This window comes from Actinoplanes sp. KI2 (assembly GCF_025630775.1).
Classification (GTDB): Bacteria; Actinomycetota; Actinomycetes; order Mycobacteriales; family Micromonosporaceae; genus Actinoplanes.
In genome coordinates this window covers 1-56050 of the sequence record NZ_JAOSZE010000024.1, presented here as the reverse complement: position 1 = coordinate 56050, position 56050 = coordinate 1, and the positions used below count along the sequence as shown (strand labels likewise).

Sequence of the window (56050 nt, the reverse complement as noted above, 5' to 3'; positions counted from 1 at the left end):
ACCCCCGACGAGATCGCCGCCCTGGACGACGTGAGCGGGGAGCCGTTGCGCTACCCGTTCTGGCACCAGGCCAAGACCTCGTCAGATCGACTGAGCCCCGCGGATCTGTCGCAAATTTCCCGACACCTGTAGCAAAAGACCGCCGCCCCGGGGTCTGGGTCCCGGGGCGGCGGCCTTCGTTGCTGGGTCAGGCGAGGACTGACGAGACCTCGACCGAAGGGAGGCCCAGCGCTTCGCCGACCGACGCGTTCGTCAGCCGGCCGGCGTGGATGTTGAGACCCGGGGCAAGAGCCGGGTCACGCTTGAGCGCTTCCCGCCAGCCGAGGTCGGCCAGCTTCAGCGCGTACGGGAGGGTGGCGTTGGTCAGCGCGTACGTGGAGGTGTTCGGCACCGCGCCGGGCATGTTCGCGACGCAGTAGAACACCGAGTCGTGCACCCGGTAGATCGGGTCCTGGTGGGTGGTCGCGTGCGAGTCCTCGAAGCAGCCGCCCTGGTCGATGGCGATGTCGACCAGCACCGAGCCGGCCTTCATCCGCTTGACCAGGTCGTTGGAGACCAGGGTCGGCGCCTTCGCGCCCGGCACCAGCACCGCGCCGATCACCATGTCGGCCTCCAGCGCCGACTGCTCGATCGCGTACGCGCTGGACACCAGCGTCTTGACCCGGCCGCCGAACTGGGCGTCGATCTGCCGCAGCCGGTTGATGTTCAGGTCGAGCACGGTCACGTCGGCGCCCATGCCGAGCGCGATCGTCGCCGCGTTCACGCCGGAGACGCCGCCGCCGATGACGGTCACCTTCGCCGGGCTGACGCCCGGAACCCCGCCGGGGAGCACGCCGCGACCGCCGGAGTTGCGCATCAGCGAGTACGCGCCGACCTGCGGGGCGAGGCGGCCCGCGACCTCGCTCATCGGGGCCAGCAGCGGGAGGGAGCCGTCGGCGAGCTGGACCGTCTCGTACGCGATCGCGGTGGTCCCGCTCTTGAGCAGCGCGTCGGTGCCGGCGGCGTCGGCGGCGAGGTGGAGGTAGGTGAACAGGACCTGGCCCTCGCGCAGCCGGTGGTACTCGACCGCGATCGGCTCCTTGACCTTGAGCAGCAGGTCGGCCTGCGCCCACACGCTGTCGGCGTCCGGGACGATCCGGGCGCCCGCGGTGGCGTAGTCGTCGTCGGTGATCGCCGAGCCGGCGCCGGCGCCGGCCTGGACGAGCACCTGGTGCCCCCGGCGGACGAACTCGGCCACGCCGGCCGGGGTGATGGCCACCCGGTACTCGTGGTTCTTGACCTCGGTAGGCACCCCGACGATCATTCTTGGCTCCCCTTCAGGACATCGTTGTCGTTCCGCTAGAGTGAAACGATGTGCAGGATGAGCGCAATGGGGCCGCAGGAGATTCTACGCAGCCTCTTTGAGCCGAAGATGATGCGGATCTGCTCCCGATGATGCCGGACTCGCCGAAGGATCTTCGAGGCCTTGATCACATCGACCTGGAGCTGCTGGCGCTGCTCGAGGTCGACGGCCGCATGCCGAACAATGCGCTCGCCGAGCGGGTCGGCGTCGCCCCCTCGACCTGTCTCACCCGCATCCGCCGGCTGCGCGAGCTCGGCGCGATCCGGGGCTTCCACGCCGACGTCGACCCGGCCTGGATCGGCCGCCCGATCCAGGCCATGATCGCGGTGCGGATCCGCTCGGACGCCCGCGACGCGATCGGCAAGTTCGCCGAGTCGCTGGCCGGCATCCCGGCCGTGCGCGACGTCTACTTCGTCTCCGGCTCGTACGACTTCCTGCTGCACGTGGCCACCGCGGACGTCGCGGACCTGCGCTCGATCATCACCGAGCGGCTCAGCGGCACGCACCTGGTCGCCGGGACCGAGACCCATCTGATCTTCGAGCACCGGCGCGGCAGCTGACCGCGCGGCCGCGCAGGCCGGCGACCGGCAGCTCGTCGGTGACCGCGCCGATCCCGATCGCCGGCGTGCCCCGGCCGCACGGTCAATGCGGCGAGCCGAAACCGAGCCGGCCGTCGGCCAGGACGGATCCGGTCTGGTGGTCCTCCACCCGGATGTGCAGGATGCCGTCCAGGTCGTAGGTGTAGGTGATGTCCAGCCGGGCATCGGCCTTGGGCCGGCGGCCGGGCAGCGGGATCGTCCAGGTAGCGAGGACCACGTTGTCCTCGTGGTCGAGCGGCCGGGCCGGGTCGCCCTCGATCACCTGGAGGATCACCTCCTCCTGGAAGTCGGTGGTCGGCCAGGCCGGCTCGGTGTTGCTGGCCGGATACTTGGTGTTCCGGCCGATGATCTCGCCGAAGATCATGTTTCCGGCAGTCGGATCCCGGCCGACCAGGCCCAGTGCGTGCTCGGTGCCGACGAAGAAGCTGAGATCGCTGATCTCGCCGCGCAGGATGCCGGCCGCGACGGCCGCCCCCTCGGCGACCGCGGTCATCGGGTCCACCGTGTCGTCCGGCTCGATGCCGACCACGCCGGCCACGAACCGCCGCACCGCCGGGATCCGCGAGCTGCCGCCGACCATCACCAGGTGGTCGATCGGGCCGGGGCTCTCCCGCAGGCAGGTCTCCAGGGGGCCGCGGGTGCGTTCGATCAGGGGCCGGATCGCCGCCTCGAGCTGGCCGCGCGGGATCGCGGCGTACTGGCCGTTCGGCAACGCCACCTCGGCCTCGGCCGACTCCGACAGCTGGATCTTGGCGAGCTCGAGCCGGGTGCGGAACTGGTCCCGCTCGGCGGCCGTCCAGTCGGCGGCACCGGGCAGCACGCGCCGGAGCCGGGCCAGGAAGGCCGCGTCCAGGTCGAGACCGCCGAGTCGCTGCACGCCCTTCGACGACTGCTCGATGAACGTGCCCTCGACCGCCTGCAGGACCGTGACGTCGAGCGTGCCGCCGCCCCAGTCGAACACCAGGATCCGCTGGTCCGAGCCGATCCGGCGGGCGTGTGCCATGGCCGCCGCGGTCGGCTCGTTGACCAGCGCGAGCACGTCGATGCCGGCCTGCGCGGCGGCCTGCCTCGTGCGGAGCCGGGCACGGCCACGGCTGTTCGACGGGATCGTCACCACCGCCTGGTCGAGCGGCGCCCCGGCTCGCTCCCGCATCTGGCCGAAGAAGAGCGCGGCCACCTCCACGACGGGCATCCGCCGTCCGTCCACCTCGACCACGTCCTCGGTGGCGAACAGCCGCTTGACCGCCTCGACCCGGCCCTCGGCGCGCAGCTTCATCGGCCACCCGAAGGAGGGCACGCCGTCCGGAAAGCCGACCACCGAGGGCAGCACGCGGTTGAAGCCGTGGTGTGCCCATGCGGCGGGCAGCCGCTTCTCCAAGGCGACGGTCTCCACGCCGCCGTCCGTGGTGCGGGCGAGAACGCAGTTGGTGGTGCCGAAGTCGATGCCGTACGAGCCGGGCAAGGCAGGCCTCCGTCAGGGTGCGGGCGGTGAGATGCCGGCGGAACGCTCGGCGAGCCTGCGGCGCAGGGCTTCGCGGGCCGCATCGACGCGCAGCCGGGCCAGGGCGGCGGCGACCGCGGCCTCGTCGTACGGTCCGGGCTCGGGTGGCGGGGCGAAGACGCCGGGCTCGTCGGTGCCGGGGCCGGCCGGCAGGCGGTAGCAGCCCAGCTCGGCGGCGGGCTGCGGCGGGCCGCTGTCGATGCGTTGCAGGGCCCAGGTCAGATCGGTCTGGTAGGCCCGGGCCTCGACCGGATCGGCGGGCAGCGACCTGACCCGGCGGGCGAACGCGGCGTTGGCCTCGGCGCGCCCGGCGCCGAACGGGATTCCCAGGATCAGGTACGGGTTCCGGTCTTCCATGTCAGAACGCCTTCCGGGCGAAGTAGGACAGCGCCGACCGGGCCTGGTCCTGGAACTCCCGCACCTGCCGGAGGAGGCCGGGATCGACCGAGAGCCCGTCGGCCAGCCGCAAGATCCGCTCGGACCGTTGCACGTGCGCCCGCGTGTCCTTGACCAGGCGTTGCCGGGCGGCCATGTTCGGCCTGTTCTCCTCCCACGTCGGTGCGGCGTTGCGTTCCAGCGCCTGCCACTGGTCGATCATCTTGTTGAAGGTGTCGATGGACGACGTGGTCACCTCGACGATCGCGATGCGGACCTGGGTGGTGAGCAGGGCCGTGAGTGACGCGTCCAGCTCGCCGATCCGCCGCCAGTACTCCTCGACCGCCCGGGTGAGCGCGACGTCGCCCGGCAGGGGTTTCTGCATGCGGGGCGACCAGCTCACGGCCAGGATCTGCCGCACCCCGGTGAGCAGCCGGAGGCGGATGCGATCGGCGACGCCGAGCACGCCGGCCCGGCTCAGCTCCTCGACCGCGAACAGCGGGTCGACCCCGGCGGGCGGTCCCAGCAGGACAGTCGTCAGCCACCGGAGTTCCGCCTGCGCCCAGGCCGGCCGGTTCGGCCGCGGCCAGATCATGCCCAGCGCCGCCGCGACCTCGGTGAGCGCGGCGGTGGACGGCTTCTCCTCGTAGCCGGCGCGGCCCTGCAGGTAGCGGTCGTCGAGTCGTCGCCCGCGCAGCCGGGCGCCCGCCAGCCATTCCCGGTCGTGGCGGATGGCCAGCGCGAGCAACCGGTGGTGCAGCTCGTCGTCGAGCTGGAGATCCAGCGCCGCTCGGATCATCGCCGTCAGCGTCGCCGGCGCCTGCCCGCTCCGCTCGCCGAAGGTGACCGCCTCCCGCACGGCCGCCCGGCGCAACCCGTCGTCGTCGGCCACCTGCATGACCTGCGCCAGATGCGGCAGGGCCGCCGCCGCGTCCCGCGACGACGCGATGAGCGCCGCGTTGACCGCGAGGCCGGCCGCCGGCCGGGCACTCGCCAGCGCGCGCAGCGCGTCGTCGATCCGGCCGAGGTGCCAGAACGCGTACGCGGCGACGTTGCACGCCTCGGCCCGCAGGCGCGGGTCGTCGGCCTCGGCCGTCACCCGATCGGCGATCGTCAGGGCCTGCTGCCAGTCGCCGGCGCGCAGCGCCGGGTAGGCCTCGCACAGGTCCAGCCACCGCGCGAACCGTGGGTGCCGCCCGGCCACCCCCTCGGCCGGGTAGAGCTTGCCGAGCACCGCGTTGCGCCACAGCCGCGGCCAGGTCGTCGGGTCGGCGGCGACCTCGTCCGGCACCGACCGCCGCCCGGCGAACCCGATCGTCAGCGCGTCGGACAGCCGTACCACGGCCCGCGCCGCCGGCCGCAGGTCCTCCTCCCGCAGCCGTCCGGCAGTCACGTAGTCGTGCAGCGCACGGTAATGCCGCACGTCCGGCCCGTCGCCCAGCCGGTCCAGGACCGCCCGGTCCCCGGCGAGGTAGGCGCGGCGGGCCGCCTCGGCGGTGAAACCCGCCGCCGCCATCTCGTCCGGCCCGGCGAGGCCGAGGCGGCAGCGCAGCCGGGCGGCCGCCGGCTCGGGGAGCGTGTCCGGCACCCTCGTCAGGAGACCGGCCACGGCCAGCCGGTCCAGCAACGCGGCCGGAAGCAGCCGCAGCAGCTCGTCCGGTACGCCCTCCGCCTCCCCGGTGATCGCCTGCTGATAGGCGGCGAGCGCCCGGGCCCGTGGGCCGTCCCCCAGACCCGGGCCCACGTATCGCCGGGCCACGCCGACGCAGTCCGGTGCCGCGCCGTCGAGGACGGCCAGCATCGCGGCCGCGTCGGCCGACCCGGTTCGGAACGGCGTCAGCACGGCCACCGCGGCCGGCCGGCACTCCCGGGCCGCGAGCAAGTCGGCGAACCGGCTCAGCAGCAGAGTGACCCGGGCCGCGTACCCGGTCTCCGGGAGCTTCGCCAATTGTTCGAGCGCCGCCGGCAGGTCACCCGCGGTCATCGCCGCGTGTGCCCGGTACCAGGCGATCTCGTGCTCGGACAGGTCGAGTTCCGCGGGCAGCGGCTGGCCCTGCGCAATCAGCTCGATCGCCGCGGCCCGCCGGACCCCCAGCGGCGCGCCGGTCAGCCGGTGGGCCGACCGGCGGCGTAGCAGGCCGACCCGGCCGGTGGGCACCGGGTCCGAGGCCGGCGGGTCGAGGGGCGTGCCGCAGGCGGTGCAGGCGCCGTCCGTGCTGGAGGCGTCGCCGCAGGCCCGGCACCAGATGTCAGTCATGGGCGCCCAGCCGATGCCAGCCGTCCGGGCGGAACACCCAGTCGCCGATGACCATCCCGTCGACCAGGCGGTCGCCGTCGCCCGGCGGGGCGGGTACGGGCCGGGGCGCGCGGCGTGCCGGGGCCGGCCCGTCGTCGCGGCCGGGGCCGCGGCGCAGCGCCTCGTGCCACTCGCGCATGGTGGGCCGTTCGGCGGGATCCTCGGAGAGCGACGCGAGCAGCAGGTCGGCCGCCCGGCCGCCGCGCATCCGGCGCAGCACCGGTGCCGCCCTCGCCGGGTCCCGGTTCACCGCCCGCCCGATGCCGTAGTCGAGGATGCGCACGCAGAGCAGGGCAAACTTGTAGACGTCGGTGGCCTTGCTCTGTGCCGTCAGCACGGCCGCGCCGCCCGGAGCCCGGGTCCGGCGGGCGGCCAGCACCTCCGGCGGCTCCCAGCGGGGCGTGTGCGGCTGGCTGCCGAACGGGGAGGTGCTGCCGATCAGCCGGGAGCTGTCCACGTCGTACACCATCACGCCGGGACGGTCGGGGTTCGGGTCGTAGACCAGGTTGCGGCCCGAGATGTCGCCGACCGCCACGTCCGCGAAGTGCATCAGGGCGAACGCGTACGCGATGCGGGCGACCAGCTCCACCCGGACCTCCTGCGGCACCGGCGCGATCCCGATCCGCCGCATCGTCTCGACGTCGCCGAACAGCATCTGTGCCTCGCGGGGCTCGGAGGTCACCTCGCCGGAGCGTCGCGTGATCCGCTGGAAGAACCGTTCGGGGATCAGCGGCATGACGATGCCGGTCGCGGCGCCGGACTGGTCCACGACCAGCCGTACCGGCCAGGCCACTCGCTGGTCCCACCGGGACCGCTGCTGGGGGTCCAGCCGGTCGCGGACCGCGACCATCGCCCGAAGACCCGGTGACAGGCCCGGCCCGGCCAGTTCGCGGATCTTGGGCGTGTACTCCTTGTAGGCCAGGCCCTGCGGCGAGTCCACGCCGAGGGTGTCGGCCCGCAGGCGCGGCAGACCGTAGACGACGGCCGTACCGCCCCGGCCGATGAACTCGAGGTCGCCGAGGGTGCGGCGGAGGAGGACCAGCCCGTCCGTCACGGCTCGGCCACCCAGATCGTCACGGCGGTCCGGTCGTCGTTGAACGACCTGCGGTAGAACCCCACGTGCCCGGCGTAGGCGAGCAGGTCCGGCGGCCGCCGCCACATCGTCGCGAGGAAGCGGCCGACCACCCCACCGCCCGAGCCCAGCGGGTCGCCCAGGCCGTCGGTGATCACGACCAGTGCCTGGCCGGGCCGCAGCATGCGGGCCTGCGGCTGCACCCGCACCGGGCCGGGCAGCGACCTGACCGCGGTCGAGGCGATCTCGGCGCCGTCGTTCTTCACCGCGGCCAGCGGTGTCCAGTCGTCACCGTCGAGCAGCAGGGCGGTCGAGTCGCCGGCCACCACCGCCACCACGGCCGGGTGCCCGCCGTCCGCGACCGGCTGCGCCGCCACCGCGAACAGCACCGCGGTGGACGACATGACCGTGCGGGCGCTCGCGTCGTCCCAGCTGTTCTCGAGCTCGACCAGCCCGGCCTGGTCGCCCGAGCGACCCAGCCCGTCGCGCACCGCCGCCATGGCGGCGTCCCGGATCGACGCGTTGGCCGCCCGCACGATGTCCTGCCAGGGAAGGGCCTCGGCCGCTGCCGCCCAGGCCGCCCCTGACTCCGCCGCCCGTGCCGCGCCTGGCCCCGCCGCCTCCGGCTCCGCCGCCAGGTCGATGAGGCCGCGCGCCAGCCGTACGGTCGTCTCCTGACACACCAGGTCGGCGGCCTCGTGCGACAGCTTGCCCGCGGAGACGCCGTCCGCCACGCAGCCGACCAGCCACCGCCGATCCGGCGTGGGCCGCACCAGGTAGGCGTCCTGGCGGGGCACACCGACCTCCTGGTGGGCCAGTCCGCGCTGGCTGGTCGCGCGGTAGGCCAGACCGCCCAGCCGGCCACCGTCCACGATCGTGTCGGGGCGGGTGCCGGCCCGGCCCGCGGCGGGCACCGGGGTGACCTCGGGCTGCCGGCCCGCGTCCTCGACCACCCACCGCCCGTTGGCGTGCTGGAACCAGCCCGGCGCCGCCAGCTCCGGGGCGGTGGTCGAGGTAGCCTCAGATCCAGTCATCGAGGTCCTCGTCGTCCGGCGGGACGAACCCGCCGCTCTCGCCGGCCTCGCTCACCGACGAGGCGGACGCCACGATGCTGCCCAGCAGCGCCTCGGCCGCCTTCGCGATCGCGGTCTTCGGGTCGGCGCCCGCCCCGGCCACGTAGCTGCGCATCGCCCTCTTGCCGGCCTTCGGGAACACCCAGGGGTCCAGCGCCTCCTTGGTGGCGGCGCCGACGCCGAACATCAGGATGTTCGGCCGCGCCTTGAACTCCGGGTCGGTCAGCTCCTCGTACGCCGCCTTGAGCTCGTTGTCGTCGTCGGTCGGCTCACCATCGGTGATCATGAAGACGGCCGGCCGGTAGACCCGGAAGCCGTCGATGCGCAGCTGCGCCAGGTCGCGTTCGATCTCCTTGCGCAGCAGCCGGAACGCCGCGGCGTACGAGGTGCGCCCGCGGACGGTGAACTTCGGCAGCATCGGCACGTTCCGCAGGTCGCCGAGGCGGAGCACTACCTGGGCGTCGTCGGAGAAGTCCATGGCGCCGAACCGGACGATGTCGGCAAGCATCGGACTGCCGTCGATCGCGTCGGCGACCTTCGGCAGGATCTCGTTGGCACTGTGGATCGCGCCGCTGTACTCCATGGACTGCGAGACGTCGACTACGACGTAGAACGCGAGCACCAGCGTGCGGTTGTCCTCGGTGGCGCGGCTGTCGTCGGCCATCGTGCTCCCTCCTCGATCACGGACCTGGACCCGGCTGAGACGAGGCACCAGGATGGGGACGTGCCGAGCGCCGACGAGCCGATCCGGGCCCTGCGACGGCTGCTGCGCCTCGACCCGGCCGTCGCCGGCGAACCGCGGCGTCTCGGCCGCGGCCTGCTCGACCTGCTGCCCCACGACGACCGGGCGGTGCGCCTGCTGACCGTGGCGGCCGAGCTCGGCGTGCCCGCGATGGTCGGCGACGGGCAGCTCGCGGACGCCCGGCGGGTGCTGGCCGACCGCGCCGGCCTGCACCCGGAAGCCGCCGCCTGGGTGGTCGACGTCTGGCACGCGGCGGTCGCCCACGACCCGGTCGACGTCGGGCGCGCGGCGGTCGCCGACGACCCGGTCGACGCCGGGCGGGCGGCGGTCGCCGACGAGCCGGTCGGCGGCTTCGGCCCGGTCCGGCTCGCCGCCTGGCCGGACGGCACCCTGCTGGTGGTCACCCGGGACGCGCGCGGCGTCTTCGCCGCCGCGGTCGGCCGGTCCGGCCCGTCGCCGTGGCGCCTGCTCGCCTCCGCGAGCGGCGCCGGCGGCCTCGCCGTCTCCGCCGAGGGCGACCGCATCGTGGTGGCCTGGGCCCAGCCCGAGGCCCTGTACGCCGTCGAGGTCCGCCACCGCGGCGGCGTGCTCGCCGCGGACCCGCCCGAGCCGGTCACCGGGGCTCGCGCCGGGCTCACCCCGGACAAGCCACTCGCGATCCTCGCGGTCGACGAGACGCTCCACCACATGATGTGGCCGGTGGGCGACGGCCGGCTGTGCCTCGGCACCTGGCGCGCCTGGCCGTCCGACGATCCCGACGCGGAGCTGCCGCCGGCCGGGGCGGCGGTGACGGCGCTGGACACCGGCCGCCTGTCGCCCGACGCGGTGCTGCTGGTGGCGGCCACCGAGCGCGGCCGTGTGCTGACCGCCCGCTGGGACGTGCCGGCCGAGCACGTCGCACCCTGGCGGGTGGTCACGATGCCGGAGGCGGCAGCCGTCGCCGCCGCGGGTTCCCGGGTGTTCGCCGCGACCGTGCACGGCGAGATCGTCGACGACGCCGGCGAGGTTCTCGCGACGGTGAGCGGGGAGCGGCTGGTCGCGGCGACGGCCGCCGGCGACACGGCCTGGCTGGCGACGGTGGTGGCGGACACGATGACCCTCAGCAGACCGGGGTCCGGTGCGGACTGGTCACTGCGGGCCCCCTGACGACAGCCATGGACTGGTCACTGCGGGCCCCCTGACGACAGCCACGCATCCCTCGTGGCCGCGACGATCGAGCCGGCCACCGTCCCGGCGCTGCCGAGGCGCATCGGGTGCAGGGTCGCGCCCAGCCCGGCGAACGCCAGCCGGTCCTCCGCCGCCGGGGCGCTCACGTGCAGGTCACCGGCGAGCGGGAGGCGCGCCTCGAGGACCTGCTCGTCGCGGTCGGTGCCGAGCCCGTGGGCCAGCACCATGGTGACCGGCCGTCCCGGCTCGATCCCGTCGGAGCGCAGCTGGCGCAGGTCGTGTTCGACGGCGGCGGCCACCGCGCGCAGCCCGGCGGCGAGCGAGCTGAGCCCGCCGGGCGGCATCCGCGGGATCATCGTGAGGTCGCCCGCGCCGATCAGCGTCACCTGAATGCGGGCGTCGTCGCCGTAGCCGGCCAGGCAGAACCGGGCGCCCCGGTCCTCCGCGAGATGGACGAGGTGCGGCAGCGCGAGGTGCACGCCCTCGTGGAAGTCGTCGCGGACGGTGGACCCCGAGGTGTCGGCCAGCACGTACATCAATCCGCCCATCAACCGGCGACCTGCCGGAGGCTCTCGATGCCCTCCACCACGGCGGTGAGCGCGCCGGCACCCGTGCCGAGCGTGGTCAGCAGCTCCCGGATCCGCCCCGGCCGCGGCTGACGGCTCGCCAGCTCGGCCCGCAACTCGGCGAGCGCCGCCTCGATCTGCCGGATGGCGTCCGCATTGGCCTGCACGGTCCGGGACAGGTCGGCGACCGCGGCGTTGTTGACGATCATCTGCCCGCCATCGCCCTGGATCAGGTTTGCCGCCTCGACCTTTCTGATCTTGAACTCGCTCACGGCGTCTCCTCGTCGTCCGGTTCGGCGTCCCTGCCGGCGTCGTCCCCGTCCTCGCCGCCCATCGCGAGACCGTCGAAGAACTTGTTGTGGTCGCCCAGCATGATGTTGCGACCCTTGATGTCCCGGATGTTGATCGTCTGCCGGAAGATCTGGGTCTGCTGCCGCTCCAGCTCGGACGTGTCGATCCCGTGATCGCCGACGTACTGGACGACGACCTTGAGGACCTGCTTCCGGATCGACTTGACCGCCCTCTCCTCGTCCTCATAGGCGAACAGCCGGTCGCGGTGCCGCGCCGCCACCGCGGCCCGGATGCCACCCGAGGCGCCGTAGTTGAAGACGGCCGACTTGCGGATGTCGCGGCGCTGCAACGCCGGGCGCCGGGCCAGGTACCAGCGCCAGCGGGCCGACATGAGCAACGTTTGCGGCGCGTTCCGCAGCGACTGCCAGGCGATCGGCCCGGTCCACCGGGCCACGTGCAGGACCCGCCCGGCCGGCGACACCGGCAGCTTTTCCGCCGCGGCGACGACCGGGTGCAAGGGCAGCAAGACGTACGCGTAGAACTCCACGTAGAGGTCGGTGCCGTACTCGACCGCGCGGACGAAGACGGTCACCACGAGCTCGCCGGCCCAGGCGGGTTTCTCGATGCAGAGGTACGTGCGGGCGGTCTCGGTCGCGTGCTGGATCGCCCGGCGGATCTCGCTGCGGGCGACGGCCGGGGACGGCGGCTTCTCCCGGTCGGGAAGCAGGCCGTCCACCGCATCGGTGCGCACACCGTCCACGAACAGCCGGTTGTTCACCCGGATACCGTCGATCCCGGCCTTGCGGACGGTCACCGACAGCGTCTTCTGCAGCTCCTCGGCGCTCACCGGAAGCAGCGGACGCGGCCGTCCCTTGTCGTCCTTCGCGGCCCTCGTGGTGTCGATCTGGACGTTCCACCGGGTGAGGAGCTCGCCCGCACCGACGAACGGGATGCCGCCGCCGAAGACCACGACGTTCGCCTTCGCGTACGCGTCGAGCCTCTGCTCGGCCGCGTCGGCCAGCCGGGGAACCCCGTCGCGCGGTTCGGCTCCGCCGGTGGCACCGGCGAAGACCAGCCGGCTCGCCCGGGTCCGGGTGGCGTAGACGTGCCAGCCGATCAGCGCGAGGTAGACCAGCGTGCCACCGGCGAGTATCGCCAGGCACTCCAGGAGATGGCCGGCGGAGAACCCGCCGAGGCCGAGGATCAGCGCCGCGCCGACGACCGCCGGCAGCACGTCGAGCAACGCCAGCAGGATCACCAGCCGGCGGTGCCGGCGGGCGGCCACCGTGTGGCGGGCCAGCGCGACCACGTCGACGCCGTGGGTCGGTGGGACCGCGCGCAGGCCGGGCCGGATCAACCTGGAGTAGACGTAGCGGCCGAACGCGGGCGAGAGCCAGGTGTACGAGCACAGCAGACGGTCGACCTGGGACACCTGCGGCACAGCCGCGGTGGCCGGTGTCGGTGGCGCGGTGCTCACTCCCATGGCGGATCCCCGATCTCCGTACGGGCGGGCGAGGCCGATGGCTGATTCAATCGCCAGGCATCCAGCCTTGTAAAGACTTGACCGTACGAACGGTGATCACTCGGTGACGGACCGCAGGTCGATCTCGTCGCGCGCCGCCGATGCACGTATTTCCATCGCTCGTCGTCTTTGGCTAGGCTCGCCACCCTCTGAGGAACTTATGTGGGGGGTGTCCTTGAAGAGAACAGTTCGCGTGTTCGCGCCGCTGGTCACGATCGCTCTGGTGCTGTGGGGCGGGGCGGAGGCGCAGGCCGCGCCGGCGTCCGTGCCCGCCGATCTGAAGCTGGTCCAGTCGCGACAGTCGCTGCTCGGCACGCACACCTGGTATCAACAGACCTATCAAGGAATCCCGGTCGTCGGCGGCTACTACGCCACGCACCGGGTCGGCGGGAAACTGACCGTCGACGACGGCCGGAAGGCGGTCACCGGGCTGAGCGGCACGTCCGCCGGGCTGACCGCGCAGCGGGCCCGGTCGGCGGTGGCCGGCCGGCTCGGCAAGCAGCCGGCCAGCGCTCAGCTGGTGATCGTGCCCGGGTCGCCGGCCCGGCTCGCCTGGAAGACCCTGACCACCACCGGGCGCGGCACCTACCAGACGCTGGTCGACGCCGGCAGCGGCACGGTGCTGCAGGAGAAGAACACCGTACGGGAGGCCGACGTCGGGGTGGGCCGCGTCTTCGACCCGAACCCGGTCGTGGCGCTGCAGAACGAGTCGCTGACCGACAACGACAACGCGGACGGGCCGCAGTTCGCCCGCGCCTACCGGACCGTCCTGCTGACCCAGCTCAACCGGGGCACGTCCACGCTGCAGGGCGCGTACGCGAACAACATCAGCGAGAACCCGGTGACCTCGAAGCACCGGGTGTTCCTGTTCAACCGGTCGCAGGACGGGTTCGAGCAGGTGATGGCGTACTACAGCATCACCGACGCACAGCAGTACCTCCACCGGCTCGGGTTCCGGCACGTCAACAGCGAGCCGCAGGACTACAGCACCACCGGGCTCACCGACGACAACTCGTTCTACGACCCGAGCGTGGACGCGATCACGTTCGGCACCGGCGGCGTCGACGACGCCGAGGACAACGAGGTGATCTGGCACGAGTACGGGCACGCCATCCAGGACGACCAGGTGCCCGGCTTCGGCGAGTCGGAGGAGGCCGGGGCGATCGGCGAGGGCTTCGGCGACTACTGGGCGGTCACCATGTCCCAGGCGACCAGCCGGGACACCAAGGTCACCCCGTGGGCGTGCGTGATGGACTGGGACTCCACCTCGTACACCGACGACACGCCGCACTGCCTGCGGCGCACCGACGGGCCCAAGGTCTACCCGGGCGACCTGGACGGCGAGGTGCACGACGACGGCGAGATCTGGTCGCACGCGCTGTGGGACATCAACCGGTCCCTCGGCCGGACGACCGCGAACCGGATCGTCCTCGAGTCGCAGTTCTTCTTCAACCCGTTGATCACCATGCCGGCGGCGGCGGAGAAGACCGTGGCCACCGCGCAGGCGCTGTACGGCCCGCACGCGGCCGCGAAGGTTCGTAAGGCCTTCCGCGACCGCGGCATTCTGTCCTAGGAATCACCCGGTGGCGGCCCGGACTTCCGGTTCGGGCCGCCCAGGTTCCGCGGGTACCTTTGCTGGTCTATGGTGACCGCGCGCACCGTCGTCACTGCGCAGGGCCTGCGCAGGTGGTCGGTCGTGCTCGGCCTGGCCCTGCTGCTCGCGGCGATCCCGGTGGCGATCAACGTCTGGCCGGTGCACGCGAGCGCGGTCGACCCCGCGATTCTCCGGACCAGGATCGCCGCCTCCACCGCTCAACCATTCTCCGGGTACGCGCAGAGCACCGGCCTGCTCGGCCTGCCCGCCCTGCGCAACCTGACCCAGGTGACCGCGCCGCTGACCGGGACGACCGAGATGCGCACCTGGTACGCGTCCCCGCAGCGCTGGCGGGTCGACGTGCTCGGCGAGGGCACCGAGCGCGACCTCTACCAGACCCCGCAGGCCCAGTTCAGCTGGGACTTCGGCGACAACCAGCTGATCCGGATCGAGGGCGACCAGCCGGTGCGCCTGCCCCGCCCGGCCGACCTCACCCCGCCCGAGCTGGCCCGGCGCCTGCTGTCCGCGGCCGGCGGCGACCGGGTGACCGCGCTGGCCGCCAAACGGGTCGCCGGTATCGACGCGCCCGGCCTGCGGCTGACCCCGGCCGGGCCGGACACCACCGTGGCGCACGTGGACATCTGGGCCGACCCGCGGCACGGGCTGCCGCTGCAAGCCGAGATCACCGCGAAGGGCGCGAGCAGGCCGGTCTTCACCACCCGCTTCCTGGAGATCCACTTTGCCGACCCGGGCGCGGCCGTGCTGACTCCGCCGGCGCCGCGGGCCGGCATCGGCTACACCGTCACCGAGGCGCCCGACATCCTCGGCGCGATCAACCGGCGGCGTCCGGTGCCGCTGCCGCCGGCCCTCGCCGGATACCCGCGCCGGGACGCCGTCCGTGGCGTGTCGGCGGCCGGCGTGTACGGCGCCGGGCTCAGCTCCTTCGTCGTGGTCGCCCTCCCGGGCCGGTTCGGGGCCGGTGCGTTCGAGCAGATCAGCACGTACGGGCAGGAGGTCGCGGTGCCGGCCGGGAGCCAGGCCGCGCTGATCGCCACCGGACTGCTCAACCTGCTGGTGGTCCGCGACCCCTTCCGCACGTACCTGGTGGCCGGTCCGGTCACCCCGGCGCTGCTGAAACGGGTCGGGACCGCCCTCGCGGAGGCGCCTGCATGATCAAAACCAAGGACCTGACCAAGCGGTACGGGCGGATCACGGCCGTCGACGGGGTCGCCCTGGACGTGCGCGAGGGCGACCGCTACGGGCTGCTCGGCCCCAACGGCTCGGGCAAGACCACGCTGGTGCGGATGCTGCTCGGCCTGGTCTTCGCCACCCGCGGCGAGATCGAGGTGCTCGGGCTGCCGGTGCCGCGCCGCGTCCGGGAGGTTCTCCCGTCGATCGGCGCGCTGGTCGAGGGGCCCGGGGCGTACCCGAACCTGTCCGGCCGCACCAACCTGGCGCTGTTCGACGCGGCCGGGCCGGGCGGCCGCCGCCGGGACCGGCGCGCCCGGATCGGCCAGGCGCTGGAGCGGGTCGGCCTCGCGGGCATCGACCGGCGGCCGGTCCGTGCGTACTCGCTCGGCATGCGGCAGCGGCTCGGCCTGGCCGCAGCGCTGCTGCGCCCGCCGCGGCTGCTGATCCTGGACGAACCGACCAACGGGCTCGACCCGCGCGGCATCCGCGAGATCCGCGAGCTGCTCGGCGAGCTCAACGACGACGGCGTCACCGTCTTCCTCTCCAGCCACCTGCTCAGCGAGATCGACGCCTTCTGCGGCCGGGTCGGGGTGATGGACCGGGGCCGCCTGGTGGTGCAGGACGATCTGGACCGGCTGCGCACCCCCACCGGCCGGGTCACGCTCGGCACGCCGACGCCGGACCGGGTGGTGGCGCTGCTCGACGGGCGGGTCGAGCGGCGGGCGGGGGAGACGCTGACCGTACGGCACGACGACCCCGGCGCGCTCAACGCCGAACTGGTCGCCGCCGGGGTGACGGTCACCGCGATCGCCGCCGAGCGGCGCACCCTGGAAGAGGTGGTGCTGGCCGCGACCACCGGCAGCGCCGATCGGGTCGACGCGGCCAACGGCCCGGCCGGCGACCCCGCCTACGACCTGGCCGGCGACCCCGCCTACGACGCGGCCGTCGACCGCCCGGCCGGCGACCCCGCCTACGACGCGGCCGTCGACCGCCCGGCCGGCGACGCGGCCGACGACCCGGCCATCGAGGCCGCCGGATGATCCGGGTCGAGCTGGCGAAGCTGTTCCGGCGCCCGCGGACGTACGTGATCGCGGGCCTGCTCTGCGCGCTGCCGCTGACCGTGGCGATCTTCCTGGCCACCACCCGTATTCCGCCGCCGCCCGGGCAGGGCGGCGCGTTCCTGTCCGCGGTGCTGAGCAACGGCGCGCTCTACCCGGCCGCCGCGATGGCCCTGGTCCTGCCGGTCTTCCTGCCGGTGTCGGTGGCGGTGCTGGCCGGCGACGCGGTGGCCGGCGAGGCGTCCGCGGGCACGCTGCGCTACCTGCTGGTCCGCCCGGTCGGCCGTAGCCGGCTGCTGGTCGCCAAGCTGATCTCGCTGGTCGTCTTCGTGCTCTTCGCGATCTCGGCGGTGCTGGTCTCCTCGTACCTGACCGGCATCACGCTGTTCGGCGCGTCGACCAGCTCGGCCGGCGTCGCGTTGCCGCCCGACGTGACCTCGCTGTCCGGGGTGACGATCAGCCCGGCCGGGCTCGCGCTGCGGTTGCTGGGCACGGTGGCGTACATCGTGATCTCGATGGTGGGGGTCGCGGCGATCGCGCTGTTCCTCTCCACCGTGACCGACTCGGCACTCGGCGCCGCGATGGGCGCGCTCGCCGTGCTGGTCACCAGCCAGGTGCTGGTGACGCTGGACGCGGCGGCGGCGATCCGGCCCTACCTGCCGACCCGATACTGGCTGGCCTGGATCGACTTCTTCCGCGAGCCGGTGCTGTGGCGGGACATCGAGCGCGGCGCCGGCATCCAGCTCGTCTACCTGCTGGTGCTGCTCGGCGCGGCGTGGGCGAACTTCCTCACCAAGGACGTCGCCACCTAAACCTCCGGCGGTGGCGGTGCGATCGGCTCGGGCTCGACCGGGAATCTGTTGCGGCGAGCGCGCCACTGGCTCGGACTGTCGCCGAACCGGGCGCGGAACCATCGGGTGAACGCGCTCGGCGCCGCGAAGCCGAGCAGCGCGGAGATCTCGGTCATCCGGTAGCGGTCGTTGGCCAGGTACCGCTCGGCGAGCGCGGCGCGGCTCACGTCCACGATGGAGCTCAGCGTGTCGCCGCTGCGGGCGAGGTGGCGATGCAGCGTACGCCGGTCGACCCCCATGGCCCGGGCGACCTCGTCGGCGGAGCAGCGCCCGTTGGGCAGCAGCACCTCGACCAGGTCCCGGGCCCGGTCGGCGGCGGTCAGGCTGCGCGGCGCCCCCAGCGCCCACTGTGCTTCGTCCTTGCCGAGGCGTCCGCCGGGATCCGCGGCGGAGTTCGGTGCGTCCAGATCGCGGGCGTACAGCATCAGCCCGGTGAAGTCGTGGCCGAACCGCAGCCGGTCGCCGAGCACCCGGATGTGGGTGTCGAGCTTCGCCGGGCTGTCGTGGGAGAAGCACACCGACAGCGGGCGCCAGGTCGGGCCGAGGAAGTCGCTGATGATCTTGTGGAGGGCCGCGACGGCGAGCTCCTCGCCCTGCCGGGCGGCGACCGGCTCGCCCATCTCGAACCACAGGCGGATGACGGCCAGCCCGTTGCCCTCGGACAGCCGGATCCGGATCGCCTCGTTGTAGCTGTGCTCGTAGCGGATCAACAGGTCGAGGGCGCTGCGCAGGACCGGCTCGGACCGCAGCACCAGGCTGAGCGGGCCGAGCGTGGAGGGCTGCCGGTATTCGGCGAGCAGGATCCCGAAGTCCTCGCGCCCGCCGGCCCGCGCGGAGAGCTCGAGCAGCCGGGCGATGCGCGCGGTGGGAACCCATTTGTCCGGCACCGCGAGGTCCGCCGGGTCGAGGCCGACCGAGCGCATCAGCGCATCCGGATCCAGTCCGAGGGAGGTGGCCAGCTCGAGGTAGCCGCTCAGCGTTCCGTACCGGCTCGACGGCTTCGATGTGACCACAAATGTCCCCACGAGGTAAGAAACCTGACCCGCAGAGTAAAGCATGTGGCAGGGGTCGTTCCTACTGTTGCAGGGGTCACATCACCAAGCGTCCGCAACCGATGACTGGCGATGACCGGGGGGATCGACGGTGGCCAAGGCAGTTCGCTTCTACCGGACCGGGGGCCCGGAGGTGCTCTGCTGGGAGCGGCTCGACACCGGCACGCCCCGATGGGGTGAGGTCCGCGTCCGGCACCTCGCCGTCGGCCTCAACTTCGCCGACATCTACTTCCGCACCGGCCTCTACCCGGCGCAGCTGCCGGCCGGCCTGGGCGTCGAGGCGGCCGGCGTGGTCGAGGCGGTCGGGCCCGGGGTCGACGGGTTCTCCGCCGGCGACCGGGTCACCTACACCGGCAGCCCGCTGGGCGCCTACAGCACCGAGCGGGTCATGCCCGCCGACTCCCTGATCAAGCTGCCGGCGGCGATCGGGTTCGAGACCGCCGCCGCGATGACCATGCGCGGGCTGACCTCGGCGTACCTCCTGCGCCGCATCGCCACCCTCGCGCCGGGCGACACGGTGCTGCTGCACGCCGCCGCGGGCGGGGTCGGCCTGATCCTCAGCCAGTGGGCCCGCCTGCTGGGCATCACCGTGATCGGCACCGTCTCCACCGAGGAGAAGGCCGAGGTCGCCCGGCAGAACGGCTGCGCACACACGATCGTGTACCCGCGGGAGGACGTGGTCACCCGGGTGCGCGAGCTCACCGGCGGCGCGGGCGTCCCGGTGGTCTACGACAGCGTCGGCCGGACGATGTTCGAGACGTCGCTCGCCTCGCTGCGGCGGCGCGGGCTGCTGGTCTGCTTCGGCACCTCGTCCGGCCCGGTGCCGCCGATCGACGCCATGCGGCTGGCGATCCACGGCTCGCTGTTCGTGACCCGTCCGGCGCTCGCCGACTACATCGCCGAGCCCGAGGAACGGGCGGCCCTCGCGGACGAGCTCTTCGGCCACGTCGCCGCCGGGCGTATCAAGATCCAAATCAACCAGCGGTACGACTTGGAGGACGCCGCGCAGGCGCACCGGGACCTCGAATCCGGCCGCAGCATCGGCTCCTCGGTCTTCTGCCTGGAGCGCACCGGTCACGCCTGACGTCGCCATCCCGCCCGGTCCGCCCGCCCGTTCGCGCGACCATATGGCTGTGCAGGTCAGTGAGCGGCCGGCGGTCGGCCGGGCCTTCCCGTGGGTCGTCTTCGCGGTCACGTTCGGGCTGCTGCTCTCCGACTACATGTCCCGGCAGGTGCTGTCGGCGGTGTTCCCGCTCCTGAAACGGGACTGGGGCCTCAGCGACACCCAGCTCGGCAGCCTCACCAGCATCGTCGCCCTCACCGTCGGCGTCCTCGCGGTCCCGCTGTCGCTCGTCGGCGACCGCTGGGGCCGGGTGCGGTCGGTCATCGCGATGGCGGTGGTGTGGAGCCTCGCGACCATCGGGTGCGCGCTGGCCGCCGGTTACGGGCAACTGCTCGCCGCCCGCTTCCTGATCGGCGCCGGCGAGGCCGCGTACGGCAGCGTCGGCCTCGCGGTGGTGTTCGCCCTCTTCGCCGTGGACCGCCGGGCGTCGCTGAGCGGGGCGTTCATGGCCGGCGGCTCGTTCGGCTCGGTCCTCGGCGTGGCCCTCGGCGGTGTCCTCGCGGCGCGGTTCGGCTGGCGGTGGGCGTTCGCCGTGATGGGCATCGTCGGCCTGGCGCTCGCCGGCCTCTACGGCGCGGTCGTCACCGAGCGCCGGCTGGCCCGCCACCGGGTCGGCAAGGCGCCCGGCGGCGAACCGGCGCCGGCCGCCGGGCGGGAGCGGGCCGCCGGGCGGGAGCGGGCCGCCGGGCGGGAGCGGGCCGCCGGATGGGTGCGGGCTGGGCGGGAGCGGGCCGCCGGACGGGAGCGGGTGGGGCGGGAGTGGGCTGGGCGAGAGCGGGCCGGACGCGAGCGGGCCGCCGGATGGGTGCGGGCTGGGCGGGAGCGGGCCGCCGGGCGGGAGCGGGCCGCCGGGCGGGAGCGGGCGAGGCTGTCCGCGCTCTTCTCGACGCCCGCGGTCGTCCTCGCGTACCTGGGTGGCGGCCTCCAGCTGTTCATCGCGGGCTCGCTCTTCGCCTGGCTGCCCAGCTACTTTCAACGCGTCCACGGGTTGGATCCGAAGCCGGCCGCCAGTCTCGCCGCGCTCCTCATCCTCGTCATGGGCGTCGGGATGCTCGTGTGCGGCGTGGTCACCGACCGGGCCGGACGCGGCCGGCCGGTTCGCAAGTGGACGGTCGCCATCGTGTTCTCGGCGGTGTCGGTCGTCTGCCTGGCCGCCGGCTTCGCGCGGGAACCGGGCGGAGCGCAGCTGCTGCTGCTCGCGGTCGGCTGCTTCTTCTGCGCCGGTACGACCGGGCCGACCGGGGCGATGGTCGCCCGGCTGACCCCCGAGTCCCTCCGGGCCACCGCCTTCGGCACGTACACGTTCTTCAACAACCTGCTCGGCCTCGCGGCCGGCCCGCTCGTGACGGGCATGCTGGCCGACCGGTTCGGCCTGGCGACCGCGATGCGGTACGTCCCGCTGGTGGCCGTGGCCGCGATCGTGCTGCTGGTCCTCGGGCGGCGGGCCTACCCGGCCGCCATCGCGCGGCCCGCGGACGCCACGTAGCCGGTCATGGCGCGGCCCGGCGGACGCCGCGGGCGGTGGCCGGTCATCGCGCTGCCGCTGCGCGCGGTGGCCGGTCATCGCGCGGACGCTGCGGGCGGTGGCCGGTCATCGCGCGGACGCCGCGGGCGGTAGTCGGTCATCGCGCGGACGCTGCGGGCGGTAGCCGGTCATCGCCCGGCCGGCGGCCGCTGCGGGCCGGAGGCTACGGGCAGGTGGTCGGGGCGGTCAGCGGCGCCGTGCCGAGCGCGGTCAGGACCAGCGCGGTGACCTTCGGATCGGTGGGCAGGTCGCCGTGGCCGACGCGGGCCGACGGGCAGATGCTCTGCAGCGGCACGTTGACCGCGCCGGCCAGGCGTGCCGAGTCGGGCGGCTGCACGGTCTCGTCGTCCTGGGTCCAGATGGACAGCCAGGGCAGGCCGGCCGGCAGCGGGCCGTCGAGGCGGCGCAGCAGGTCGCTGCCGGGGGCGAGTTCGCGGCAGGCCTGCGGGCAGGCGTCCGGGGCCAGGGCGGCACCGGCGCCGGCGATCCTCGCGCCGTGCAGCGGCGAGCCGAGCGTGACGATCCGGCGGGCGACCTGGGCGCCGTGATGCCGGTCCACCCACAGCCGGGCCACCACCCCGCCGGCCGAGTAGCCGATCACGTCGACCGAGGGCGCGCCGTGGCGCAGCGCGTCGCGTACCGCGGAGTCCAGGGTGTCGGCCTGCGTCAGCAGGTCGCCGGTGCCGTCGCCGGGCAGCGTCAGCACGACGGTGGTGCGGCCCGCGGCCTCGAGGCGGTCGGCGAGCCGGCTCAGCGCGGCGCGTCCGCCGCCGTAACCGGGCACCAGCACCACGGTGCCCGGCCGCGCCTGGTCGGGGCGGGCGCCGGTGGCATCGGACCGGCCGAGCAGGCGGGCCCCCAGCACGATCAGCAGCGCCGTCACGGCGAGGCCGGCCACGCCGAGCAGCAGGAGCCGTCGTCGGGGGGACACCGCTCCATGATGCGCTCGCCCGGCCGTGCCGAGCGATCCGCAACCGGGCCGCTAGGCGGGCGGCAACCGGTTCGCACCCGGGCGACGTGACGATCGACTTTCCCTCGGAACAAGGAGTTTGTTCGTGCGAATTCGCCGGATCGCTGTGTCTGCTCTGCTGGTCGCCGCCGTAGTCGTCCCCCTGGGGTCGGGCGCGGCGATGGCCGAGTCCAAGTCCCACGCCGCGCCGTCCCAGGGCCACCATTCCGAACACAAGCCGAAGAAGACGAAGAAGCCCCCCAAGGCGGTCAAGTTCATCGCTGCCGGCACGGTCACCGCGGTCGACGCCACGGCCGGCACCGTGACGGTCAAGGTCAAGGGCGGGACCAAGAATGTCCGCCGCAGCACGGTGACGATCACCGTGCCCTCGACCGCCCGGATCGTGGTCAACGGCGCCGGCAAGACCCTCGCCGACATCGGCGTGGGTTACGGCATCACGGTGACCGGCACCGCCAGCGACGAGGGTTTCACGGCCGCCCGGATCGAGGCCCGGGGCAAGAAGTCCGGGGTCAAGCCGACCCCGACGCCGACCGCCTCGCCGACCCCGACGGACGAGCCCACCGACGAGCCCACCGACGACCCGACGGACGGTCCCACGGACGACCCGACGGACGGCCCGACGGACGACCCCACCGCGACGCCGACGCTGACGCCGACGGCCTGACAAAGACCCTGGGAAGGGGTGAGCGGTGCGGGCCGCCCGGAGGCCCGCACCGCTCGGTCCATGCCTCCGGCTCCTAGGAGCAGGTGGCGCCGTTCAGCTTCGCCGAGGCCGGCGCGCTCGCCGTCCCGTTGGCCGTGAAGCCGATGGTCACCGACGCGCCCGCCGCCAGCGACGCGGCATAGGACGGCGCGGCCGCGGTCACCGTGGTCCCGCTCTGGGTGACCGTCGCGTTCCAGCCGTTCACCAGCGTCACGCCGGACGGCCAGGTCCAGGTCGCCGTCCACGGGTTGAGCGTCCCGGTGCCGGTGTTCTTCACCGTGAGCGAGCCCTGGAAGCCGCCCTGCCAGGCGTTGTCCTGCTTGTACGTCGCCGTGCAGGCCCCGGTCGCGGGCGGTGTGGACGGCGAGGTCGACCCGGACGTCGACGGCGTCGGCGAGGTGGTGCTCGTCGAGCCGACCGGCGGGATCAGGTACGGGCTGATGATCGCCTGCTTGGCCTGGTTGATCGTGGTCCAGTCGTCGTTCGCGATGCCGCCGGTGTCACCCGAGTTCGGGTTCCACGCCCAGTACGTGAACGACATCCCGGTCACACCCGTCCCGGTGTAGGCGAGCAGGTTCTGCAGCCACACCTTGTCGATGTTGCTGGCCAGGGTGGTGCCGAACTCGCCCATCATGATCGGCGCGATGTTCTGCTTGTACAGGTAGCCCCAGTAGTGGTCCCAGATCGCCGGCATGTTCGCCGGGTAGGTCGGGTCGTCGAACCAGGTCTGGTGGTAGACCGACGTCGCGTACTCGTGCGGCGAGTACACCAGCCGGTTGGCCACGTTCAGGCGTACCGGATAGGTGCCCGCCTGCGAGAGGTTGCCACCCCACCAGCCGCAGTCCTCGTCGTTGCTGGTGTCGTTGTCGTAGGTGTTGTTGAGGCCGCCGCTCGGGCAGGACACGCCCTCCACGAAGATCAGCCAGTTGGGCTGGACGCCGAGGATCGCGTTGCCGGCCCGCTCGGCCGCCAGCCGCCAGTCGCGGGCCTGGTCGCCGCAGCCCCAGCAGGCGCCGGTCGAGTTCGGCTTGGTGCCCTCGGCGTGCGGCTCGTTGTGCAGGTCCGCGCCGATCACCGTGGTGTTTCCGGCGTACCGCTGGGCGAGCGCCTTCCAGTCGTTGATCCAGGTGGTCTCGGAGACGGCCGAGGTGTACCAGAGCGCGGTCTGCCCGGCGGCCGTCGGACGGTGCCGGTCGAGGATGACCCGCATGCCCTTGGTCCCGGCGTACCCGATGACCTTGTCCAGGATCTGCAGCGGGGACAGGCCGACCAGGTCCGGGTTGGTGTAGGTGTTGATGCTGGTGGCGACCGCGTCGGACTTGAGCGCGTCGTCGGAGAACGGGATCCGCAGCGTGTTGTAGCCGAGCGAGGCCATCGTGTCGAGTTGGCTGCGCCACGGGTTGCTGGCCCACAGCCCGTGGAAGGTCTTGTTGTCGGTCTCCATGCCGAACCAGTTGAGGCCGGTCAGCCGCACCGTCGCTCCGGTGCTGTCGAGGATCTTGTTACCGCTGGTGTGCAGGTAGCCGGTGCCGGTTCCGCCGGTGGCGGCGGAGGCGGCGGGCAGCGCCGCCAGGAGGCCGGCGACCAGGGCGCCGGCTGCGGCGGTCGCTAGCGCGACTCGTCGGAACATGGGGTGCTCCTACGCTGGGGGGAGAGGGGAGTGGTCACGTCGCGACGCAGGGGCCGGGACGCGTCTTGCAACCGCCGGGAATCGGGACGGTGATCTCCAGCGGGGTCGAGGGGGCCGACCGGTTGCCGGCCTTGTCGCGGGCCACGACCGTGAAGTCGTGCACGCCCGGGGTGAGCGTCCCGAGCGGGTAGTCGGTCGCGGTCGTGGTGCCGATCAGGGCGCCGTCGCGCAGCACGTCGTAGCCGTCGACGCCGCTACCGGCCGCGTCGTCGGTCGCCGCCATCCAGCGGAGCTTCCCGGCGGTCGCGACCGGGGTGCCGGGCCGGCTGGGTGCCGCGCTGTCGGCCGGGCGGTCCGGATAGCTCAGCCCATAGCCGTACGCGTAAAGCCCGGTCTTTCCGTCGCCCTGGTTGATCGGCTCCTGGGCGGACGAGCGCGGCCAGGTCATCGGCAGCCGGCCGGTCGGTGCGTAGTCGCCGAACAGCACGTCCGCCACGCCGCCGCCCTCGCTGCCCGGCAGCCACGCCTCGACCAGCGCCGACCAGCCGCTCACCTGGCCGGCGATGTCGAGCGGGCGGCCGGAGACGAGCACCACCACGATCGGGACGCCGGCCGCCGTCAGCCGGGCGAGGACCCGCCGGTCGTCGGCGTCGAGCGGGAGGCCGCCGGGGCGGTCACCCTGGCCCTCCGCGTACGGGGTCTCGCCCAGCACCGCGATCGCCGCCCGGTACGTCCCGTCCACGCCGGCGCCGTCCCGGTCGTACGTGATGGTCGTGCCCGGCCCGGCGACGTCCCGGATGCCCTGCAGGATGGTGGTGCCCGGCACGGTGTCGCCGGACGCGCCCTGCCAGGTCAGCGTCCAGCCGCCGGACTGGTTGCCGATGTCGTCCGCGTTCTTGCCGGCCACGAAGATCTTCCCGCCGGACTTGGCCAGCGGCAGCACGTCGTCGTCGTTCCTGAGCAGCACCTGCGACTCGCGGACCGCCTGCCGGGCCAGGTCGCGGTGCGCGGCGCTGCCGATCGTGCCGGCGTACGCCCGGTTGGCGAACGGGTGCTCGAAGAGGCCGAGCTCGATCTTCTTGGTCAGGATGCGGCGCACCGCGTCGTCGATCCGGGACATCGGGATCCGGCCGGTCTCCGCCGCGTCGCGCAGGTAGCCCAGGAACGTCCGCCAGTTCTCCGGGACCATCAGCATGTCGAGCCCGGCATTGACCGCGGTGACCACCTCGTCCTCGGTGAAGCCGGGATGCCCGTCCAGCTGGTCGATCGCCGCCCAGTCGGAGACGACGATCCCGGTGAATGCCAGCTCGCCCTTGAGCACGTCGGTGATCAGGTATCTGTTCCCGGTCATCTTGACGCCGTTCCAGCTGCTGAACGAGATCATCACGGCGCCCACGCCCCGGTCGACGGCGGCCTTGAACGGCGGCAGGTGGATCGCCCGCAGGTCGGCCTCGGTCAGCGCGGTGTCGCCCTGGTCCTCGCCGCCGGTGGTGCCGCCGTCGCCGAGGTAGTGCTTGGCGGTGGCCAGGATCTTCGCGGGGCCGGTCTGCAGGCCGTCGACGATCGTGGTCATCTGCGCGGCGATCTCCGGGTTCTCGCCGAACGACTCGTACGTGCGGCCCCAGCGGCCGTCCCGGGCCACGCACAGGCACGGCGCGAAGGTCCAGTTCGGCCCGGCGCCGGTGACCTCCTCGGCGGTGGCCGTGCCGATCCGCTCGACCAGGCCCGGGTCGCGGGTGGCGCCCAGGCCGACGTTGTGCGGGAAGATCGTCGAGCCGTAGACGTTGTTGTCGCCGTGGACCGCGTCGATCCCGTACAGGATCGGGATTTTCAGCGATGTCTGTAGTGCGCCCCGCTGGTAGGCGTCGATCATGTCGGCCCAGCCGGTGGGGGAGTTGTCCGGCGGGGCCGAGCCACCGCCGGAGAGCACCGAGCCCAGCCGGTACTCGCGGACCTCGTCGGGGGTGACGGCGGCCCGCTCGGCCTGGATCATCTGCCCGACCTTGTCGTCGAGCGACATGCGGCTCAGCAGATCGTCGACCGTGGTCCGTGGCGGCTCGGCGCTGGTGTCGCAGGCCCCGGTGAGCATGACGAGGCCCAGAACCGCGATCGCGGTGGCGAACCGCCGGTGGACTCGCATGCTGGTCTCCACAAGTGTGTCGATCGAATGACATCATCGTGTCATGGGAGCGCTCCCATCTCAATGCTTGCTACGGTGCCCGCGTGGATCAGCGCGCCGGCGGCCCGAAGACTTACCGTGTCGGGCAGGGCGAAGGAGACAGCCTGATCATGTTGTGCGCTGCGCGAGGCAGGTACTTTGTGTCGGGCGCGACTCCAGTCGGAGTCGCGTGGAGGAGGTGCCAAGGATGACGGCGGAGCGGAGCCGGGCCAGCGGCCGGCCGACCCTGGAAGAGGTCGCGCTGCGAGCCGGCGTCGGTCGTGGCACGGTGTCCCGGGTGGTGAACGGATCGCAGCAGGTCAGCGCCCGCGCCAAGCAGGCGGTCGAGGACGCCATCGCCGAGCTCGGGTACGTCCCGAACCGCGCGGCCCGCACCCTGGTCACCCAGCGCACCGACTCGGTGGCCCTGGTGGTCTTCGAGTCCGGCGAGCGGTTCTTCGCCGAGCCGTTCTTCGGCCGCATCGTCCAGGCGGTCTCGTCGGTCCTGGTCGCGCGCAACCTGCAGATGGTCCTGATGATCGCCCAGGCCCCCGAGGAGCGCCGCCGGCTCGAGGGCTACCTGACCCGTCAGCACGTCGACGGCGCCCTGCTGCTGTCGCTGCACGGCGACGACCCGCTGCCGCACCTGCTCGAGGAGCGAGGGGTGGCGACGGTCCGGGTGGGCCGCCCGATGTACGCCGAGAGAGGGACCTTCGTCGACGCCGACAACCGGGCCGGCGCCCGGGACGCGGTCGCGTACCTGCGGGCCCAGGGCCGCCGCTGCATCGCGGCCATCACCGGCCCGCTGGACATGGCCGCCGGTATCGCCCGCCTCGACGGCTACCGCGACGTCGTCGGCGACGGACCGGTGGCGTTCGGCGACTTCAGCCAGGAGAGCGGCGCCGCGGCGATGTACCGGCTGCTGGAGCAGTACCCCGAGGTCGACGGCGTGTTCGCGGCCTCCGACACGATGGCCGCGGGCGCCCTGCGCGTGCTGCGCCAGTACGGCCGCCGGGTCCCCGAGGACGTGGCCCTGATCGGCTTCGACGACTCGGTCATCGCCCACCACACCGAGCCCCCGCTGACCAGCGTCGACCAGCCGATCGCCGAGATGGGCCGGGAGATGGTCCGCCTCCTGCTGGCCAAGCTGGACGGCGACGACGAGGGTGACGCCGAGGTGGTGCTCCCGACCCGCCTGGTGATCCGCGCGTCAACCTAGGGTCTGCCCCGAGCGTGCGCTTGTTACCGTGCCGGCGATGAGGACCGGTCGCGCCGTGCTTGCCCTTGTCGTCGCGGTGGTGGGGCTCTCCGCCGCCTTCGTGATCGCGCCCGGGTGGCTCGCGTCGGACGGTTCCACCGGCCGCTTCGCCGGCGAACCGCAACTCGCCGCGGCGCTCCGCCGGTCGTTCGCCGACTACTGGGGGTCCGGCGACCGGACGTTGTCGCCGGACCTGCAGCGGCTCGCCGACTACTGGTCCCGCTACCACGTCGCGAAGGGCGTGATCGCGTCGCTTCTGCTGATCGCGTTCGTGCTGCTCGGCGTCCTGCTCTGGCGGGCGTTCCGGCAGTCCGGCGGCCGGGGACGGGCGCGCCGGGCCGGGCTCGCGGCGGCGAGCGGTCTGGCGGCCGTGCTCGCGCTGTTCTCCTCGGCCGTGGTGATGGCCAACGCGCAGGGAGCCGTGGCGCCGTTCGCCTCGCTCATGCCGCTGCTGGTGGACCACGCGGCCGGCACCGAGTTCGCCGGCACCCTCGATCAGGTCCGGGCGGCCGACGCGTCGGGCGTGGCGGGTTCGATGCCTCCGGCCCTCCAGACGATGACCGACGACTTCGCGCGTTACCACGTCGCGATGGTGGTGATCGCCGGGGTCGCGGCGGTCGTCCTCGCCGCCCTGGCGGTGACGTGCTGGCGCAGGTTCGCGCACGCGCGGTCGGCCGAGCGGGGCGTCTGGGCCGGGTTCGGCGTCGTCGCGGCGCTGTCCTTGTTTGCCGTGCTGGCGGTGGCGGCGGCGAACGCGACCACCGCGGCGGACCCGGCTCCGGCGTTCGCCGCGTTCCTCAACGGCGGATGGTGATCCGCAAACTGGCGTCGCCGACGACCCGCACCGGGGTGACCGTGCCGCCGCTCACATCTGGGCGGCGCGATCCAGATCGGTCAGCCGGGCCCGGAGGATCGCGGCGCCGGCGGCGCTCAGGCTGCCCTCCCCGGCGCGGTCGGCGATCTTCCGGCGCAGGGCGGCGAGCTGTGCGTCGACGTCCTTGCCGTCGGCGTTCTGCAGCGGGCGGATCAGGTTGAGCAGGTCGGTGGCCACGTCGCGGCGGATCTGGCCGCCGCTGGCGCCGTCCTCGACCGCGGTGCGCAGCCGGCTCAGCGCGTCGTCGAAGCTCAGCTTCGGGGAGGGTGGCGGCTTCGGGGACGTCGGCAGCGGGCTCGGCGTCGTCGTGGTGGCGGCGGTGGTCGGTGCGACCGAGGAGAACAGCGTCGCCTGGTTGGTCGGCGCCGGCGGGGTGGCGCCGGCCTGCTCCTTCGGCCGGTTGATCACCACGTAGATGCCGCCCGCGGTGACCAGCAGGGCCAGCAGCGCCAGGGCCAGGGCCAGCCGGCGCCTGGGTGGCTGCTCCGGGGCTCTTGGCAGGGTGGCGACCGGCACCCGGCCGGCGGCGTAACCGTCCGGTGGGGACGGCCAGACCACCTCGGCCACCCGGGGCCGCTCGATCGTCGGGGCGATCGGCGGGTCCGCAACCATCCCGTACGCGAGCGGCTCCTCGATGACCGGCTGGTCGGTGTCGGCGGAGGGCTCGTCGACCGGCGGCTGATCGGCCAGCCACAGCGCGGTCAGGTCGAAGCGGATCGTGTCGGCCTGCGGGCGGTCGAGCGGATCCTCGGCCAGGCAGCGGTCGACCACCGCGCGGAAGTCGGCGGGCAGCGTCTCGGGCAGCGTGTCCGGGCCCTTCTCCCGCGCCTCGTCGAGCTCCTCCCACGTCTCGACCGGGTACGGCGGCTGACCGGTGACCATCTCGAACAGCAGCACGCCCAGCCCGTACACGTCGGTGGCCGGCTCCGCGGGCAGCCCGTCCAGTCGTTCCGGGGCCACGTAGGCCGGCGTGCCGAAGGTGGCCCCGCTGTCGTCGTCGTCCGGCTCGCCGGCCGTCGCGCTGATCCCGAAGTCCAGGATCTTCACGCCGGTCGGGGTGAGCATGACGTTGCCCGGCTTGATGTCCCGGTGCACCACGCCGCCCTTGTGCGCCGAGGCCAGCGCGTCGGCGACCGCGGCGCCCACCCGGGCCGCCTCCTGCCAGCTGAACGTCTCGCGGACCAGCCGGGCGGCGACCGTCTCGCCGGCCAGCAGCTCCATCACGACGAACGGCGCCACGGTGCCGTCGGCCCGGACGGCCTCGCGGTAGTCGTGCACGGCCGCGATGCCGGGGTGGGACAGCTTCGCGGCCATCCGCGCCTCGCGCCAGGCGACCTGCGGCCCGGTCGGCAGCTTGATCGCGACCGGGCGGCCCAGCAGCTCGTCGGCGGCCTGCCAGATCTGTGCCATGCCGCCGGTCTCGAGCAGGCAGACGAGCCGGTAGCGGGTTGCCAGCAGGGATCCCGCGCTCGGCCACTCATCGGTCATTGACGAACATTCGCCCGGCTCGGGCCCGAGTGTCAACCTCGCGGCGATTGCGACGCGGAGCGTGGCCTGCCGGTTACCAATTGTCGGACGCGTCGATGCGTACCGAGCCGAGGTCGCCGGCGTAGTAGTCGCAGCCGACCGTCCGCTGGTCGCACTCGGTCTTGCCGCCGATCGACAGCGGCCAGGAGTTCGCGATGTTCCCGGTCGGGCCCCACTTGGCGGCCACCGTGCTGCCGTCTATCACCAGGTCCACGCCGTCGGGGTAACGGGTGCAGGTGATGGTGTGCCAGAGCCCGTCGTTGATCGCCCGCGGTGCGGTGACCAGCACCTGGCCGGCCGAGCCGCGGAACCAGCACTGGACGCGGCCGTTCGGGATCTGCAGTTTGTAGCTGCCGCCGGACACGGTCGCCTGTCCCTTCTGGATGACGTTCCCGAAGTGGAAGCGGGTGCGCAGCCGCAGGGTGATCGCGAAGGTCCGGGTGCCCGGGTCGAGCGCGGCGTTGGCCCGGACGGTCACCAGGTGGCCCGGGTGGGCGGGCGGGGTGTCCGGCTCGAGCCGGCCGAAGTCGTACCCGTTGCCGGTGCGCACCTCGCTTCCGATGACGCCGTCGAGCCCGTGCCCGCTGGTGTCGCGCATGACCCTCGCGCCGGCCGGCTCGTTCATCGGCCAGTAGGCCACCTGGTAGGTCGAGGCCGCCGGCGCCACCTGGTGGGTCGAGGAGGCCCGCGCCGGTGCCGAGCCGGCGGCCCCGGCGGCCATGGCGGTCGACGCGGCCAGCGCGGCGATCCAAAAACGTCGGAATCCCATGGCACGCCCCCGTCTGGCTGTCGTCGTGGAAATCAGAGATACTGATACTAAGCACGAAAAATGCCGCGTAATGGTCGAAGTCATCACAGAGTAGCTCGTGGGGTGGCAACGCGTTGGAACCGGGCGCGGCGGATGACATGATGGCTGCGACCGAACCGGGTGAGGAGGGACCGATGGCGCGCTTCGCGGCCACCACCTCGGACGACGTGGGCGGGCTGCGAGTGTTCCTGAAGGGCGACTGCGATCTGGCGGTACGCGAGGAACTGGTCGCCACCCTCCTCGCGGCCGTGGGCCGATCCGCGGAGGTCACGGTCGACCTCGCCGAGGTCGACTTCCTCGACTCCAGCGGCGTGCACGGGCTGGTCGCCGCGCACCGCGCCGCCCTCGAGCGCGGCGGCCACCTCTACCTGGAGAACCCGACCGGCTCGGTGGCCACGGTCCTCGACCTCACCGGCGTCCGCGCCCTGCTCCGCCGAGAGGGCCGGGAGTGACCGTGCCGACCTCCGCCACCAGCCCCGCCGAGACGGTCTACCGCGTCCCCGGTGACCTTGCCGTCGTTCGCGAGTTCGTCCGGGCCGAGTCGGAAGGGCTGGGCCTGTCCTCGGGCCGCGCCGACCTGCTAGCGGTCGCGGTCAGCGAACTGGCCACCAACACGTTGCAGCACACCGACGGCGGCGGGGTGGTGCGGATCTGGGCCGAGCCGGGCCTGGTGCGCTGCGAGGTGGTCGACGGTGGCGAGCCGCCGGGCTTCGGGCGGGCCATGCCGGCGGCCGACCAGCCGCGGGGCCGTGGCCTGGCGATCGTCGAGCGGATCTGCGACGAGGTGGGCATCCGGCCGGCCGGCGACGGCACCGCCGTACGGCTGGGAATGGTGCTCTGACGCCAGGTTGCCCTACCGGACGCGGACCATGACCGTGCAGGTGTCGTCGTCGGGGCTCGGCCGGTTGAGGCCGGCGGCCAGGCCGGGCAGGACGCGCTCGCCCGGCTCGGTGGACGCCGCGGCCAAGCTCTGCAGGACGCCGGAGAGCAGGCTCGGCACGACCGGCACGCGGCGCTCGACCAGGCCGTCGGTGTAGAGCAGCAGCAGGTCGCCGGCCGTCAGGCAGGGCGTCAGCACCTGATAGGTCGACTCGTCGTCGCCCCCCAGCAGCAGCCCGGCCGGCAGCTCCAGCGGCATCGCGGTGCCGTCGCGGGCCAGCAGCGGCGCCGCGTGCCCGGCGCGGGCCCAGGTCAGCGCCCGTGACCTCGGGTCGTAGACGGCGATCACCGCGGTGCCGGTGACCCGCAGCCGGCCGGACAGCCGGTTGAGGTGCCCGAGCAGGACGGCCGGGTCGTCGATGCCGATCGCCAGCCACGCGATCAGCGCGAACCGCAGGTGCGCCATGCTGCTGGCCGCGGCCAGTCCGTGCCCGGCGACGTCGCCCACCGCCAGCACCGCCCGGCCGTCGGCCAGTTCCTGCGCGTGGTACCAGTCGCCGCCGACCCGCACCGCGCTCTCGGCCGGCAGGTAGCCGACCATCACCTCGAGCCCGGGCAGATCCAGCGGCGCGGCCGGCACCGGCAGGATCATCTGCTGCAGCTGGACGGCGAGGCGGTGCTCGGCGAGGGCGGTCAGCTCCCGGGTACGCAACTGGTCGCTGAGCCGCTCGATGGCGTCGCGCGTCTGCTCCCGGGCGGTCACGTCCTGGACCACGGCGTGCACCTTCAGCGGCGCGCCCTCGGCGTCGCTGACCACGTCGGAGAGGATCCGGGTGTACTTGACCCGGGACCCGGCCCGGAAGCGGACGGTCACGTCCGAGACGCCGCCGGTCTCCATGGTCAGCCAGGCCGCCTCGGCCAGCCCCCGGTCGTCCGGGTCGAGCGCCGCGGTCTGCTCGGCCCGGGTCATCGGGCCCAGCTCCGGGTCCCGCTCGAACAGCCGGTACATCCCGGGCGACCAGGTGCTCTCGCCGGTGAGCACGTCGAATTCGGCCCAGCCCAGGTTGCCCAGCTGCTCGACCCGATCCATCCGGCGGCGGTCCTCGTCGAGCCGCTGCCACCAGACCAGCAGGCCGCCGAGCACCGGGTGGACGGTCACGTCGAACAGGGAGCTGGCGACGACGCCGGAGCGTTTCTCGTCGTACCGGAACTCGCGCAGCTCGGCCGGCTCGCCGGTGCGCAAGACCTGGAGGTAGAGCTGCCAGAGGCGGCCGCCCACGATGCTCGGGTAGATCTCGCCCAGCCGGGAGTCGATCCGCTCGGTGCCGCGCCGGTAGATGTCGTGGCCGCCGCCGCTGGCCGCGGCGATCTGGAAGTCGGTCGTCTCCCCGGCCGCGTCCCGGATCGGCAGCAGCCAGGAGCAGCCCGCCGGGATGACGGACAGCACCTCGCGCACGGCGGAGGTCACGGCGTCGTCTGCCACCGCTTCAGGGTAGTGGCGCGGCGGTCCGTCCGGTCGCGGCGGACGGACGACATCGCCGAACCGTACGTCCGGGCGGGTAACGGGCCGTATCGGGGTGCCCGGCGCTGATCAGGTCATGGACATATCCCGCACATTCAGCCCTCGCGAAATGCCTGCTCAAGTTGGTAGAGTCCCGCCGGATCACGCCAGCGCCCGTATCAATGGGCTCACGGAGGTCATCTCTTGTCCGACAAAGGCATGAAGGATCGAGTCAAAGTGCTTCTCAACGGGACGTCCGCGGACAGCCAGACCTCCGAGCAGGCGGTTGTTCCGCCGCCGCAGGCCCACCCCAACCAGGCCCTCCAGGTGCTGACCCTCGCGCAGCGCACCGCCGAGGAGCACGTCGCCCGGGCCCACCACCAGGCCGACAAGATCCGCACGGACGCGCTGGCCGCGGCCGAGCAGATCGCCCGCGACGCCCAGGTGCACGCGCACAACGTGCGCCGTGAGGCCGAGAAGATCCTCACCGATGCCCGGGCCGCGGCCGAGCAGATCGCCCGCGACTCGCACGGCCGCACCGAGGAGGCCCGCCGCACGGCCGAGAAGATCGTCTCCGACGCGCGCGCCCAGGCCGGGCAGATCGGCGAGGACGCCCAGGCCAACGCCGACCACCTCAACCTGCAGGCCCGCCAGCGCTACGACGACGTGGTGGGCAGCCTCGGCGCCAAGCGCGAGGCGCTGCAGAACCAGATCGAGGCGCTCGAGCAGTTCGACCGCGAGTATCGCTCGCGCCTGACCACGTTCATGCAGGGCCAGCTGCGCGCCCTCTGGGTGGACCAGCCGCACGTCGTCGGCGAGCTGCCCGAGCAGGTCCCGGCGCTCGCCCCGGCGGCTCCGCGGCACGGCGCCGACGAGCAGGACGAAGCGGTGCCGGCCCAGCGTCAGTCCGCCGAGGACGAGGTCGCCGACATCGAGGACGAGGACGAGCTCAGCGACCGCTGAGCCGAGCCCCTAACCGTCCACAGGAGCCGGTAACGGCGCAGCCCCGGAGGGGCTCGGGTTCTCCGCGCCGTCCGGAGGACCAGGCGCCGGCAGCGGCGCAGCCCCGGAGGGGCTCGGGTTCTCCGCGCCGTCCGGAGGACCAGGCGCCGGCAGCGGCGCAGCCTCCGTGATCGCGCGCGCGACTGCGGTGCGAGGGCTGGCCAGGACCGGGATCGGCAGGTCGGCGAGCAGGGCCGCGGCCGGTGCGGCGCTGGGCTGGGCGAGCACGAGGACGTCCAGGCCGGGTGCCGCCGCCCGCGCCCGCTGCGCGACCTTTTCCGCGTACGCCGGAAGATTGCCCGCCTCGAAGAGCGCGAACGCCTCGGGGCACCGCACATCCACCAGCTCGACCGCCCGCCCGGCGCGCGCGGCGGCATCGGTCAGCAGCGCCCGGGTCGGCGCCAGGGTCGAGTCGACGGTCGCCACCACCCCGATCCGGCTTCCGGCGGCGACCGCGGCCTCGGCCATCGGCCGGTCGGCCCGCAGCACCGGCACGCCCATGTCGGCGGTGCGCAGCTCGGCGTGCCCGCCCAGCGACGAGCAGGTGCAGACGATCACGTCGGCGCCGCGCTCGGCCAGCTCGTGCAGCCGGGCGTCGATCCGCGCGGCCAGGCCGGCCGTGATGCCGTCGCGCCGGCACTCGGCGAGCAGACCGGGGTCGACCACGTGCAGGTCCTGCCAGCCGGGCGCCAGCTCCTCGCGCAGGCGGCGGAAGGTCGCCACGTGAACGTCGGCGGTGTGCAGGAACCCGATGGTGGTCACGACCCAGGATGGCACACGCCTACGGGCGGTCCAGCGTCTGCTGCACCGCCGCCAGCAGCTGTGCCTTGGAGAACGGCTTCTCCACCAGGGTGACCTCCGGATCGAGGGTGCCCTGCGAGTCGAGGGCCTGCCGGGCGTACCCGGACATGAACAGCACGCCCGCACCGGGCGTCAGGGCCAGGAACCGGTCGGCCAGGTCCTTGCCCAGCATGTGCGGCATCACCACGTCGGTGAGCAGCACGTCGATCGGCCCGGGATGCTGCCGGGCCAGGGCCAGCGCGGCCGGCCCGTCGGAGGCGATCAGCACCTCGTGGCCCGCCCCGGCCAGGATGCGGTGCAGCACGTCGCGCAGCGCCGGCTCGTCCTCGACGGCGAGGATCGTGCCACGGCGGTAGTCCGAGGGCGGCGGCTCGGCGGCCTCGTCCAGCTCGGCGGGCTGGGCCTCGGTGGTCGGCAGCAGGATGGTGATCGTGGTGCCGTGGCCGGGTTCGGAGTGGATGCTCAGGTCGCCGCCGGCCGCCGTGATGATCCCGTACACGGTGGCCAGGCCCAGCCCGGTGCCCTTGCCGGCCGGTTTGGTGGTGTAGAACGGCTCGAACGCGTGCTCGATCACCTCGGGCGGCATGCCGGTGCCGGTGTCGCTGACCTGCATCCGCACGTACCGGCCGGTGCGCAGGTCGGTGCGGCCGGCGGTGTAGTCGAGGTCGACGATCAGGTCGTCGGTCGCGATGGTGAGCATGCCGCCGCGGGGCATCGCGTCCCGGGCGTTGACCGCGAGGTTCACCAGCACCTGGTCGAGCTGCCCGGGGTCCGCGGTGATCGAGGGAAGGTCGGGCTCCAGGCGTACGACCAGGCTGATGTGCTCGCCGATCGACCGGCGCAGCATCTGCTCGATGTCGGTGACCACCTCGTTGAGGCTCAGCGGCCGCGGGCGCACCACCTCGCGCCGGGCGAACGCGAGCAGCTGGTGGGTGAGGTCGGCGCCGCGCTGGGCGGCCTTGGTGATCTGCGCGGCGTCGGCGGCGATCTCGGCGAGCCCGTTCTCGGCCGCGGTCTCGGCGATGAACGTGGCGTAGTTGCCGATCACCGCGATCAGGTTGTTGAAGTCGTGGGCGACCCCGCCGGCCAGCTGGCCCAGTCCCTCGAGGCGCTGGGTGCGCTGCAGCTCGGCCTCCACGTGCGCGCGCTCGGCCTCGGCCTGCAACTGCGAGAACCGTTGCTGCGCCCGTACGCGTTCGGAGATGTCCCGGATCACCGCGCACCGGACCTGACCGTCGTCGGTCGGCAGGATGCTCACCGTGACCTCGACCGGCACCGCCGTCCCGTCGTCGCGGTGGGCGGTCGCTCTCGGCCCGTGCGGGTCGTCGTCGGCCGGCGGGATGTCGCCGGCCAGCGGCGGGCTGACCAGCTTGTCGATCTCCTTGCCGATCAGGCCGTGCCGGGCCAGTCCGAACAGGATCTCGGCCTGGGTGTTCGCGAGCACCACCCGGCCGTCCTCGCCGATCCCGACGAACGCGTCCGGGGCGGCCTCGAGCAGCGCCTGGAAGCTGGACTCGAGCCGCTCCCGGGTGCTCACCGCGCGGGCGATCACGGTGTAGCCGATCATCTCGCCGGCCTCGTCGCGCAGCGGCGACATGGTGAGCGTGACGTGCAGCCAGTGCCCGTCGCGGTGCCGGCGACGGGTGCGGAACCGCTCGAGCCGGGCGCCGTACTCCATCAGCAGGAGCATCTCGCGCTGGTCGGCGAGGCGGTCGGCGGGGATCAGGACGTCCGCGCTGCGCCCGACCATCTCCCCGGCCGAGTAGCCGAACAGGGCCTCGGCGGCCGGGTTCCAGCTGCGCACGACGAAGTCCCGGCCGACCGCGAAGATCGCATCGTGCGAGGAGTGGATCATCGCCCGCAGCAGGTCGTCGGCCGGTGGCCGGTCCGGCATACCGCTCGTTTGCCCCATAACCGGACCTACCTTATCGATTCCGCACGGCCCGGGCGGGGGTTTCCTACGCTCGGGAAGGGCAGGGGAAGGGGGCGACGAGCGTGGCGCCGCAGACGATGCCGGAGGTCGACCCGCAGCGGCCCACCGGCGCCCGGGTGTACGACTACTACCTCGGGGGTACGCACAACTTCGCGGCCGATCGGCAGGCGGCCGCCGTCGCGCTCGCCGCCATGCCGCACCTGCCGGACGTGGTGCGGATGGGGCGGGCGTTCCTGCGCCGGGCGGTCACCGAGGCCGCGTCCGCCGGGCTGGACCAGTTCTTTGACCTGGGCGCGGGGATTCCCGCTCCGGGATCGGTTGCCGAGGTGGCGCGCGCGGTCCGGCCGGGCTGCCGGATCGTGTCGGTGGACGTCGATCCGGTCGCGGTCGTGCACACGCGGCGGTTGGCGGCCGGCGACCCGGGGCTGGTCGCGGTGCTGGCCGACCTGACCGACGCCGACGAGGTGCTGACGGCCCCGGGCGTACCGGAAATGATCGATTTTGATCGTCCGGTGTGTGTGCTGGCGCTGGCCGTCGCGCAGTTCATCACGGACACCGAGCGGCTGGCACGCGCGCTGGAGCGGTATCGGGAGGTGCTCGCGCCGGGGAGTTGGCTGGTCATGTCGCATGCCTGCACGGAGGAGGACGCGCCACACGCCCAGCAGCTCCTGCGGATCTACAGCCACACCACCTCGCCGCTGATGATGCGGTCGCGGGACGAGTTCCGGGCGCTGTTCGGCGACTGGGACCTCGTGCCGCCGGGGTTGATCGCGGCGGCCGACTGGCGACCGGCCGAGGACGACCCCCGGACCCCGCGGCCGGCGCGCCGCGAGACCATCGCGGGCGCCGCGGTCAAGCCGGCTCCGGGCTGAGCGGAGCCTTCCCTAGAGTGGGCGCGTGCTTTCCTCGACGCCGCGTACCCGCCACCGCCGGATGAAGGAGAACGGCCGCACCGACCCGGCCGACCTGCGGGCCGTGCTCGCCGCCGGCCTGGTCGCCCATCTGGGCGTGCTGGTCGACGGCCACCCGATGGTGGTGCCGACCGTCTACGGCTACGACGACGAGCGCATCTTCCTGCACGGCTCGGTGGCCAGCCGCAGCCTGGCCGGTGCCGGCCAGGAGGTCTGCGTGACGGTCACCGTGCTGGACGGGCTGATCCTGGCCCGCTCCGTCTTCGAACACGGCGTCAACTACCGCAGCGCCATGATCTACGGGGTTCCGCAGCCGATCACCGACCCCGACGACCTCCGGTACGGGCTGCGCCTGCTCACCGAGCACGCGGCGCCCGGACAGTGGGACTACGCCCGCCGCCCGTCCCGCAAGGAGCTGGCGGCGACCCGGCTGCTGGCGTTGCCCCTCACCGAGGCGTCCGTGAAGATCAGCGACGGCGACCCCGCGGATGGCGACGGCCCGGATGCCGCGCTCGGCCTCTGGGCCGGTCGGCTCCCGGCGGTGGCGACCTGGGGTGCGCCGGTCGCCGACCCGCTGCTGCCGGCCGGGATCGACCCGCCGCCGCACATCGCGGGCCGGGAGGGGCGGCCCGTCGCGCCGCGAATCGCGTGACCCGGGCAGGCCCCAGGCAATTCGCAGAGTGACGGTGACATTTCCTACAGTGACTGACGTCACGGCCGATGACCTGCGGCATGATCGATCACCGCCGCCGCTGGTTGCTGGTCCTCCTGGACCGCCTGATCGTCTTCGGCGGGTGCGTCACGCTGCTCTGGGGCGCCGCCGTCTTCGGGCCGATGACCTGGCCCGGCCGGGTGGTCGTGCTGCTCGCCGTCCCGGTCACCCTGCTCGCCTCGCTGCGCCAGGTCCTCGGCCACCGGGAGAACCAGCGGCTGCTGCGCGCCCAGCGGGAGGCCCAGCGGCGGCTCGGCTACGACGCCACCCACGACTCGCTGACCGGCCTGGCCAACCGCGCCCTGTTCCGCGACCGGCTCGGGGCCGCCCTCGAGGCCGGCCCGGCCACCGTGGTGATGGTCGACCTCGACGACTTCACCGCGGTCAACGACTCGCTCGGCCACACCATCGGCGACGACCTGCTGGTCGCGGCGGCCGAGGGGTTGGACGAGGCGGTCGGCGGGGACGGCCTGGCGGCCCGGCTCGGCGGTGACGAGTTCGCGATCCTGGTGGCCGATCCGGCGGTCGACACGGACGAGCTGATCGGCCGGATCGGCGCGGTGCTGGACGGCCCGCTGAGCGAGCACCGGCTGCTCGTGCACGCCAGCGCCGGCCTGGCCACCGCCCCGGCCGGCACCCCGCTGGACCACCTGATGCGCGACGCCGACACCGCCCTGTTCGCGGCCAAGCAGCGCGGCAAGGACAACTGGGTGCGCTTCGCGCCCGGCATGGAACGCCCGGCGGTGGCCGACGCCCAGCTCGGCGCCGAGCTGCGCGGCGGCCTGGAGGCCGGCGACTTCCGCGTCGTCTACCAGCCGCTCGTCGATCTGCATCACAACCGGGTGATCGGGGTGGAGGCGCTGGTTCGCTGGCACCACCCGGCCCGTGGGGTGATCGCGCCGGCCGAGTTCATCCCGGTCGCCGAGCGCACCGGGCTGATCGTGCCGCTGGGCCGGTTCGTGCTGCGCGAGACCTGCCGGCAGGCCGCCGCCTGGCTGGCCGAGTTCGGTCCGGGGGCGCTGCGGAAGGCCGGCCCGAACGTCTCGGCCCGCCAGCTGCACGACCCCGACTTCGTCGACGACGTGCGCGCCGCCCTGGCCGACAGCGGCATGCCGGGCTCGCTGCTGGTGCTGGAGCTCACCGAGTCGGCCGTGCTGCGCGGCCAGCAGGTGTCGCGCACGCTGCACGAGCTGCACAAGATGGGCGTACGCCTGGCCCTGGACGACTTCGGCACGGGCGAGTCCTCGCTGTCGCTGCTCCGGGCGTTCCCGGCCTCGATCGTGAAGCTGGACAAGTCATTCGTCGACGGCATCGAGCTGGACGACCCGGACACCCCGGAGGCGGCGGCCCGGCAGGCGGTCGCCCGTGCGGTGATCCAGATGGCCGGCGCACTCGAGCTGGACGCGGTGGCCGAGGGCATCGAGAACGAGGAGCAGGCCGAGCGATTGCGGGCGCTGGGCTACTCGCTGGGCCAGGGCTTCCACCTGGCCCGGCCGATGCCGGCCGAGGAGGTCGCCCGTCTGCTGGCGGCCCAGCGCGCGGTGTCGGCGGCGTAGCGGGTGATTGTCGGCGCTGCGGCGGGTGGTTGTCGCGGCGGTGCAGCGGGCGGTGTCGGCGGCGTAGCGGGTGATTGTCGGCGCTGCGGCGGGTGGTTGTCGCGGCGGTGCAGCGGGCGGTGTCGGCGGCGTGGCGGGCGTCTAAGGTACGGCGATGGACGACGGCACGCGCACCGCCGAGTCGCTCGCGGCCTGGCTGCACGACCTGCACTTCACGGATCTCGCCGAGGCCGCGGCGACGGCCCGGATCGTCGACGCCGTCGCCCAGTGGGGTGAGTCGCGGGGCTGGCGGGTCTACCGCCGGGCGCCCAGCGTCTTCCCGCTGCCGCCGCCGCTGAAGGGTCACTCGGTGCTGGACGTGGCCTGCGCCCGGCCCGGCGGGGCGCAGCCGATCGCGGTCGAGGTGGATCGGCTGGACCGGCAGCGTACGGTCGACAAGCTGCTGGCCGAGGCCGCGGAGGGGCGCTTGGCGATCTGGGTGCGCTGGGGGTCGGGGCCGTTCCGCCCGCCGCCGTTGCCGGTGCACCTGGTGACCCGGGAGGCGGCGAAGGCCAAGGGCGGCTGGCACACGGTCGCCGACCTGCCCGCGCCACGGCATTCGGCGGCGCTCGAGGCCACCGAGGCGGCCGAGCTGCCCTGGGAGTCCTGAGCGCCTTTCCCTCATCTCGCGCCCCCTCCGGTCGATTGGAGTGCAGCTATGGCTGAAGAGGAGTTCCGATCGTGAATCCGGGCGTGGACGGCGGTGTGGTGCGCCATGCTGCGCGCGTCGAGACGGACCACGGCGGGCACCCCGCCTCCTGGTGGCAACAGTTCCAGGCGCTCTCCGCCCACTTCGACCTCGCCATCGTGACCGAGGGCATCACCGACCTGGTCATCCCGAAGATCCCGTCGCCGCTGCTGCGCCGCGAGGCCGAGCTCGCCGCCGACCTGGTGGTACGCCACCTGGCCAAGACGGCCAGCCTGGAGCTTGCCGAGCGGGCCGAGAAGCAGCTCGATCGGTTGATGGCCACCCTCGAGCGGCTGGCCGAGCGGTCCACCAGCGACGACTCCGGGATCGTCGAGACGAACGTGGCCTGCCAGGCCCTGGCGGGCGACGCCGCCGAGGCCGCCGCCGAGGCCGAGCCGATGGTCGGCACCTCGCCGCTGCTGAAGGTCTTCGTCAGCGCCATGCGGCTGGAGCGCTTCGACACCTCGCTGGCCGTCCGGCTGCTGCGGGCCGGTCACGCGCCGGCCGAGGCGGTGCGGGCCGGCCTGATCGTCGGAAAGTACCTGTGGTGGCCGACCTGGCTCCTCAAGACCGTCACCGAGCGGGCGCTGGCCCGCAGTCTCGACGTCGAGACCATGCAGGCGCTGGACCGAAGCGCGTTCGCCAAGCTCACCCCGATCCAGGCGAGGATGGCCCGCCGGCTGCTCAACGGGGAGGAGACGCTGATCGAGGCCTCCGCGCGCCGGCTCGAGGCGCTCGGCGAGGAGAGCGCGGCCGCCTTGCTGCGCGAGGGCGACCTCGGTGCGATCGCCCTCGCGGCCCGGCTCATTCCTCTCTGATCAGGCGCCGCCCGCCTCGAGGGTGACGGTCTGCGGCTGGAACGAGGCGCCGTTCACGTCCACCCCGGCCGCCTTGGCCTGGGTGATCGCCTGGTTGATGTAGTCGTTGGTGTACGCGGTCGCGTCCGGCGCCTTCTTCAGCACCGTGTCGCCGGTCTGGTTCTTGGTGGTCAGCGAGATGTCCACGGTCTGCTTCCAGGCCGCGTCGTCGATCACACCGATGCCGCCGGTGGACGGCCAGATCAGCTTGTTGACCTCGTTCATCTGCCACAGCTGGTGACTCTTGCCGAGCTTCGAGCCCTTGGCCACCACCAGGTCCCGGCACTTCTCCGGGTTGTCCCGGCAGAACGCCCAGCCCTTGATCGTGCCGATCAAGAACTTCACGGTCTGTTGCTGGTACGCCGAATCGCTCAGCTTCGACGTGTTCGCCCAGACCGCGTCCTGCAGCATGGCCGAGCCGTTCTGCTTCCAGTCGATGATCGAGAAGTCGTCGGCGGTGTACAGCTTGCCGGTCGCCGGGTTCTTCGCCTCCAGCAGCTGGGCGTACTCGTTGTAACTCATCGCCTGGGCCGCGTCGATCTCGTGCTTGAGCAGCGCCTGCATGTCGAACTGCTGCTGCACCAGGGTGACGTCCTTGCCCGGGTCGACCCCGGCCTTGGTCATCCCGGCGAACAGCTCGAACTCGTTGCCGAAGCCCCAGTTGCCGATCTTCTTGCCCTTGAACTGGGCCGGCGAGGTGATCCCGCTGGATTTCCAGGCGACCTGGTACGTGCCGGAGCGGGCGAAGATCTGCGCGACGTCGGTGATGCCGGCGCCCTGTTCGCGGGAGGCGAGCGCCTTGGGCACCCAGGCGACCGCATAATCGGCCTTGCCCTGGGCCAGCACGGTCTGCGGCACGATGTCGACGCCGCCCTCCAACAGCTGGACGTCCAGGCCCTGCTCCTTGTAGAAGCCCTGGTCCACGGCGGCGATGTAGCCGGCGAACTGGGCCTGGAAGAACCACTGGAGCTGCAGTTTGATCGGCGTCAAAGACCCGCTCGCGGCGGGGGTCGTCTTGGCCTGATCAGCCGTGCCGCAGGCGGCAAGCAGCAGGGCCGAAAAAACCGTAAATATCCGGAACCTTTTCACATATTCTCCTAAATAAGGCGCGATCGCCAGGGCATGGCCAGGCGTTCCAACAGGAGCGTGGTGAGATAGAAGACGAGTCCGAGCAGGCAGGCGCCGACCACGAAGGCCCAGGCACGGGGATAGGCGGTGAACGCGGCCGCGGAGGTGATCCGCGAGCCGAGCCCGTTCTGCAGGCCACCGAAGTACTCGGCGACCACCGCCGCGATCACGGCCAGCGAAGACGCCTGTCGCAGGCCGGTGAAGACGTAGGGGAGAGCACCGGGGAGCCGGACCTTGGTGGCGAACGTCCAGCCCCCGGCGGCGTACGTGCGCATCAGCTCTTGATGGATGGGGTTGACCTCGCGCAGGCCGCGCAGCGTGTTGAGGAAGACCGGAAAGAACACGATGATCGCGGCGACCAGCCGGCGGGGAATGCTGCTGGTCGTCTCGAACATGTTGTTGAGGATCGGGGCGAGCGCGATGATCGGCAGCGCGCTGACCACCGCGGCGAACGGGACCGAGATCTCGGCGATCGGCCGGAACCAGCTCGCGATCATGGCGGCGAGCACCGCGACGACCGCGCCGGCGATCAGTCCGATCAGGGCGTTCGCGCCGCTGGCCAGGGCGGCCTCCCACACGTTCTGCCGCTGCTCGACCAGCTGCTCCCAGATCTCCGAGGGGGCCGGCAGGATGAACGGCGCGATCCGGCCGAGCGTCACGGTCAGCTGCCAGGCGACGATCGCGGCTATCCCGACGAGCACGGGCGGAAGAACTCTCATGTCGCGCTCGTCGAAGGTGCCGGTACGCCGCGCAGCGCCTGCCGGACGGCCGTCACGTGCTCGAAGTACTTGTCCGACTGCCGGGCCGCCTCGTCGCGGGCCGCCAGGTCCACGTCGATCGCCGCGGTGATCCGGCCGGGCCGGGCCGACATCACCACCACCCGGTTCGACAGGAACACCGCCTCGGAGATCGAGTGGGTGACGAAGACCGTGCTCGTGCCGGTCTGGGCGCAGATCCCGAGCAGCTCGGATTGCAGCCGTTCCCGGGTCATCTCGTCCAGCGCGCCGAACGGCTCGTCCATCAACAACAGCGGCGGTTGTACGGCGAGGGCCCGCGCGATCGCCACCCGCTGCTGCATGCCCCCGGAGAGCTGGGCCGGGTAGTGCCCGGCGAACTCGGCCAGCCCGACCAGCGCCAGCATCTGCTCGGCCCGGTCCTTGCGCTCGGCCCGGCCCATCCCGCGCAGTTCGAGGGGCAGCTCGACGTTGCGCCGCACGGTCCGCCACTCGAAGAGCCCGGCCTGCTGGAAGGCGATGCCGTAGTCCTGGTCGCGGCGGGCCCGGCCGGCGTCCTTGCCGGCCACCCGGACGGTGCCGGTGGTGGGCTCGATCAGGTCGGCGATCAGCCGCAGCAGCGTGCTCTTGCCGCAGCCGGACGGCCCGATCAGCGACACGAACTCGCCGTCGGCGACGGTCAGGTCGACTTCGGACAGCGCGGTCACCGCGTCGGACCGTCCCTGGTTGAAGACCTTGGTCACCTTGTCGAGCTCAACAGCGGTCATAGGGTCACCACCTCCACGTGGCGCCGGTGCCGCATCAGCGGCAGCTCGAACAGGGTGACGGCGCCGGCGACGACCAGGCCCAGCAGGGCGGCGCCGAGCATCGCGGTGTAGACCTTGGCGGGGTCGCTGGTCGCCTCGCGGGAGTACTCGATGATCAGGCGGCCGATCCCGCCGCGGGTGCCGGTGGAGATCTCGCCGACCACCGCGCCGACCACCGCGGCCGCACCGGCCAGCCGCAGCGCCGGGAACAGGTACGGCAGTGCGGCCGGCAGCCGCAGCTTGACCAGCGTCCGCCACCACCCGGCCGCGTAGCTGCGCATCAGCTCCACCCCGCTCGCGGCCGGCGACTGCAGACCGCGCAACATGCCGACCGCGACCGGGAAGAACGCCAGGTACGCCGCGATCACCGCGACCGTCGCCCAGGGCGGCATGATGGTGCCACCCCAGCCGGCCACCAGCGGCGCGAGCGCCACCAGGGGCACGGTCTGGGAGAGGATCACGTACGGCAGCAGCCCCCGCTCGACCAGCCGGAACCGTTGCATCGCGACCGCCAGCAGCAGCCCGACCAGCGCCCCGACCAGGAAGCCGACGGCCGTGATGCCGAGGGTGAACAGGCACGCCTGCAGCACCACGAGCCCGACCGGCCGGCCGCCGGTGAGCTCCGGGCGGACCAGCCGTTGCAGCACCGTCCACAGGTGCGGCATCGACAGGTCGTCCGCGCGCGGCAGGACCCGCACCCCGAACAGCACCGTGCCGTCCGGGCTGCCGACGAGCTTGTAGCCTTCCCAGAGCAGCGCGAGCACGGCCACCCCGGCGAGGACGTACAGGGCTCTTCTCACGTGAACGCCGGGATGATCTGCGACCCGTACGCGGCCAGGGTCTCCTCCTTCGCGTCGTGTTGCAGGTACACCGCGAACTGGTCGACGCCCAGGTCACGCAGCTCGGCCAGGCGCTTGAGGTGGTGCTCGACCGGTCCGAGGATGCAGAACCGGTCGACCACCTCGTCCGGCACGAACGTGGTGTGCGTGTTCCCGGCCCGGCCGTGCTCGGCGTAGTCGTAGCCCGGCCGGCCCTTGATGTAGTCGGTCAGCACCTGCGGCACCGCGCCGTCCGCGCCGTACCGGGCGACGATGTCGGCGACGTGGTTGCCCACCATGCCGCCGAACCACCGGGTCTGGTCCCGTTGATGATCAAGATCGTTTCCCACGTACGCCGGGGCGGCCACGCAGAATTTGATGGCGAGGGGGTCCCGGCCCGCCCGTTCGGCCGCTCGGCGGACCGCGGCGATCATCCACGCCGCGATGTCCGGGTCGGCGAGCTGGAGGATGTACCCGTCGCCCACCTCCCCGGTCAGCGCGAGGGCCTTCGGACCGTAGGCCGCGACCCAGACCTCGAGCCGGCTCTGCGGCGCCCAGGCGAACTGGAGCTCCTGTCCGCGTACGGTCACCGCCTCGCCGTTGCCGAGCGCCTTGATCACCTGTACCGACTCGCGCAGCTGGCCCAGGGTCTGCGGTTGCAGGCCGAGCACCCGCAGCGCCGAGTCGCCCCGGCCGATACCGCAGATCGTCCGGTTGCCGTACATCTCGTTGAGCGTGGCGAACTGCGACGCGGTGACCGTCCAGTCCCGGGTGCCCGGGTTGGTGACCATCGGGCCGACGACCACCCGTTCGGTCGCGTCGAGGATCTTCGAGTAGACGACGAACGGCTCCTGCCACAGCACGTGCGAGTCGAACGTCCACACGTGGCTGAAGCCGGCCGCCTCGGCCTTCTTCGCCATCTCGACCACGCCCATCGCGGGCGGGTCGTTTTGCAGCACTACCCCAATGTCCATGTGTGTCGCCTCAGAGCAGGTAGTCGGAGAGGCCGCGCTTGAGGTACTGGCCTCGGCCGGCGCGCCCGGTGTACTCGCCGCCCGAGGCGATCACCTCGCCGCGGGACATGACCGTGTCGACCCGGCCGTCGATCTCCCAGCCCTCCCAGGCCGAGTGGTCCATGTTCATGTGGTGCGTCTCGACGCTGATCCGGGTGCGCCCGGCCGGGTCGTAGAGCACGATGTCGGCGTCCGAGCCCGGCGCGATGATGCCCTTGCGCGGGTAGAGGCCGAACATCCGGGCCGGGGTGGTGGCGATCGTCTCCACCCAGCGCGCGAGGGACAGCTTCTGGTCCACGACGCCCTGGTAGAGCAGGTCGACCCGGTGCTCGACGCTGCCGATCCCGTTCGGGATCTTGGAGAAGTCGCCGAGGCCCAGCTCCTTCTGATCCTTCATGCAGAACGGGCAGTGGTCGGTCGACACCACCGAGAGGTCGTTGGTGCGCAGGCCCTGCCAGAGGTCGGCCCGGTGGCTCTCGTACTTGCTGCGCAGGGGAGTGGAGCAGACCCACTTGGCGCCCTCGAAGCCGGGCGCGCCGAGCTGGTCCTCGAGCGTCAGGTACAGGTATTGCGGGCAGGTCTCGGCGAACACGTTGCGACCCAGGTCGCGGGCGGCCTTCACCTGCTCGAGGGCCTTCGAGGCGCTCAGGTGCACGATGTAGAGCGGGCAGTCGGCGGCCACGCTGGCGAGCCAGATCGCCCGGCTGGTCGCCTCGGCCTCGAGCGCCTGCGGCCGGGTCAGGCCGTGGAAGATCGGGTCGGTCTCGCCGCGTTCGAGGGCCTGCTTGACCAGCACGTCGATGGCCGGGCCGTTCTCCGCGTGCATCATGATCATGGCGCCGTTCTCCCGCGCCTTCTGCATGGCGCGCAGGATCTGGCCGTCGTCGGAGTAGAAGACCCCGGGGTACGCCATGAACAGCTTGAAGCTGGTGATGCCCTCGGTCGCGACCAACTGGTCCATGGCCTTGAGCGCGTCGTCGTCCACGCCGCCGAGGATCATGTGGAAGGCGTAGTCGATGTGGCAGTTGCCGTCGGCCTTCCCGTGCCAGGCGGCCAGCCCGTCCTGCACCACCTCGCCGTAGCGCTGCACCGCGAAGTCGACGATCGTGGTGGTGCCGCCGATCGCCGCGGCCCTGGTGCCGGTGTCGAAGGTGTCGCTGGCGTGCGTGCCGCCGAACGGCAGCTCCATGTGCGTGTGCGCGTCGACCGCGCCGGGGATCACGTACTTCCCGGTGGCGTCGATGATCTCGGGCCCCTCGGGACCCTTCCCCGGTGCGAAGATCGCCGCGATGGTCTCGCCGTCCACCAGCACGTCGCCGGCGTAGGGCCCGGTGGGCCCGACCACCGTGCCGCCGTTGATCAGGATGCTCACAGCTCCACCGTCCGGGTGTAGGACTCCGGCCGGCGGTCGCGGTAGAACTGCCACCGCTCGCGCACCGTCTTGATCAGGCCCAGGTCGAGGTCGCGGACGATCAGCTCGGGCTCGTGCGGGTCGCCGGTCTCGCCGACGAACTTGCCCTCGGGGTCGACGAAGTAGGACGTGCCGTAGAAGTCGTTGTCGCCCAGCGGCTCGCTGCCGACCCGGTTGATCGCGCCGATGAAGTACTCGTTGGCGACCGCGCTGGCCGGCTGCTCCAGCTTCCAGAGGTAGCTGGACAGACCCCGGTGGGTGGCCGACGGGTTGAAGACGATCTGCGCGCCGCCCAGGCCGAGCTCGCGCCAGCCCTCCGGGAAGTGCCGGTCGTAGCAGATGTACACGCCGACCTTGCCGACCGCGGTGTCGAAGACCGGGTAGCCGAGGTTGCCGGGCCGGAAGTAGAACTTCTCCCAGAAGCCCTTCACCTGCGGAATGTGGTGCTTGCGGTACTTGCCGAGGTAGCGGCCGTCGGCGTCGACCACGGCCGCGGTGTTGTAGAGGACGCCCTCCTGCTCCTTCTCGTACATCGGCAGGACCATGACCATGCCCAGCTCGGCGGCGAGCGCCTGGAAGCGCTCGGTGGTGGGGCCGGGGATCGACTCGGCGTACTCGTAGTAGGCGGCGTCCTGCACCTGGCAGAAGTACGGTCCGTAGAAGAGTTCCTGGAAGCAGATCACCTTGGCGCCCTGTGCGGCGGCGTCCCGGGCGTAGTCCTCGTGCGCCTTGATCATCGATTCCTTGTCACCCGTCCAGGTGGTCTGGACGAGGGCGGCGCGAACGACGTCGGTCATGACTGCCCCTCTCTCTTGATCTTGGAGCTCCGTGGCGCGGTGGAAGCGCCCGTGATCGTGTGTCTACTCCCCGTTATAGGTGCTTCGCTAGAGCTTGCGTACAGGGTTCGGATGCCGTAGGACACTAACGACACACATCGAGCCGGACAATCGCCCAGCTGTAATCAAATGTTTCTGCGAGGGAAATTTGTTGAGCGTCATCGCCGGCGCCGTCGAGGATCGCAGCGCTCGGGGGATCGCCGCCGCGGTCGGCCGCCTGGTGAGCGCGGGCGAGCTGCCGGCCGGTTCCCGGCTGCCGACGGTTCGTGACGTGGCGCGGGAGCTCGGGGTCAGCCCGACCACGGTCAGCGAGGCGTGGCGCAGCCTCACCCGGGCCGGGGCGATCCAGACCCGCGGCCGGTCCGGGTCGTTCGTCGCCGCGCCGGCCGGCAGCCGGCAGAGCTTCCGGTACGCGCAGATGAGCCACCCCGAGGCGCCGGCCGTGCTCGACCTGTCCACCGGCGTGCCCGACCACGACCTGCTGCCCGACCTCAGCGACGCGCTCAAGCGGATCGGCGACGGGCGGCTGACCGGCAGCTACCTCGACGAGCCGGTGCTGCCGATGCTCGAGACCGTGCTGCGCAACCGCTGGCCGTACCCGCCGGACGGAATCACCGTCGTGGACGGCGCCCTGGACGCGCTCGACCGGGTCATCGACGCGGTGGTGCGCTTCGGCGACCACGTGGTCGTCGAGAACCCGGCCTTCCCGCCGCTGCTCGACCTGCTGCAGACGGTCGGCGCGGAGGTGCTCGGCGTGCCGATGGACGAGCACGGCATGCTGCCCGACCGGCTGCACGGGGTGCTGTCGGAATACCCGGCGGTCGCCGTCTTCCTCCAGCCGCGGGCGCACAACCCGACCGGGGTCAGCATCCCGCCGGCCCGGGCCGCCGAACTGGCCGCCGTGCTGGCCGGCTTCCCGGAGGTGGTGGTGGTCGAGGACGACCACGCCGGCGACATCGCCACCGCGGCGCCGGTCAGCGTCGGGCGGCACCTGCCCGGCCGGACCGTGCACGTGGCCAGCTTCTCCAAGAGCCACGGACCCGACCTGCGGCTGGCCGCGGTCGGCGGCCCCGGCGTGATCATCTCGGCGGTCGCCGACCGGCGGCTGCTCGGTCCGGGCTGGTCCAGCCGGCTGCTGCAGGGGGTGCTGCTCGACCTGCTGACCGACCCGGGCGCCGTCGCGCAGGTGGCGGCGGCGCGCCGGGCGTACGCGGAACGGCGCGCGACCCTGCTCGCCCGGCTGCACGACCGCGGGGTGTCGGCCACCGCCGCCGACGGGATCAACCTCTGGATGACGGTGGACGACCAGCAGATCGCGATGGTTTCGCTGGCCGCACGCGGCATCGCGGTCGCACCCGGCGCGCCGTTCTGCGTGACCCCGCTCGGCGCCGACCACGTGCGGGTCACCGCCGGACTGGTCGCCGACGGGTTCGACCACCTCGCCGACGCGCTCGCGTCGGCGGCCATTCTGGACAGCCGCGGCAGTGGCGCCCGAGTCCGGTCGCATCCGCGTGGCTGGCGTTAAGGAGGTTCTTCCGATGACCGACGACCTGCTCGCGCGGCATCGCGCGGTGCTGCCGGACTGGATGCCGATGTACTACGGCGAGGAGGCGATCGAGATCGTGTCCGGCTCCGGCCGGCGGGTCACCGACGCCTCCGGACGCTCCTATCTGGACTTCTTCGGCGGCGTGCTGACCAACATGATCGGGTACGACGTCGCCGAGATCAACGAGGCGGTGCAGCGGCAGCTGGCCACCGGCGTCGTGCACACGTCGACGCTGTATCTGATCCGCCGGCAGGTCGAGCTGGCCGAGAAGATCGCCCGGGTCTCCGGTATCCCGGACGCCCGGGTGTTCCTCACCAACTCGGGCTCCGAGGCCAACGAGACCGCGCTGCTGATGGCCACCAACGTGCGCCGCTCCAACCAGATTCTGGCGATCAAGAACAGCTATCACGGCCGCACGTTCGCGACGATGGCGGTCACCGGGCACCGGTCCTGGTCGTCCAGCTCGCTCAGCCCGCTCAACGTGTCCTGGCTGGCGTCCGGCGACCGGCTGCGCGGGCGGATGGCCGGCCTCTCCGCCGGGGACATTGCCGAGGCGGCGATGGACGACCTGCGCGAGGTGCTCGCGACGGTCACCGCCGGGGACGTGGCGGCGCTGATCGCGGAGCCGATCCAGGGCATCGGCGGGTTCGTGGCCGCACCGGACGGCGTGCTCGGCGCGTACCAGAAGGTCCTGAACGAATTCGGGATCCTGCTGATCGCGGACGAGGTGCAGACCGGGTGGGGCCGCACCGGCGAGCACTTCTGGGGTTATCAGGCGCACGACGTGACCCCCGATCTGATCACCTTCGCGAAGGGGATCGGCAACGGGTTCGCGCTCGGCGGGGTCGTCGGCCGGGCGTCCGTGATGAACGCGGTGCCGGCCATCAGCTTCTCGACCTTCGGCGGCAACCCGCTCTCGGCGGCGGCGGGCAACGCGGTGCTCGACTACGTACTCTCGCACGACCTGCAGGCGAACGCGGCACGGGTCGGCGCGATCCTCCTGGATGGACTGCGCGCGCTGGACCTGCCAATTCTCGCCGAGGTGCGCGGCAAGGGCCTGATGGTGGGCCTCGAGTTCGTCCGTCCCGGCACCACCGAGCCGGACCCGGCCGCGACCGTACGCGTCTCCGACGAGTGCAGGGCCGGCGGCCTGCTGGTGGGCAAGGGCGGCCTGTACGGCAACGTGATCCGGATCGGGCCGGCGCTCACCCTGACCGAGGAGGAGGCACGCGAGGGCCTGGCCATCCTCGTCGACGCCATCACCCGGGTCGACGCCGAGTCGCGCGCACACTGATCCGGCGCAACAAGGCCTGGCCGGGCGATCGACCACCCAGGCGTGGCCACCACCGTGCGGCACGTGGTGAAGCGGCCTGCGTCCACTCCCGCGGCACGCGGGCCCTGTTCGCCGGGCCGGCTCTTGCCGCGTGCGGGTCCTTGCCGTGCGACTCCTCATCCCGGGCACGGGGCCCGTGGTCGCGGGCGTGGTTGGGTACATGGCCGTGCGGCGGGCGCGCCGGCGTGGTGGCAGGCGTGCGGGCGTGGTGGCAGGCGCGCGGACGTGGTGGCAGGCGCGCGGACGTGGTGGCAGGCACGCGGGCGTGGTGGCAGGCGTGCGGGCGTGGTGGCAGGCGTGCGGTGGGCGCGTGACGTGGTGGCGCGCGCGGGCGTGCGGTGGGCGCGTGGCCGTGGCGGCAGGCGTGCGGTGGGCGCGTGACGTGGTGGCAGGCGCGCGGGCGTGCGGCGGCCGCGTGGACGTGGCGGTGGGCGCGTGGGTGCGGCGGCGCGTGGGCGTGCGGCGGCGCGGGGCGGTACCAGGCGGGTGACGCGCAGGCTTGGCGGCGGGCGCGGTGGCGGCGGCAGGCGCGAAGGCGCGCGGGCGGGCGGCGCTGGGCGTAGGCGCGCGGGCGGGCGGCGCGGGGCGTAGGCGCGCGGGCGGGCGGCGCGGGGCGTAGGCGCGCGGGCGGGCGGCGCGGCCGCCGGTCCCGCCGGTCCGGGTGGCTCTGGGGGAGGCTCCGGCGCGCGGCGGGACCGGCGGAGATTACGCTCCGTGGTCTCTCAGCGGAGCCAGGGAATGGAGCGGTCGAGCAGTCCGCGGCTCTGCAATTCGTGGCGGAGCGGGATTTTCTCGTCGATGTAGCCGTCCCAGTTCACACCCCAGTAATTGGCGGTGTGAGTTGCTTCGCCGAGCAATTGCCGTTGCACCGGGGTGCGATTGGCCCACCATTCGCTGTCCCGGTCGATCGGCATGTCGTCGAGCGGCCGCACCCAACGATAGGTGTAACCGACAAACAGCATTTTGCGGGTTACCGTGCTGCGGTTGACCGACCGCGAGTGCCACAGCCGCCGGTCGAAGACGAAGCAGTCGCCCGGGTTCGCGGTGATCTCGACGGTGCCGCTCGGGTCGTGGCCGGGCTCGGTCCGTTGCAGCGTGTTGCTCAGGTGGCTGCCCGGGATGACCTTGGTGGCGCCGCGGCCGGTGCGCGACAGGTCGGACAGCACGTAGGCCACCTTCAGCGACAGCATCGGGCGCGGGTCGCCGGTCAGCGACTCCGGGTCCGAGTTCTGCCGGTAGCCGTCCTGGTGCCAGCCCCAGCCAGGCGGCTCCTCGGACGGGTTCGGCGGCGTCACGTCGAGATGGTTGTGGTGGCTGTAGATGTTCCAGCCGGCCAGCCCCCACACGTACGGAAACGTGCTGGGCTGGGTCAGCAGCTCGCCGAACGCCTCGTCGCGATCGAGGAAGCCGAGCAGGTGCAGTGTGCCGTCGGGCTTGAGCCGGCCGGCCTCGCGCTCCTGCGCGTAGACCCGGTCGACCGCGGCCTCGAGCCGGGCGCGGTGCTCCTCGGTGAGCGCGCCGCGAATCAGCAGAATGCCCTCGCGCTGGAACTCCGCCCGCTGCTCCGGCGTAATCGCCTCGAACCCGGTCAATGCCATCGTCGCGGCCCCCCTTAATGTTTCGCTCTTCATTTGTCCCCCGGGGGATCCGGTGCTTCATAGGGGAAGACGCGACCGGCGCCGCGATGCGTTGCACGGGTTCGGAGAAATTTTTCGACATTACTGAAAGTAATTGACTCGATTTCCTTGTGGACCCGGACAACTCGGGCGGATTTTGTCGCGGAAACGACAGGCCGACGTTCAGCCGACGGGCCCCGCCTGCCGTACGGCGGCCGGCAGCAGCACGGTGACGACGGTTCCGGCGCCATCGCTGCGCAGGCGAAGCTCTCCGCCGTGCGCGGCGACGATCGCGTCCACAACCGACAGTCCGAGCCCCGTCCCCGGCGTGCTCCGCGCGGTGTCGGCCCGGGTGAACCGGCCGGTCGCCCGGGCCAGAAACTCCGGTTCCATCCCGGGCCCGGCATCCTGCACCCGCACCTGGACGAACGGCCCGTCCCGCCCGGTCGTCACCGTGATCGGCGGCGCCCCGTGCCGGCTCGCGTTGTCCAGCAGATTGGTCAGCACCTGCCGCATCCGGTCCGGGTCGGCATGTGCGACCGCCGTCGTGTCGTGCTCGGTCCCGGGGTCAGCCTGCGCATTCACCGTGGCATCGTGGCCGACCCAGACGCCCGGATAACTCGCCGCGACCTCTTCCGCCAGCGCCGCCAGGTCCGCCGTTGCCCCCTCGGCCGGCGGCGCCTGCACCCCCACCGTGAGCAGCGTGTCAGCCAGCTGCCGCAGCCGATCCGTGTCGGCGGCCACGTTCCGCAGCGTCTCCTCCAGCTCCGCGGTGCTGCGCGATCGCCGCAGAGCCAGCTCGATCTCGGTGCTGATCAGGGTGAGCGGGGTGCGCAGCTCGTGGCTGGCGTCGTGCACGAACCGCCGTTCCCGGTCGAGCGCCGCATCGAGGGCGGCGAGCATGTCGTTGAGCGTGTGCCCGAGGCGGGTCAGCTCGTCGTCGCGCCCGGCGGGGACGTCGAGGCGCAGCCCGGTGGCGTCGGCGGCGATCCGGGTGGCCTCGGCGCGGTAGCGTTCGACCGGGGCGAGGGCGGCGCGGGTGAGCCGATATCCGACCACCGAGGCGACCGCCAGCGCGGCGAGATTGGCGAGCACGAGCTGGCCGATCAGTTCGCGCAGCGCCTCGTCGCGCTGATCGCGGCGGCCGGCCACGACCGCGACGGCCGCCCTGCCGCCCGCCAGTTCGGTCCCGCCGGCGCCCGTCGACGGCGTCAACGGAACGGCGCCCGTCGACGGCGTCAACGGAACGGCGCCCGTCGACGGCGTCAAGGGAACGGCATAGAGCCGCAGGGTGCCCGGCCTGATCGGGAAGAGGTCGCCGAGGTCGGCGCGCACCGGCCCGGATCGGGCGGCGGCGAGCTGGTGTGCGGTGAGCAGTGGCAGGCCGGTGCTGCCGGTGCTGGCCTCCAGCACCCGGCCGGAGGAGTCGAGGATCTGGTATTCGATGCCCGGCGCGACCGTGGGCGCGCCCCCGGCGCCGACCTCCTCGGCGATCAGCGAGGACTGGGCCTCGAGGTCCTCGTTGAGCTGCAGATCCAGGGCGTACCGCACGCGCAGATAGACGAAGGCGCCCGCGCCGGCCAGGACGATCAACATCGAAACGGCAAAACCGGCGATCAGCCGTACGCGCAACGGCAGCCGCCGCAGTCGGGACCGCATCATGGCCGCCGCCGCAGCAGCCTTGGCGGGGAGCGCATCTCAGCCGCCGTCCGCTTCGAGCCGGTAGCCGGCGCCGCGCAGGGTCGTGATGGCGTGCCGGTCGAACGGCTTGTCCACCTTGGACCGCACGCTGGCGATGTAGACGTCGATGACGTTGGAGCGCAGGTCGGTCTCGCCGTCCCAGACCTCGTCCAGGATCTGGTAGCGGGTGACGCACTGCCCGGCCCGGCTGATCAGCAGCGCCAGGATGTCGAACTCGCGGGCCGACAGCGCGATCTCGGCGTCGTCCCGGAAAACCCGCCGGGTCACGGGGTCGAGCCGCAGGTCCCCCGCCCGCAGGACGGTCACGGGGTCCGGGTTGGTGCGCCGATGCAGGGCCCGCAGCCGGGCGAGCAGCTCGTCGAAGGAGAACGGCTTGCTCAGGTAGTCGTCGGCGCCGGCGTCGAGCCCTTCGACCCGATCGGGCACGGTCCCGCGTGCGGTGAGCATCAGGACCGGCACGCGTACGCCGCGATCCCGCAGCTGGCGACACAGGTCCAGCCCGTCCAGCCCGGGCAGCATGCCATCGAGCACCACCGCGTCGTAGTCGCCGCCGATCGCCGCGAGCAGCCCGTCCTCGCCGGTGTGCCGCACGTCGGCGGCGTGGCCGGCCTCGCGCAGCCCGCGCGCGACCAGCTCGGCGAGCCGCTGCTCGTCCTCGACCACCAGTACCCGCACGTGCACCTCCCCACGGTCCGGGTCAATGCATCACGGCCGCCCGCCGTCTTCAGGTTCCTTTCATCGTGGCGTACCGCGCCGGTGCTCGTGGCCGTCCGCGTCTGCGGCACACCCGTTCGTGTAACGGCTGCTACATTCATCCTTGTGGCAGACAACGACCGATGGGTGGTGCTGGTGCTGAAGGTGCCGGCCGAGCCGTCGCGGCACCGGGTCGCGGTGTGGCGCGAGCTGCGCCGGATCGGGGCGTTGTCGCTCGGCCAGGGCGTGTGGGCGGTGCCGGACGTGCCGGTCTTCGCCGGTGGCATCGAGCGCGCGATCACGATGGCCGAGCAGGGCGGCGGGCAGGCGATGACGCTGCACGCCAGCGGCCGCGGCGCCGAGGACGCGGCCCGCTTCCGGGCCATGTTCACCGCCGCCCGCTCGGCCGACTGGGCCGAGTTCCTGGCCGACTGCGGCAAGTTCGAGCGCGGCCTGGCCAAGGAGATCGCGATCGGCAAGTTCACCCTGGCCGAGCTGGAAGAGGAGGAGCAGTCCGTCGAGCGCCTGCGGCGCTGGCATCGAGACCTCACCGCACGGGACGTGTTCGGCGCGCCGGAGGCCGCCGAGGCCGCCCGCCGGCTCAAGAACTGCGCCGCCGGCTGCGAGAACTACGCCGAGCTGGTCTTCCGCGCGCTGCACGGCACCCG

At 72.8% G+C, this 56050-nt stretch carries 52 protein-coding genes (1 of these 52 cut by a window edge); 23 read left to right on the top strand and 29 right to left on the bottom strand.

Going from position 1 to position 56050, the window contains the following annotated elements:
• Positions 1–132, top strand: partial view of an aldo/keto reductase gene (locus ODJ79_RS25070; RefSeq protein WP_263026015.1) — the 3' end only. It extends 918 nt beyond the left edge of the window; 132 of the gene's 1050 nt are visible here — the last part of the coding sequence; its start codon lies off the left edge, out of view; the stop codon is at positions 130–132.
• Positions 133–187: 55 nt separating this feature from the next.
• Here ODJ79_RS25070 and ald read toward each other — a convergent pair whose 3' ends face one another.
• Complete coding sequence (gene ald / locus ODJ79_RS25065; protein ID WP_263026014.1) at positions 188–1303, bottom strand: alanine dehydrogenase; 1116 nt, start codon at positions 1301–1303, stop codon at positions 188–190.
• Between the two features lie 131 nt (positions 1304–1434).
• On the opposite strand from ald, the gene ODJ79_RS25060 reads away from it, so the two are divergent.
• A complete protein-coding gene (locus ODJ79_RS25060; RefSeq protein WP_263026013.1) occupies positions 1435–1902 on the top strand; it encodes an Lrp/AsnC family transcriptional regulator in 468 nt (155 codons plus the stop codon).
• Positions 1903–1984: 82 nt separating this feature from the next.
• On the opposite strand, the gene ODJ79_RS25055 is transcribed toward ODJ79_RS25060, so the two are convergent.
• The 6 genes from ODJ79_RS25055 to ODJ79_RS25030 are packed head-to-tail and all read right to left on the bottom strand — an operon-like array spanning position 1985 to position 8922.
• The gene (locus tag ODJ79_RS25055) at positions 1985–3403 is read right to left on the bottom strand and encodes an Hsp70 family protein (RefSeq protein ID WP_263026012.1); all 1419 of its coding nucleotides are present in this window, start codon (positions 3401–3403) and stop codon (positions 1985–1987) included.
• 12 nt (positions 3404–3415) lie between these two features.
• Positions 3416–3799, bottom strand: coding sequence for a hypothetical protein (locus ODJ79_RS25050; protein ID WP_263026011.1), 384 nt, complete (start codon positions 3797–3799; stop codon positions 3416–3418).
• 1 nt (position 3800) lies between these two features.
• Positions 3801–6074, bottom strand: coding sequence for a hypothetical protein (locus ODJ79_RS25045; protein ID WP_263026010.1), 2274 nt, complete (start codon positions 6072–6074; stop codon positions 3801–3803).
• Entirely contained in the window at positions 6067–7167 is a 1101-nt protein-coding gene (locus ODJ79_RS25040; RefSeq protein ID WP_263026009.1) for a hypothetical protein, read from the bottom strand. Before ODJ79_RS25040 ends, ODJ79_RS25045 begins: the two co-directional genes overlap by 8 nt.
• Complete coding sequence (locus ODJ79_RS25035) at positions 7164–8219, bottom strand: protein phosphatase 2C domain-containing protein (RefSeq protein WP_263026008.1); 1056 nt, start codon at positions 8217–8219, stop codon at positions 7164–7166. Before ODJ79_RS25035 ends, ODJ79_RS25040 begins: the two co-directional genes overlap by 4 nt.
• Positions 8206–8922 carry a vWA domain-containing protein gene (locus ODJ79_RS25030; protein ID WP_263026007.1) on the bottom strand — a complete coding sequence of 239 codons (717 nt, stop codon included), beginning with the start codon at positions 8920–8922 and terminating at the stop codon, positions 8206–8208. The genes ODJ79_RS25035 and ODJ79_RS25030 overlap by 14 nt, the downstream gene beginning before the upstream one ends.
• Positions 8923–8982: 60 nt before the next feature.
• Between ODJ79_RS25030 and ODJ79_RS25025 the strand changes: the two genes are divergently transcribed.
• Complete coding sequence (locus ODJ79_RS25025) at positions 8983–10146, top strand: hypothetical protein (protein ID WP_263026006.1); 1164 nt, start codon at positions 8983–8985, stop codon at positions 10144–10146.
• 17 nt (positions 10147–10163) lie between these two features.
• Here the strand turns inward: ODJ79_RS25025 and ODJ79_RS25020 are convergent, their stop codons facing one another.
• From ODJ79_RS25020 to ODJ79_RS25010, 3 genes are read right to left on the bottom strand one after another with little or no spacing between them, the layout of a single operon-like run.
• A complete protein-coding gene (locus ODJ79_RS25020) occupies positions 10164–10715 on the bottom strand; it encodes a hypothetical protein (protein ID WP_263026005.1) in 552 nt (183 codons plus the stop codon).
• A complete protein-coding gene (locus tag ODJ79_RS25015; RefSeq protein WP_263026004.1) occupies positions 10715–11005 on the bottom strand; it encodes a hypothetical protein in 291 nt (96 codons plus the stop codon). Before ODJ79_RS25015 ends, ODJ79_RS25020 begins: the two co-directional genes overlap by 1 nt.
• Complete coding sequence (locus ODJ79_RS25010) at positions 11002–12507, bottom strand: hypothetical protein (RefSeq protein WP_263026003.1); 1506 nt, start codon at positions 12505–12507, stop codon at positions 11002–11004. Before ODJ79_RS25010 ends, ODJ79_RS25015 begins: the two co-directional genes overlap by 4 nt.
• A gap of 214 nt (positions 12508–12721) precedes the next feature.
• On the opposite strand from ODJ79_RS25010, the gene ODJ79_RS25005 reads away from it, so the two are divergent.
• The 4 genes from ODJ79_RS25005 (at position 12722) to ODJ79_RS24990 (ending at position 17201) form a co-directional block, all read left to right on the top strand.
• Positions 12722–14119 carry a M36 family metallopeptidase gene (locus ODJ79_RS25005; protein ID WP_263026002.1) on the top strand — a complete coding sequence of 466 codons (1398 nt, stop codon included), beginning with the start codon at positions 12722–12724 and terminating at the stop codon, positions 14117–14119.
• Between the two features lie 72 nt (positions 14120–14191).
• A complete protein-coding gene (locus ODJ79_RS25000; RefSeq protein WP_263026001.1) occupies positions 14192–15313 on the top strand; it encodes a hypothetical protein in 1122 nt (373 codons plus the stop codon).
• Positions 15310–16371, top strand: coding sequence for an ABC transporter ATP-binding protein (locus tag ODJ79_RS24995; protein WP_263026000.1), 1062 nt, complete (start codon positions 15310–15312; stop codon positions 16369–16371). The genes ODJ79_RS25000 and ODJ79_RS24995 overlap by 4 nt, the downstream gene beginning before the upstream one ends.
• Positions 16368–17201, top strand: a complete 834-nt coding sequence (locus ODJ79_RS24990) for an ABC transporter permease (RefSeq protein ID WP_263025999.1) — start codon at positions 16368–16370, stop codon at positions 17199–17201. Before ODJ79_RS24995 ends, ODJ79_RS24990 begins: the two co-directional genes overlap by 4 nt.
• Here the strand turns inward: ODJ79_RS24990 and ODJ79_RS24985 are convergent.
• Entirely contained in the window at positions 17198–18253 is a 1056-nt protein-coding gene (locus ODJ79_RS24985) for an AraC family transcriptional regulator (protein WP_263025998.1), read from the bottom strand. The two genes, ODJ79_RS24990 and ODJ79_RS24985, sit on opposite strands and share 4 nt — an antisense overlap.
• A gap of 130 nt (positions 18254–18383) precedes the next feature.
• On the opposite strand from ODJ79_RS24985, the gene ODJ79_RS24980 reads away from it, so the two are divergent.
• Both ODJ79_RS24980 and ODJ79_RS24975 read left to right on the top strand, forming a co-directional pair.
• A complete protein-coding gene (locus ODJ79_RS24980) occupies positions 18384–19376 on the top strand; it encodes a quinone oxidoreductase family protein (RefSeq protein WP_263025997.1) in 993 nt (330 codons plus the stop codon).
• A gap of 49 nt (positions 19377–19425) precedes the next feature.
• Positions 19426–20901, top strand: a complete 1476-nt coding sequence (locus tag ODJ79_RS24975) for an MFS transporter (protein ID WP_263025996.1) — start codon at positions 19426–19428, stop codon at positions 20899–20901.
• A gap of 202 nt (positions 20902–21103) precedes the next feature.
• Here the strand turns inward: ODJ79_RS24975 and ODJ79_RS24970 are convergent, their stop codons facing one another.
• Positions 21104–21871, bottom strand: a complete 768-nt coding sequence (locus tag ODJ79_RS24970; RefSeq protein WP_263025995.1) for an esterase/lipase family protein — start codon at positions 21869–21871, stop codon at positions 21104–21106.
• A gap of 124 nt (positions 21872–21995) precedes the next feature.
• On the opposite strand from ODJ79_RS24970, the gene ODJ79_RS24965 reads away from it, so the two are divergent.
• Positions 21996–22574, top strand: a complete 579-nt coding sequence (locus ODJ79_RS24965) for a hypothetical protein (protein ID WP_263025994.1) — start codon at positions 21996–21998, stop codon at positions 22572–22574.
• 73 nt (positions 22575–22647) lie between these two features.
• Here the strand turns inward: ODJ79_RS24965 and ODJ79_RS24960 are convergent, their stop codons facing one another.
• Both ODJ79_RS24960 and ODJ79_RS24955 read right to left on the bottom strand, forming a co-directional pair.
• Positions 22648–24243 (bottom strand): cellulase family glycosylhydrolase, encoded by a 1596-nt coding sequence (locus ODJ79_RS24960; RefSeq protein ID WP_263025993.1) that lies wholly within the window; start codon positions 24241–24243, stop codon positions 22648–22650.
• 34 nt (positions 24244–24277) lie between these two features.
• Positions 24278–26383, bottom strand: a complete 2106-nt coding sequence (locus ODJ79_RS24955; protein ID WP_263025992.1) for a glycoside hydrolase family 3 N-terminal domain-containing protein — start codon at positions 26381–26383, stop codon at positions 24278–24280.
• Positions 26384–26609: 226 nt separating this feature from the next.
• Here ODJ79_RS24955 and ODJ79_RS24950 point away from each other — a divergent pair, with 226 nt between their 5' ends.
• Both ODJ79_RS24950 and ODJ79_RS24945 read left to right on the top strand, forming a co-directional pair.
• Positions 26610–27620, top strand: coding sequence for a LacI family DNA-binding transcriptional regulator (locus ODJ79_RS24950; protein WP_263025991.1), 1011 nt, complete (start codon positions 26610–26612; stop codon positions 27618–27620).
• Between the two features lie 37 nt (positions 27621–27657).
• Positions 27658–28473, top strand: a complete 816-nt coding sequence (locus tag ODJ79_RS24945; RefSeq protein WP_263025990.1) for a hypothetical protein — start codon at positions 27658–27660, stop codon at positions 28471–28473.
• 51 nt (positions 28474–28524) lie between these two features.
• On the opposite strand, the gene ODJ79_RS24940 is transcribed toward ODJ79_RS24945, so the two are convergent.
• Together ODJ79_RS24940 and ODJ79_RS24935 are read right to left on the bottom strand one after the other, a co-directional pair.
• The gene (locus ODJ79_RS24940; protein ID WP_263025989.1) at positions 28525–30021 is read right to left on the bottom strand and encodes a protein kinase domain-containing protein; all 1497 of its coding nucleotides are present in this window, start codon (positions 30019–30021) and stop codon (positions 28525–28527) included.
• A 73-nt stretch (positions 30022–30094) separates the two neighbouring features.
• Positions 30095–30829, bottom strand: a complete 735-nt coding sequence (locus tag ODJ79_RS24935; RefSeq protein WP_263025988.1) for a laminin G domain-containing protein — start codon at positions 30827–30829, stop codon at positions 30095–30097.
• A gap of 173 nt (positions 30830–31002) precedes the next feature.
• Here ODJ79_RS24935 and ODJ79_RS24930 point away from each other — a divergent pair, with 173 nt between their 5' ends.
• Entirely contained in the window at positions 31003–31320 is a 318-nt protein-coding gene (locus tag ODJ79_RS24930; protein WP_263025987.1) for an STAS domain-containing protein, read from the top strand.
• Positions 31321–31322: 2 nt separating this feature from the next.
• Positions 31323–31709 carry an ATP-binding protein gene (locus tag ODJ79_RS24925; protein WP_263025986.1) on the top strand — a complete coding sequence of 129 codons (387 nt, stop codon included), beginning with the start codon at positions 31323–31325 and terminating at the stop codon, positions 31707–31709.
• Between the two features lie 12 nt (positions 31710–31721).
• Here ODJ79_RS24925 and ODJ79_RS24920 read toward each other — a convergent pair whose 3' ends face one another.
• Positions 31722–33230 (bottom strand): PP2C family protein-serine/threonine phosphatase, encoded by a 1509-nt coding sequence (locus tag ODJ79_RS24920; protein ID WP_263025985.1) that lies wholly within the window; start codon positions 33228–33230, stop codon positions 31722–31724.
• A 255-nt stretch (positions 33231–33485) separates the two neighbouring features.
• Between ODJ79_RS24920 and ODJ79_RS24915 the strand changes: the two genes are divergently transcribed.
• The gene (locus tag ODJ79_RS24915; RefSeq protein ID WP_263025984.1) at positions 33486–34211 is read left to right on the top strand and encodes a hypothetical protein; all 726 of its coding nucleotides are present in this window, start codon (positions 33486–33488) and stop codon (positions 34209–34211) included.
• Between the two features lie 9 nt (positions 34212–34220).
• Here ODJ79_RS24915 and ODJ79_RS24910 read toward each other — a convergent pair whose 3' ends face one another.
• Both ODJ79_RS24910 and ODJ79_RS24905 read right to left on the bottom strand, forming a co-directional pair.
• Complete coding sequence (locus ODJ79_RS24910) at positions 34221–35012, bottom strand: aspartate/glutamate racemase family protein (protein WP_263025983.1); 792 nt, start codon at positions 35010–35012, stop codon at positions 34221–34223.
• A 19-nt stretch (positions 35013–35031) separates the two neighbouring features.
• Positions 35032–36945, bottom strand: a complete 1914-nt coding sequence (locus ODJ79_RS24905) for a PAS domain-containing sensor histidine kinase (RefSeq protein WP_263025982.1) — start codon at positions 36943–36945, stop codon at positions 35032–35034.
• A gap of 101 nt (positions 36946–37046) precedes the next feature.
• On the opposite strand from ODJ79_RS24905, the gene ODJ79_RS24900 reads away from it, so the two are divergent.
• The 5 genes from ODJ79_RS24900 to ODJ79_RS24880 all read left to right on the top strand — a co-directional run bounded on the left by ODJ79_RS24900 (position 37047) and on the right by ODJ79_RS24880 (position 41708).
• Positions 37047–37856, top strand: coding sequence for an SAM-dependent methyltransferase (locus ODJ79_RS24900; protein WP_263025981.1), 810 nt, complete (start codon positions 37047–37049; stop codon positions 37854–37856).
• 61 nt (positions 37857–37917) lie between these two features.
• Positions 37918–38547, top strand: a complete 630-nt coding sequence (locus ODJ79_RS24895; RefSeq protein WP_317620700.1) for a pyridoxamine 5'-phosphate oxidase family protein — start codon at positions 37918–37920, stop codon at positions 38545–38547.
• 80 nt (positions 38548–38627) lie between these two features.
• Positions 38628–40163, top strand: a complete 1536-nt coding sequence (locus tag ODJ79_RS24890; protein WP_263025979.1) for a putative bifunctional diguanylate cyclase/phosphodiesterase — start codon at positions 38628–38630, stop codon at positions 40161–40163.
• Between the two features lie 154 nt (positions 40164–40317).
• Positions 40318–40812: a hypothetical protein gene (locus tag ODJ79_RS24885; RefSeq protein ID WP_263025978.1), complete on the top strand. Its 495-nt coding sequence runs from the start codon at positions 40318–40320 to the stop codon at positions 40810–40812.
• A gap of 71 nt (positions 40813–40883) precedes the next feature.
• A complete protein-coding gene (locus ODJ79_RS24880) occupies positions 40884–41708 on the top strand; it encodes a hypothetical protein (RefSeq protein WP_263025977.1) in 825 nt (274 codons plus the stop codon).
• Here the strand turns inward: ODJ79_RS24880 and ODJ79_RS24875 are convergent, their stop codons facing one another.
• The 7 genes from ODJ79_RS24875 to ODJ79_RS24845 are packed head-to-tail and all read right to left on the bottom strand — an operon-like array spanning position 41709 to position 48454.
• Positions 41709–42836, bottom strand: coding sequence for an ABC transporter substrate-binding protein (locus tag ODJ79_RS24875; protein WP_263025976.1), 1128 nt, complete (start codon positions 42834–42836; stop codon positions 41709–41711).
• Between the two features lie 8 nt (positions 42837–42844).
• Positions 42845–43594, bottom strand: a complete 750-nt coding sequence (locus ODJ79_RS24870) for an ABC transporter permease (RefSeq protein WP_263025975.1) — start codon at positions 43592–43594, stop codon at positions 42845–42847.
• On the bottom strand, positions 43591–44376 hold the full coding sequence (locus ODJ79_RS24865) for an ABC transporter ATP-binding protein (protein ID WP_263025974.1): 786 nt from the start codon (positions 44374–44376) through the stop codon (positions 43591–43593). Before ODJ79_RS24865 ends, ODJ79_RS24870 begins: the two co-directional genes overlap by 4 nt.
• Entirely contained in the window at positions 44373–45215 is an 843-nt protein-coding gene (locus ODJ79_RS24860; RefSeq protein WP_263025973.1) for an ABC transporter permease, read from the bottom strand. The genes ODJ79_RS24865 and ODJ79_RS24860 overlap by 4 nt, the downstream gene beginning before the upstream one ends.
• Positions 45212–46207 (bottom strand): TIGR03842 family LLM class F420-dependent oxidoreductase, encoded by a 996-nt coding sequence (locus tag ODJ79_RS24855; RefSeq protein ID WP_263025972.1) that lies wholly within the window; start codon positions 46205–46207, stop codon positions 45212–45214. Before ODJ79_RS24855 ends, ODJ79_RS24860 begins: the two co-directional genes overlap by 4 nt.
• 10 nt (positions 46208–46217) lie before the next feature.
• Positions 46218–47618 carry a dihydropyrimidinase gene (hydA, locus tag ODJ79_RS24850; protein WP_263025971.1) on the bottom strand — a complete coding sequence of 467 codons (1401 nt, stop codon included), beginning with the start codon at positions 47616–47618 and terminating at the stop codon, positions 46218–46220.
• A complete protein-coding gene (locus ODJ79_RS24845; RefSeq protein WP_263025970.1) occupies positions 47615–48454 on the bottom strand; it encodes a nitrilase-related carbon-nitrogen hydrolase in 840 nt (279 codons plus the stop codon). Before ODJ79_RS24845 ends, hydA begins: the two co-directional genes overlap by 4 nt.
• Before the next feature lie 190 nt (positions 48455–48644).
• Between ODJ79_RS24845 and ODJ79_RS24840 the strand changes: the two genes are divergently transcribed.
• Together ODJ79_RS24840 and ODJ79_RS24835 are read left to right on the top strand one after the other, a co-directional pair.
• Positions 48645–50018: a PLP-dependent aminotransferase family protein gene (locus ODJ79_RS24840; protein ID WP_263025969.1), complete on the top strand. Its 1374-nt coding sequence runs from the start codon at positions 48645–48647 to the stop codon at positions 50016–50018.
• A gap of 13 nt (positions 50019–50031) precedes the next feature.
• Entirely contained in the window at positions 50032–51333 is a 1302-nt protein-coding gene (locus ODJ79_RS24835; protein WP_263025968.1) for an aspartate aminotransferase family protein, read from the top strand.
• Positions 51334–52094: 761 nt separating this feature from the next.
• Here ODJ79_RS24835 and ODJ79_RS24830 read toward each other — a convergent pair.
• The 3 genes from ODJ79_RS24830 to ODJ79_RS24820 all read right to left on the bottom strand — a co-directional run bounded on the left by ODJ79_RS24830 (position 52095) and on the right by ODJ79_RS24820 (position 55364).
• Positions 52095–53003: a phytanoyl-CoA dioxygenase family protein gene (locus ODJ79_RS24830; RefSeq protein WP_263025967.1), complete on the bottom strand. Its 909-nt coding sequence runs from the start codon at positions 53001–53003 to the stop codon at positions 52095–52097.
• A gap of 168 nt (positions 53004–53171) precedes the next feature.
• Positions 53172–54650 carry a sensor histidine kinase gene (locus tag ODJ79_RS24825; protein ID WP_263025966.1) on the bottom strand — a complete coding sequence of 493 codons (1479 nt, stop codon included), beginning with the start codon at positions 54648–54650 and terminating at the stop codon, positions 53172–53174.
• Positions 54651–54686: 36 nt separating this feature from the next.
• Positions 54687–55364 (bottom strand): response regulator transcription factor, encoded by a 678-nt coding sequence (locus ODJ79_RS24820; protein WP_263025965.1) that lies wholly within the window; start codon positions 55362–55364, stop codon positions 54687–54689.
• A 144-nt stretch (positions 55365–55508) separates the two neighbouring features.
• On the opposite strand from ODJ79_RS24820, the gene ODJ79_RS24815 reads away from it, so the two are divergent.
• Positions 55509–56050, top strand: a 542-nt coding sequence (locus ODJ79_RS24815; RefSeq protein WP_263025964.1) for a Chromate resistance protein ChrB, incomplete at its 3' end; no start/stop codon positions are given.

Excerpts from the sequence above, each read along its gene's own strand:
- ald (WP_263026014.1), bottom strand. The coding sequence starts at position 1,303 with ATGATCGTCGGGGTGCCTACCGAGGTCAAGAACCACGAGTACCGGGTG.
- ODJ79_RS25060 (WP_263026013.1), top strand. The coding sequence starts at position 1,435 with ATGCCGGACTCGCCGAAGGATCTTCGAGGCCTTGATCACATCGACCTG.
- ODJ79_RS25050 (WP_263026011.1), bottom strand. The coding sequence starts at position 3,799 with ATGGAAGACCGGAACCCGTACCTGATCCTGGGAATCCCGTTCGGCGCC.
- ODJ79_RS25045 (WP_263026010.1), bottom strand. The coding sequence starts at position 6,074 with ATGACTGACATCTGGTGCCGGGCCTGCGGCGACGCCTCCAGCACGGAC.
- ODJ79_RS25035 (WP_263026008.1), bottom strand. The coding sequence starts at position 8,219 with ATGACTGGATCTGAGGCTACCTCGACCACCGCCCCGGAGCTGGCGGCG.
- ODJ79_RS25030 (WP_263026007.1), bottom strand. The coding sequence starts at position 8,922 with ATGGCCGACGACAGCCGCGCCACCGAGGACAACCGCACGCTGGTGCTC.
- ODJ79_RS25020 (WP_263026005.1), bottom strand. The coding sequence starts at position 10,715 with ATGGGCGGATTGATGTACGTGCTGGCCGACACCTCGGGGTCCACCGTC.
- ODJ79_RS25010 (WP_263026003.1), bottom strand. The coding sequence starts at position 12,507 with ATGGGAGTGAGCACCGCGCCACCGACACCGGCCACCGCGGCTGTGCCG.
- ODJ79_RS24995 (WP_263026000.1), top strand. The coding sequence starts at position 15,310 with ATGATCAAAACCAAGGACCTGACCAAGCGGTACGGGCGGATCACGGCC.
- ODJ79_RS24990 (WP_263025999.1), top strand. The coding sequence starts at position 16,368 with ATGATCCGGGTCGAGCTGGCGAAGCTGTTCCGGCGCCCGCGGACGTAC.
- ODJ79_RS24960 (WP_263025993.1), bottom strand. The coding sequence starts at position 24,243 with ATGTTCCGACGAGTCGCGCTAGCGACCGCCGCAGCCGGCGCCCTGGTC.
- ODJ79_RS24955 (WP_263025992.1), bottom strand. The coding sequence starts at position 26,383 with ATGCGAGTCCACCGGCGGTTCGCCACCGCGATCGCGGTTCTGGGCCTC.
- ODJ79_RS24950 (WP_263025991.1), top strand. The coding sequence starts at position 26,610 with ATGACGGCGGAGCGGAGCCGGGCCAGCGGCCGGCCGACCCTGGAAGAG.
- ODJ79_RS24945 (WP_263025990.1), top strand. The coding sequence starts at position 27,658 with ATGAGGACCGGTCGCGCCGTGCTTGCCCTTGTCGTCGCGGTGGTGGGG.
- ODJ79_RS24940 (WP_263025989.1), bottom strand. The coding sequence starts at position 30,021 with ATGACCGATGAGTGGCCGAGCGCGGGATCCCTGCTGGCAACCCGCTAC.
- ODJ79_RS24935 (WP_263025988.1), bottom strand. The coding sequence starts at position 30,829 with ATGGGATTCCGACGTTTTTGGATCGCCGCGCTGGCCGCGTCGACCGCC.
- ODJ79_RS24930 (WP_263025987.1), top strand. The coding sequence starts at position 31,003 with ATGGCGCGCTTCGCGGCCACCACCTCGGACGACGTGGGCGGGCTGCGA.
- ODJ79_RS24905 (WP_263025982.1), bottom strand. The coding sequence starts at position 36,945 with ATGCCGGACCGGCCACCGGCCGACGACCTGCTGCGGGCGATGATCCAC.
- ODJ79_RS24895 (WP_317620700.1), top strand. The coding sequence starts at position 37,918 with ATGAAGGAGAACGGCCGCACCGACCCGGCCGACCTGCGGGCCGTGCTC.
- ODJ79_RS24890 (WP_263025979.1), top strand. The coding sequence starts at position 38,628 with ATGATCGATCACCGCCGCCGCTGGTTGCTGGTCCTCCTGGACCGCCTG.
- ODJ79_RS24885 (WP_263025978.1), top strand. The coding sequence starts at position 40,318 with ATGGACGACGGCACGCGCACCGCCGAGTCGCTCGCGGCCTGGCTGCAC.
- ODJ79_RS24870 (WP_263025975.1), bottom strand. The coding sequence starts at position 43,594 with ATGAGAGTTCTTCCGCCCGTGCTCGTCGGGATAGCCGCGATCGTCGCC.
- ODJ79_RS24865 (WP_263025974.1), bottom strand. The coding sequence starts at position 44,376 with ATGACCGCTGTTGAGCTCGACAAGGTGACCAAGGTCTTCAACCAGGGA.
- ODJ79_RS24855 (WP_263025972.1), bottom strand. The coding sequence starts at position 46,207 with ATGGACATTGGGGTAGTGCTGCAAAACGACCCGCCCGCGATGGGCGTG.
- ODJ79_RS24845 (WP_263025970.1), bottom strand. The coding sequence starts at position 48,454 with ATGACCGACGTCGTTCGCGCCGCCCTCGTCCAGACCACCTGGACGGGT.
- ODJ79_RS24835 (WP_263025968.1), top strand. The coding sequence starts at position 50,032 with ATGACCGACGACCTGCTCGCGCGGCATCGCGCGGTGCTGCCGGACTGG.
- ODJ79_RS24830 (WP_263025967.1), bottom strand. The coding sequence starts at position 53,003 with ATGAAGAGCGAAACATTAAGGGGGGCCGCGACGATGGCATTGACCGGG.
- ODJ79_RS24825 (WP_263025966.1), bottom strand. The coding sequence starts at position 54,650 with ATGATGCGGTCCCGACTGCGGCGGCTGCCGTTGCGCGTACGGCTGATC.